This window comes from Bacillus sp. SJZ110 (assembly GCF_006715455.1).
Lineage (GTDB): Bacteria > Bacillota > Bacilli > Bacillales > Bacillaceae > Bacillus > Bacillus subtilis.
Genome location: NZ_VFNF01000002.1, coordinates 630618 through 688288, shown reverse-complemented (window position 1 = coordinate 688288; position 57671 = coordinate 630618). Strand labels below are relative to the sequence as shown.

52 protein-coding genes, 2 riboswitches and 1 other annotated feature (2 of these 55 cut by a window edge) are annotated in these 57671 nt (G+C 44.5%); of the genes, 1 reads left to right on the top strand and 51 read right to left on the bottom strand.

The window, feature by feature from the left end; translation table 11 throughout:
• The 4 genes from gmk to FB592_RS09140 form a co-directional block, all read right to left on the bottom strand.
• Positions 1-389, bottom strand: the 5' portion of a protein-coding gene (gene gmk / locus FB592_RS09155; RefSeq protein ID WP_003232083.1) for a guanylate kinase. It extends 226 nt beyond the left edge of the window; only the first 389 of its 615 coding nucleotides appear in the window; it begins with the start codon at positions 387-389; its stop codon lies off the left edge, out of view.
• Between the two features lie 7 nt (positions 390-396).
• Positions 397-666, bottom strand: a complete 270-nt coding sequence (gene remA, locus FB592_RS09150) for an extracellular matrix/biofilm regulator RemA (RefSeq protein ID WP_003154355.1) — start codon at positions 664-666, stop codon at positions 397-399.
• 76 nt (positions 667-742) lie between these two features.
• On the bottom strand, positions 743-1618 hold the full coding sequence (locus FB592_RS09145) for a YicC/YloC family endoribonuclease (protein ID WP_009967215.1): 876 nt from the start codon (positions 1616-1618) through the stop codon (positions 743-745).
• Between the two features lie 82 nt (positions 1619-1700).
• On the bottom strand, positions 1701-4373 hold the full coding sequence (locus FB592_RS09140; RefSeq protein WP_015252116.1) for a calcium-translocating P-type ATPase, SERCA-type: 2673 nt from the start codon (positions 4371-4373) through the stop codon (positions 1701-1703).
• Between the two features lie 121 nt (positions 4374-4494).
• Between FB592_RS09140 and rqcH the strand changes: the two genes are divergently transcribed.
• Entirely contained in the window at positions 4495-6207 is a 1713-nt protein-coding gene (gene rqcH, locus FB592_RS09135; protein ID WP_021479315.1) for a tRNA modification protein RqcH, read from the top strand.
• A 39-nt stretch (positions 6208-6246) separates the two neighbouring features.
• Here rqcH and sirC read toward each other — a convergent pair whose 3' ends face one another.
• The 47 genes from sirC to FB592_RS08900 all read right to left on the bottom strand — a co-directional run.
• Positions 6247-6735: a precorrin-2 dehydrogenase gene (sirC, locus tag FB592_RS09130; protein ID WP_015715866.1), complete on the bottom strand. Its 489-nt coding sequence runs from the start codon at positions 6733-6735 to the stop codon at positions 6247-6249.
• A complete protein-coding gene (gene sirB / locus FB592_RS09125; protein WP_070548938.1) occupies positions 6716-7501 on the bottom strand; it encodes a sirohydrochlorin chelatase in 786 nt (261 codons plus the stop codon). Before sirB ends, sirC begins: the two co-directional genes overlap by 20 nt.
• Before the next feature lie 2 nt (positions 7502-7503).
• The gene (cobA, locus tag FB592_RS09120) at positions 7504-8277 is read right to left on the bottom strand and encodes a uroporphyrinogen-III C-methyltransferase (RefSeq protein ID WP_029946173.1); all 774 of its coding nucleotides are present in this window, start codon (positions 8275-8277) and stop codon (positions 7504-7506) included.
• A gap of 98 nt (positions 8278-8375) precedes the next feature.
• On the bottom strand, positions 8376-8969 hold the full coding sequence (gene cysC, locus FB592_RS09115; protein WP_015252120.1) for an adenylyl-sulfate kinase: 594 nt from the start codon (positions 8967-8969) through the stop codon (positions 8376-8378).
• A 12-nt stretch (positions 8970-8981) separates the two neighbouring features.
• Positions 8982-10130, bottom strand: a complete 1149-nt coding sequence (gene sat / locus FB592_RS09110; RefSeq protein WP_003245745.1) for a sulfate adenylyltransferase — start codon at positions 10128-10130, stop codon at positions 8982-8984.
• Positions 10131-10178: 48 nt separating this feature from the next.
• Entirely contained in the window at positions 10179-11243 is a 1065-nt protein-coding gene (gene cysP / locus FB592_RS09105) for a sulfate permease (RefSeq protein WP_014479750.1), read from the bottom strand.
• Positions 11244-11254: 11 nt separating this feature from the next.
• The gene (locus tag FB592_RS09100; RefSeq protein ID WP_003221498.1) at positions 11255-11956 is read right to left on the bottom strand and encodes a phosphoadenylyl-sulfate reductase; all 702 of its coding nucleotides are present in this window, start codon (positions 11954-11956) and stop codon (positions 11255-11257) included.
• A 164-nt stretch (positions 11957-12120) separates the two neighbouring features.
• Positions 12121-12226: riboswitch (SAM riboswitch) on the bottom strand.
• A 144-nt stretch (positions 12227-12370) separates the two neighbouring features.
• Positions 12371-13003: an orotate phosphoribosyltransferase gene (gene pyrE, locus FB592_RS09095; RefSeq protein ID WP_015715860.1), complete on the bottom strand. Its 633-nt coding sequence runs from the start codon at positions 13001-13003 to the stop codon at positions 12371-12373.
• On the bottom strand, positions 13000-13719 hold the full coding sequence (pyrF, locus tag FB592_RS09090; RefSeq protein ID WP_003232107.1) for an orotidine-5'-phosphate decarboxylase: 720 nt from the start codon (positions 13717-13719) through the stop codon (positions 13000-13002). Before pyrF ends, pyrE begins: the two co-directional genes overlap by 4 nt.
• Entirely contained in the window at positions 13688-14623 is a 936-nt protein-coding gene (locus FB592_RS09085; RefSeq protein WP_021479320.1) for a dihydroorotate dehydrogenase, read from the bottom strand. The genes pyrF and FB592_RS09085 overlap by 32 nt, the downstream gene beginning before the upstream one ends.
• Positions 14623-15393 (bottom strand): dihydroorotate oxidase B electron transfer subunit, encoded by a 771-nt coding sequence (gene pyrK, locus FB592_RS09080; RefSeq protein ID WP_141949445.1) that lies wholly within the window; start codon positions 15391-15393, stop codon positions 14623-14625. Before pyrK ends, FB592_RS09085 begins: the two co-directional genes overlap by 1 nt.
• Positions 15390-18605, bottom strand: a complete 3216-nt coding sequence (gene carB / locus FB592_RS09075) for a carbamoyl-phosphate synthase (glutamine-hydrolyzing) large subunit (RefSeq protein ID WP_049139971.1) — start codon at positions 18603-18605, stop codon at positions 15390-15392. The genes pyrK and carB overlap by 4 nt, the downstream gene beginning before the upstream one ends.
• On the bottom strand, positions 18590-19684 hold the full coding sequence (locus FB592_RS09070) for a carbamoyl phosphate synthase small subunit (RefSeq protein ID WP_003232115.1): 1095 nt from the start codon (positions 19682-19684) through the stop codon (positions 18590-18592). The genes carB and FB592_RS09070 overlap by 16 nt, the downstream gene beginning before the upstream one ends.
• Complete coding sequence (locus FB592_RS09065) at positions 19681-20967, bottom strand: dihydroorotase (RefSeq protein WP_101502088.1); 1287 nt, start codon at positions 20965-20967, stop codon at positions 19681-19683. Before FB592_RS09065 ends, FB592_RS09070 begins: the two co-directional genes overlap by 4 nt.
• The gene (locus tag FB592_RS09060; protein ID WP_041335901.1) at positions 20951-21865 is read right to left on the bottom strand and encodes an aspartate carbamoyltransferase catalytic subunit; all 915 of its coding nucleotides are present in this window, start codon (positions 21863-21865) and stop codon (positions 20951-20953) included. Before FB592_RS09060 ends, FB592_RS09065 begins: the two co-directional genes overlap by 17 nt.
• 144 nt (positions 21866-22009) lie before the next feature.
• Positions 22010-23317, bottom strand: coding sequence for a uracil permease PyrP (pyrP, locus tag FB592_RS09055; RefSeq protein ID WP_015483210.1), 1308 nt, complete (start codon positions 23315-23317; stop codon positions 22010-22012).
• Between the two features lie 173 nt (positions 23318-23490).
• Entirely contained in the window at positions 23491-24036 is a 546-nt protein-coding gene (gene pyrR / locus FB592_RS09050; protein ID WP_003232127.1) for a bifunctional pyrimidine operon transcriptional regulator/uracil phosphoribosyltransferase, read from the bottom strand.
• Positions 24037-24218: 182 nt separating this feature from the next.
• Positions 24219-25130, bottom strand: coding sequence for an RluA family pseudouridine synthase (locus FB592_RS09045; protein WP_003245307.1), 912 nt, complete (start codon positions 25128-25130; stop codon positions 24219-24221).
• A gap of 1 nt (position 25131) precedes the next feature.
• On the bottom strand, positions 25132-25596 hold the full coding sequence (gene lspA / locus FB592_RS09040) for a signal peptidase II (protein ID WP_003245047.1): 465 nt from the start codon (positions 25594-25596) through the stop codon (positions 25132-25134).
• Between the two features lie 102 nt (positions 25597-25698).
• The gene (gene ylyA, locus FB592_RS09035) at positions 25699-26073 is read right to left on the bottom strand and encodes a sporulation-related RNA polymerase-binding protein YlyA (protein ID WP_014476755.1); all 375 of its coding nucleotides are present in this window, start codon (positions 26071-26073) and stop codon (positions 25699-25701) included.
• Positions 26074-26216: 143 nt separating this feature from the next.
• A complete protein-coding gene (gene ileS, locus FB592_RS09030) occupies positions 26217-28982 on the bottom strand; it encodes an isoleucine--tRNA ligase (protein ID WP_041850853.1) in 2766 nt (921 codons plus the stop codon).
• Between the two features lie 52 nt (positions 28983-29034).
• Positions 29035-29261, bottom strand: a binding site (T-box leader).
• A 62-nt stretch (positions 29262-29323) separates the two neighbouring features.
• The gene (divIVA, locus tag FB592_RS09025; protein WP_003221468.1) at positions 29324-29818 is read right to left on the bottom strand and encodes a septum site-determining protein DivIVA; all 495 of its coding nucleotides are present in this window, start codon (positions 29816-29818) and stop codon (positions 29324-29326) included.
• Between the two features lie 94 nt (positions 29819-29912).
• A complete protein-coding gene (locus FB592_RS09020; protein WP_015383612.1) occupies positions 29913-30686 on the bottom strand; it encodes a YlmH family RNA-binding protein in 774 nt (257 codons plus the stop codon).
• Between the two features lie 60 nt (positions 30687-30746).
• Entirely contained in the window at positions 30747-31019 is a 273-nt protein-coding gene (locus FB592_RS09015) for a YggT family protein (protein WP_003221463.1), read from the bottom strand.
• Between the two features lie 6 nt (positions 31020-31025).
• Entirely contained in the window at positions 31026-31481 is a 456-nt protein-coding gene (gene sepF / locus FB592_RS09010; RefSeq protein WP_003244791.1) for a cell division protein SepF, read from the bottom strand.
• Entirely contained in the window at positions 31478-32170 is a 693-nt protein-coding gene (locus FB592_RS09005) for a YggS family pyridoxal phosphate-dependent enzyme (protein ID WP_003245324.1), read from the bottom strand. The genes sepF and FB592_RS09005 overlap by 4 nt, the downstream gene beginning before the upstream one ends.
• Before the next feature lie 6 nt (positions 32171-32176).
• Complete coding sequence (pgeF, locus tag FB592_RS09000) at positions 32177-33013, bottom strand: peptidoglycan editing factor PgeF (protein WP_041850854.1); 837 nt, start codon at positions 33011-33013, stop codon at positions 32177-32179.
• Between the two features lie 159 nt (positions 33014-33172).
• Positions 33173-33418: a YlmC/YmxH family sporulation protein gene (locus FB592_RS08995; protein ID WP_003232153.1), complete on the bottom strand. Its 246-nt coding sequence runs from the start codon at positions 33416-33418 to the stop codon at positions 33173-33175.
• A gap of 82 nt (positions 33419-33500) precedes the next feature.
• The gene (ylmB, locus tag FB592_RS08990) at positions 33501-34781 is read right to left on the bottom strand and encodes an N-formyl-4-amino-5-aminomethyl-2-methylpyrimidine deformylase (RefSeq protein WP_041851058.1); all 1281 of its coding nucleotides are present in this window, start codon (positions 34779-34781) and stop codon (positions 33501-33503) included.
• A gap of 87 nt (positions 34782-34868) precedes the next feature.
• A riboswitch (TPP riboswitch) is annotated at positions 34869-34970 on the bottom strand.
• 12 nt (positions 34971-34982) lie between these two features.
• Positions 34983-35777 (bottom strand): ABC transporter ATP-binding protein, encoded by a 795-nt coding sequence (locus FB592_RS08985; RefSeq protein WP_029317772.1) that lies wholly within the window; start codon positions 35775-35777, stop codon positions 34983-34985.
• A gap of 147 nt (positions 35778-35924) precedes the next feature.
• Complete coding sequence (gene sigG / locus FB592_RS08980) at positions 35925-36707, bottom strand: RNA polymerase sporulation sigma factor SigG (protein ID WP_009967190.1); 783 nt, start codon at positions 36705-36707, stop codon at positions 35925-35927.
• A 139-nt stretch (positions 36708-36846) separates the two neighbouring features.
• Positions 36847-37566 carry an RNA polymerase sporulation sigma factor SigE gene (gene sigE, locus FB592_RS08975; protein ID WP_003221446.1) on the bottom strand — a complete coding sequence of 240 codons (720 nt, stop codon included), beginning with the start codon at positions 37564-37566 and terminating at the stop codon, positions 36847-36849.
• A gap of 62 nt (positions 37567-37628) precedes the next feature.
• Positions 37629-38558 (bottom strand): sigma-E processing peptidase SpoIIGA, encoded by a 930-nt coding sequence (gene spoIIGA / locus FB592_RS08970; protein WP_038828183.1) that lies wholly within the window; start codon positions 38556-38558, stop codon positions 37629-37631.
• Positions 38559-38751: 193 nt separating this feature from the next.
• On the bottom strand, positions 38752-43053 hold the full coding sequence (locus FB592_RS08965) for a bacillopeptidase F (protein WP_141949444.1): 4302 nt from the start codon (positions 43051-43053) through the stop codon (positions 38752-38754).
• Between the two features lie 302 nt (positions 43054-43355).
• A complete protein-coding gene (gene ftsZ, locus FB592_RS08960; RefSeq protein ID WP_003232167.1) occupies positions 43356-44504 on the bottom strand; it encodes a cell division protein FtsZ in 1149 nt (382 codons plus the stop codon).
• Positions 44505-44539: 35 nt separating this feature from the next.
• The gene (gene ftsA / locus FB592_RS08955) at positions 44540-45862 is read right to left on the bottom strand and encodes a cell division protein FtsA (protein ID WP_003232169.1); all 1323 of its coding nucleotides are present in this window, start codon (positions 45860-45862) and stop codon (positions 44540-44542) included.
• Positions 45863-46035: 173 nt separating this feature from the next.
• Positions 46036-46401: a small basic family protein gene (locus FB592_RS08950; protein WP_003238683.1), complete on the bottom strand. Its 366-nt coding sequence runs from the start codon at positions 46399-46401 to the stop codon at positions 46036-46038.
• A gap of 17 nt (positions 46402-46418) precedes the next feature.
• A complete protein-coding gene (locus FB592_RS08945; protein WP_032725658.1) occupies positions 46419-47126 on the bottom strand; it encodes a DUF881 domain-containing protein in 708 nt (235 codons plus the stop codon).
• A 22-nt stretch (positions 47127-47148) separates the two neighbouring features.
• The gene (locus FB592_RS08940) at positions 47149-47844 is read right to left on the bottom strand and encodes a DUF881 domain-containing protein (protein WP_015483203.1); all 696 of its coding nucleotides are present in this window, start codon (positions 47842-47844) and stop codon (positions 47149-47151) included.
• Positions 47841-48632 carry a cell division protein DivIB gene (divIB, locus tag FB592_RS08935; protein WP_021479335.1) on the bottom strand — a complete coding sequence of 264 codons (792 nt, stop codon included), beginning with the start codon at positions 48630-48632 and terminating at the stop codon, positions 47841-47843. The genes FB592_RS08940 and divIB overlap by 4 nt, the downstream gene beginning before the upstream one ends.
• Before the next feature lie 129 nt (positions 48633-48761).
• Positions 48762-49673 carry a UDP-N-acetylmuramate dehydrogenase gene (gene murB, locus FB592_RS08930; protein ID WP_003232182.1) on the bottom strand — a complete coding sequence of 304 codons (912 nt, stop codon included), beginning with the start codon at positions 49671-49673 and terminating at the stop codon, positions 48762-48764.
• 31 nt (positions 49674-49704) lie between these two features.
• On the bottom strand, positions 49705-50796 hold the full coding sequence (gene murG / locus FB592_RS08925) for an undecaprenyldiphospho-muramoylpentapeptide beta-N-acetylglucosaminyltransferase (RefSeq protein WP_021479337.1): 1092 nt from the start codon (positions 50794-50796) through the stop codon (positions 49705-49707).
• A 120-nt stretch (positions 50797-50916) separates the two neighbouring features.
• On the bottom strand, positions 50917-52017 hold the full coding sequence (spoVE, locus tag FB592_RS08920; protein ID WP_003244810.1) for a stage V sporulation protein E: 1101 nt from the start codon (positions 52015-52017) through the stop codon (positions 50917-50919).
• A 60-nt stretch (positions 52018-52077) separates the two neighbouring features.
• Entirely contained in the window at positions 52078-53433 is a 1356-nt protein-coding gene (gene murD / locus FB592_RS08915; protein ID WP_003232189.1) for a UDP-N-acetylmuramoyl-L-alanine--D-glutamate ligase, read from the bottom strand.
• Positions 53434-54408, bottom strand: a complete 975-nt coding sequence (gene mraY, locus FB592_RS08910) for a phospho-N-acetylmuramoyl-pentapeptide-transferase (protein ID WP_003232192.1) — start codon at positions 54406-54408, stop codon at positions 53434-53436.
• A gap of 111 nt (positions 54409-54519) precedes the next feature.
• Positions 54520-56004, bottom strand: a complete 1485-nt coding sequence (locus FB592_RS08905) for a UDP-N-acetylmuramoyl-L-alanyl-D-glutamate--2,6-diaminopimelate ligase (protein ID WP_021479338.1) — start codon at positions 56002-56004, stop codon at positions 54520-54522.
• Positions 56005-56179: 175 nt separating this feature from the next.
• A protein-coding gene (locus FB592_RS08900) for a stage V sporulation protein D (protein WP_003245048.1) crosses the window boundary here: on the bottom strand, positions 56180-57671 show its 3' portion. 449 nt of this gene lie beyond the right edge of the window; only the last 1492 of its 1941 coding nucleotides appear in the window; its start codon lies off the right edge, out of view — the gene reads right to left on this strand; the stop codon is at positions 56180-56182.

The window sequence follows — 57671 nt, the reverse complement described above, 5'->3', positions numbered from 1 at the left end:
TCAGAAAGGCTTGGAGGCGCAAGGAAAATAAACAGGCCTTCCGGGAAAGCATTTCTCACTTGAAGAGCCCCTTGAACTTCAATTTCTAAAAAGACGTCTTTTCCATCTTGAAGCGTCTGTTCAACATAATCGACTGGCGTGCCGTAATAATTGCCGACATACTCTGCCCATTCAAGCAGCTTGTTGTCCGCAATCATTTGTTCGAATTCGTCTCTTGTTTTGAAAAAATAATCGACTCCGTTCACTTCGCCCTCTCTTGGACTTCTTGTGGTTACTGAAATCGAATATTCAAATTTTGTGTCTTCCTGCGAAAAGATCGCTTGTCGAACCGTTCCTTTACCAACTCCTGAGGGACCTGAGAGAACGATTAATAACCCTCTTTCTTTCATGCGGCAATTACCCCTGCCCTTCATCCATAATTTCTTCTTTAACAGAAAGTCTGTGTGCAACTGTCTCAGGCTGGACGGCAGATAAGATAATGTGATCACTATCCATGACGACAACTGCACGGGTTCTTCGTCCGTATGTAGCGTCAATTAGCATTCCGCGGTCTCTTGCATCCTGAATCATCCGTTTGATTGGCGCAGACTCCGGGCTGACAATCGAAATCATCCGATTGGCGGAGATGATATTGCCAAATCCGATATTAATCAGTTTAATCGTCATCTTCTACGTTCCCCCTGTAAAATAGACGTCTCTAGTTTAGCCTAGTAAGACCGTCTGTAAACAATACGCACAGTCACTATTCTATATTTTGCACTTGTTCTTTTATTTTTTCAATAGAACTTTTCATTTCAACGACAAGCTTTGTGATCTGATGATCATTTGCTTTTGAGCCGATCGTATTTGCTTCCCGATTGAGCTCCTGAACAAGAAAGTCGAGTTTGCGCCCGACAGCTCCGCCACTAGCTAATATATCACGAAACTGGGCGAAGTGGCTCTTCAGCCTTGTAATCTCTTCAGTGATATCAGAGCGGTCTGCAAAAATAGCGCATTCTGTTACAAGCCGGCTCTCGTCTAATACATCTTCAGTCCATTCTTTGATTCTGGCGTACAGCCGTTCCCGGTAACGAGATACGACATCTGCAGCCAGCAATTCAGTTTCTCTCACCAGCTCTTCAAGCTGGTCAATATGCATCAGGCAGTCTTTCGCTAAGAGCAGCCCCTCTTTTTCACGCATTTCACAGAGACCTTTTACCGCTTCTTCTGCAGCATCGATGATCAACGCCTCCAGCTTGTCATTTTGCGTCTGTTCTTCATGAACCTGGACGACATGATCAAGCTTAAAGAAATCCATTACATCGGGCTCTGCAGACAATTGATACCGCTTCTTCATATCTCTCGCGGCTGCGACAAACTCATCGAGCAGCGGCCAATCAATTTCAAGCCTTTTCTCAACAAGCATATCACTGTCAACGGATACGAAAAGCTCAATTCTTCCGCGCTGAATATGCTGCAGAATGGTCTGTTTCAGCTTATCTTCAAAATATAGCAAAGGCCTTGGCAAACGAGCGTTCACTTCTTTAAATCTGTAGTTCACAGATTTAAGTTCAACGCTTACAGAGAGATCGTCTTGTGTTTTGCTTGCACTGCCGAAGCCTGTCATACTTCGTATCATTTTAAAACACCCAATTCTTCCCTGTTCTCATAATAAAAGGGCAATAGACACGCTATTACCCCTAAGATTATATCATATGAATTTATTTTTTTCTTGTTAAAAGTGACCCCGCCAGCAAAAAAGTAGGGATGGCGGACATACCGATGACGAGCATCCAGTCCCCCGGCGTGATGGCTACAGTATGGAAAATCGGCTGAAGCGGCGGATAGTAGATTACTACAAGCATCAGCAAAATGGATGACAATACCGCGCCGATTAAATACAGGTTTTGAAACGGATTTCTAGAGAAAACAGAAGTTTCGCTGCGGCAGTCAAACACGTGAATAAGCTGAGCGAGCACCAATGTGGCAAACGCGATCGTCTGGGCATAAGCTAAGTTTTCCGGATTGCGGTGGTACACAATGATAAACGCTAAAATAGTGGCAACTCCGATTAAAAATCCTCTGGAAACGACCTTCCATCCTAGCTTGCGGGCAAATACCCCTTCTTTCGGATGACGGGGCTTGCGCTTCATGACGTCTCCTTCCGGCTGATCCATGCCGAGCGCCATTGCCGGCAATCCGTCCGTCACCAAGTTGACCCACAAAATCTGAATCGGAACGAGCGGTAAAGGAAGGGCGAGCAGCATCGCAAACAGCATGACAAGGATTTCTCCGACGTTAGACGCCAGCAGGTATCTGATAAACTTCCTGATATTTTCGTAGATGTTCCTGCCTTCTTTTATCGCTGATTTAATCGTCGCAAAATTATCATCTACGAGAACAAGAGATGATGCTTCTTTGGCCACATCTGTCCCGGTAATGCCCATAGAGACTCCGATATCAGCTTGTTTAATGGCAGGAGCATCATTGACGCCGTCTCCCGTCATCGCCACAATATGCCCGTTCTCCTGATAGGCTTTTACGATTTTTAGTTTATGTTCAGGGGAAACGCGGGCAAATACATATACATCCTCCACCACATGAGAAAGCTCTTCTTGAGAAAGTTCATTCAGCATCTTGCCGTCCATGATTTTGCCGCTTTTCGGAAGGAGGCGCAAGTCTTTCGCTATCGCTTTAGCAGTTTCTACATGATCACCTGTAATCATAACGGTCTTAATTCCTGCTTCACGGCATTCTTTTATCGCCTGTCTGACTTCCGGCCGCGGGGGATCAATGATACCTGAAAGGCCAAGCATGGTCAGATCTTTTTCCGCCTGCTCCATTGACGGTGTTTCGCCTGCTTTTATCGGCCTGTAGGCGACGGCTATCGTTCTGAGCGCCTGTGATGCCAAATGTCTTAATACCGCCTCTGTTTCTGCTTTTCTTTCATTTGAAAAAAGAGCCGCTGAGCCGTCATAATAAATACGGGAAGATCGCTGCATCAGTACATCCGGTGCACCTTTTGTAATGATATAGCGCTTTCTGTCTTGATCCTCTACGATGACAGTCATCATTTTCCGTGCAGAATCAAACGGAAATTCTTCGACCACCCGGTAGTTTGATTCAACAAACTCCTTTGAAAAACCGCCTTTTCTTGCCGCGGTGAGCAGCGCTCCCTCTGTCGGATCTCCGTCAAGCACATATTCGCCGTCTCTTTTCTCAATATTGGAGTTGTTACAAAGCGCTCCGAACAGAAGCATCTGCTGAAGCGGCTTATGTTCATTGACACTGATCTCTTTTTCGTTTAGTGTGAAGCTTCCTTTCGGTTCATAGCCGGCCCCTGCCACTCTCCATGTTTTCCCCCCGGACCAAACATGTGTCACCGTCATTTTGTTTTGGGTCATTGTCCCTGTTTTATCTGAACAAATGATAGACGCACACCCAAGCGTTTCAACAGCAGGAAGCTTTCTAACAATGGATTTTTGTTTAATCATCCTCTGTACACCAAGCGAAAGCGCCACTGTCACAATCGCCGGCAGCCCCTCCGGAATAGCGGCTACCGCTAACGAGACACCTGCTAAAAACATACTGTACAGATCATGACCCTGAATAACACCGACAGCAACGACAAGTACGGTCAGAAGCAATGCAACAACAATCAAAATCTTTCCGAGCTGCTCCAGTCTTCTTTGCAGCGGGGTTGACAATGTCCCTGCTGATTCAAGCATGTCGGCAATTTTCCCCATAGCCGTATTCATTCCTGTCCCGACGACAACCCCGACACCGCTGCCGCGGGTCACAATCGTTCCCATAAATGCCATATTGGTAATATCGCCGAGTGAAACATCCGGTTTTTTCAATTTATCAGCATGCTTCACAACCGGGATTGATTCCCCGGTCAGCGCTGATTCTTCTATTTCAAGGCTTCTCGCTTCAACAATTCGAACGTCTGCGCCAATTCTGTCCCCGCTCGTAAATTTCACAATATCCCCCGGCACCAGTTCCTTAGAAGGAATCTTTGTCCAGCTTCCTTCCCTTAGTGCCATGACATGCGGTGTTGAAAGCTCTTTTAAAGCCTGAAGGGATTGCTCAGCACGCCTTTCTTGAAAGAAACCGAGTATGCCATTCACAAACACAATCGCAATAATCGCAACCGCATCTACATATTCACCAAGAAATCCTGAGATTAACGTTGCCGCCAGAAGCACAAGCACCATAAAATCTTTGAACTGCGCGAAAAACAAGAGAAGCGCTGAAGTTTTTTTCCCTTCTTGCAGCTCGTTTGGTCCATGCTTGTCAAGGCGTTTTTTTACCTCTTTTTCTGTTAATCCTTGTTTCATGGACGTATTGGTTGCCTCTAGTAAATCTGTTTGTCCCATTTCATGAAACTTCATTCCGCTCGTCCACTCCCCTGCTCTCTTATAGAGATATCACTCTATAAGCATGCTTATTCTGACTCGTCCCATTTCATGCTATAATTATCGAATGCAGGAAGAATGAGAGGGTGTATTGCATATGTCGTTTGATGGCATGTTTACATACGGAATGACACACGAACTTAACGAGAAAATAATGGGCGGACGAATTACAAAAGTCCATCAGCCATATAAGCACGATGTGATTTTCCACATACGTGCCAAGGGAAAAAACCAAAAACTATTATTATCGGCACATCCGAGCTATTCACGGGTGCATATCACGGCACAAGCTTATGAAAATCCAAGCGAACCGCCAATGTTTTGCATGTTGCTGAGAAAGCATATCGAAGGCGGATTCATTGAGAAAATTGAACAAGCGGGCTTAGACCGCATTATGATTTTTCATATCAAAAGCCGAAACGAAATTGGCGATGAAACCGTACGAAAGCTTTATGTAGAAATTATGGGCCGTCACAGCAATATCATTTTGACTGACGCAGCAGAAAATGTGATTATCGACGGACTTAAGCATTTATCACCGTCAATGAACAGCTACCGTACAGTACTGCCCGGCCAAGATTATAAGCTTCCGCCTGCTCAGGACAAAATATCGCCTCTTGAGGCGTCAGAAGATGATATTTTGCGTCACCTCAGCTTTCAAGAAGGAAGGCTTGATAAACAAATTGTCGACCACTTTTCAGGCGTGTCTCCGCTTTTCGCCAAAGAAGCGGTTCACAGAGCAGGTCTTGCCAACAAAGTCACACTGCCAAAAGCGTTGCTGGCACTGTTTGCCGAAGTGAAAGAGCACCGTTTCATTCCCAACATTACGACTGTAAACGGAAAGGAATATTTTTATTTACTGGAGCTGACTCATCTAAAGGGCGAAGCGCGCCGTTTTGATTCATTAAGCGAACTGCTCGACCGTTTTTATTTCGGAAAAGCTGAACGAGACCGAGTCAAACAGCAGGCTCAGGATCTTGAGCGTTTTGTTGTGAACGAACGGAAGAAGAATGCCAACAAAATCAAAAAATTAGAGAAAACCCTGGAGTATTCGGAAAACGCGAAGGAATTTCAGCTTTACGGGGAGCTTTTAACCGCTAATTTATATATGCTGAAAAAAGGTGATAAACAGGCTGAGGTCATCAATTATTATGATGAAGAAAGCCCGACAATCACGATTCCTTTAAACCCGAACAAAACGCCTTCTGAAAACGCACAGGCCTATTTCACGAAATATCAGAAAGCGAAAAATTCGGTCGCAGTTGTCGAGGAGCAAATCCGGCTGGCACAGGAAGAGATCGAATATTTTGATCAGCTGATTCAGCAGCTTTCGTCCGCTTCTCCCCGGGATATCAGTGAAATCAGGGAAGAGCTTGTTGAGGGCAAATATTTGCGCCCTAAGCAGCAAAAGGGCCAGAAAAAGCAAAAACCGCACAATCCGGTGTTAGAAACATATGAATCCACCTCAGGCCTGACAATTTTAGTGGGTAAGAACAATCGTCAAAATGAATATTTAACGACCAGAGCGGCGGCTAGAGACGATATCTGGCTTCACACGAAGGACATTCCCGGCTCCCACGTTGTGATCAGAAGCAGCGAACCGGATGAGCAAACAATCATGGAAGCCGCGACAATTGCAGCTTATTTTTCAAAAGCTAAAGATTCAAGTTCAGTGCCTGTAGATTATACAAAAATCAGGCATGTCAAAAAACCAAACGGCGCGAAACCCGGTTTCGTCACCTATGACAGCCAGCATACCGTCTTTGTCACGCCTGATGCTGATACTGTCATCAAGCTCAAAAAAAGCTGAGCCGCATAAATAAAAGCCAGAGCATTTGTATGCTCTGGCTTATTTCTTTCTTCTCACCTGATAAAGCCTGTTCACTTCAGCAACAAAATCGCCGTCAATCAGCTTATCCACGTTTTCAGCAAGCTCTTTCGTGTGCTTTGGACTGGCTCCGCTTGTAGAAACAGACACAGTGACATGCCCTCTTTTTACGATTTTCGGCATATATACATTGCCAAGCTCAGCGTCACTGACACAATTGACAAGCTGAAAAGGCGAAGCGGATTGGGCAATTTCTTTGTTCACTGCCGCATTATCCGTCGCAGCAATAATGAAGAAAGCATTGAGATAATCTTCTTTTTCAATTGTCCGTTTTTCCCATTTGATACGTCGCTCTTCTGCCATTTGCTTGATTTCCGGTTCAACATCCGGACTGACGAGCGTTATATCAGCTCCCTCAGAAATCACCGTTTTCAGCCTTCTGAGAGCGATGCTTCCGCCCCCCGCAATGACAACCTTCTTCTTTTCCAGGCTAATGTGCAGCGGAAGCATATGAACCTCCATCGAAATCAAATTGTCCCTCAGGATTTGCCGCAGTTTCTCTCACACGGTTCAAAAATGCGTTTTTCACATGAGGATGAAAACCGATATAGGAAGAGAGGTAGACGTTCGGATTATGAGCTTTTAATTTCTGAACCTCTCGTTCGATTTCATTCATCAGCATACCCGTAAAGAGCAAATATGGAACGATAAAGGTTGTTATGCCGTCATCTTTTTCAAGTTCTGAAAAAACCTCTTTGTAATTCGGGCCGCATGCTGTCAAAAAGCACGGAATGACTTCCTTCACTGGAACCATTTCCTGAAGAAGATTAGCAATTCCGGTTACGTCTCTTTTGACATCTGGATCTGAACTTCCCCTTCCGATGAGCACCACTCTGGCATTTTCATACGGAACACCTATGTCTTTCATTCGGTGATATACAGCCTTGACTACTTCTTTGTCAATCCCGATCGGCTTTCCGTATGAAATACGGACTGACGGATATCGGGATGCAGCACGGACAATTTCTTCCGGAATATCATGTTTTGCATGCGCAGCTGTTAAAAGAAGCAGAGGCACCACTGCGATATGAGTGGCGCCTTGCTTCACACATGCTTCAAATCCTGTCTCAATTGCCGGCTCCTGAAGCTCTAAAAAGCTGATTTCTTGTACTGGCACAGAGATGTGGGCCTTGCATCCTTCCAAAAAGACTGCGGCTTCTTGCTGCGCTTTTTTGACCCGGCTGCCGTGGCCGACATATAAAATTGCTTGTTTCATTTTTACAACGCCTCGCTTAAATCTTGTTTTTTCAGTTCAGATTCAAACCATTCCAGCTTATAGTGATAATTTACAACATTTCCAATGACAATTAAACTCGGATTTGTAATGTTTTCTTTTATCACCGTTTCTGAAAGGGTGTCAACTGTACAAAAAACAGATTTTTGCTTGTCCGTTGTTCCCCAATGAATAAAGGCTGCCGGCGTAGAACCGTCCCGGCCATTTTCAAGGAGTTTTCTCTCAATCTGCTGCACGTTTTTGATACCCATATAGATGACAAGTGTATCAATTCCTGTAGCCAGCGCTTTCCACTTTTCCTCAAAATCTTCTTCTTTTTTATAGTGACCCGTTACAAAAGCGACATTAGAGCCCGCCTCCCGATGAGTAACAGGAATTCCGGCATAAGCGGCTGCCGCGATTCCAGACGTAATGCCGGGGATGATTTCAAACGGAATTCCATTTTCAGAGAGGCATTCCGCTTCTTCCCCTCCTCTCCCGAACACAAAAGGGTCTCCGCCTTTCAGTCTGACAACCATTTTCCCTTTTTGCGCATACTTCACAAGAAATCGATTGATGGTTTCCTGCTTCATCGTATGAAAATCCGGAAGCTTCCCGCAGTAGATCAGGTCTGCTTGCTCTTTGGCATATTGTAAAATCTCTTTATTTACTAATCTGTCATATAAGATGACATCAGCTTTTTCAATGGCTTTCAGCGCTTTAATTGTCAGCAGATCAGGGTCACCGGGACCCGCTCCTACAATATATACTTTCCCCATCGTATTTCCCCCGATCTATTCGAGTTCTTCCAGAGCATTCGCTGTGATGATGTTCTCGCTTGCATTCCGGCACCTGAGAAGAACGCAGCAGATCATATTCAGCTCAATTTTTGTTTAACAAACTCGATCAGCTGATTTTTACACGCTTCACGGTCATGCTGTCCTGAATCAAGAACGAGCTCTGGAGCTTCCGGTTCTTCATAAGGTGAATCAATTCCTGTAAAGAACGGAATCTCGCCGTTTCTTGCTTTTTTGTAAAGTCCTTTCGGATCTCTTTGTTCACAAATATCAAGGTCGCATTTAATGTAGACTTCATTAAATTCGCCCGCTTCCACAAGCTCGCGAACCTGTTGCCTGTCCTCGCGGAAAGGAGAGATAAAAGCAGTAATCACAATGGTTCCCTGCTGAACAAAAAGCTTCGCCACCTCTCCGATCCGGCGGATGTTTTCTTTTCGGTCTTCATCAGAAAAACCAAGATCCTTATTTAGGCCGTGACGGATATTATCCCCGTCAAGCACAATCACTTGGTAGCCTTGCTCAAACAATTCTCTCGCAGCGGCGTTGGCAATGGTTGATTTGCCTGAGCCGCTTAACCCTGTCAGCCAGAGAATGGAGCTTTTATGCTTGTTTTTTTGCTGATACTCTTCTTTTGTGATAGAGGCTTCATGCCATACAATATCGCGATTTGTCACTGCCAGTCCTCCTTAAGATACGCCTACTTCTTCTTTTTTCTTCATCCCTTTGATTAACACTTCTACTACTTCTTTCCGACTGAATTCAGCAGGCGGCAGCACACCGTCTCTCAGCATGCCTCTTACCTTAGTGCCTGATAAAATGACGTGATGCTCTCTGCCATGAGGGCATGTTTTCGCTGTTCCCATATTTCCGCATTTTTTACAGAAGAAGCTGTGCTCAAATTTCAGCGGTGTAATTCCGAGTTCTTCAGGTTTAAATGTGTCAAACAGCTCCTGTGCTTCGTATGTTCCGTAATAGTCGCCTACACCTGCATGATCACGACCGACGATGAAATGTGTGCAGCCGTAGTTCTTTCTGACAAGCGCGTGGAAAATTGCTTCTCTCGGGCCTGCATAACGCATCGCCGCTAAAAAGACACCAAGGAAAACGCGATCTTTCGGGTAATAATGATCAAGAAGCACTTGGTAGCTTTCCATCCGTACATCAGCTGGAATGTCATCAGATTTTGTTTCACCTACTAACGGATTCAAGAACAAGCCGTCTACTGTTTCAAGAGCCGTTTTTTGAATGTATTCATGCGCTCTGTGAACAGGGTTTCTTGTTTGGAAACCGACAATGGTTTCCCAGCCTTTTTCCGCAAACTGGCGTCTCGTTTCTGACGGTTCAAATGTAAATTCAGGGAACTGTTTTGAAGCTTTTTTAATCAACGTAATCGGCCCGCCGACATATGTATTGCCGCGGCTGAACAGCTTTTTAACACCAGGATGCTCCTGTTCATCTGTTTTGTACACATTGACAGCTTCTTTTTGTTTGTCAGGCACGTACAGATCTTCGATTTGGATAACGCCGTATGTTTCTCCTTCATACGTTAACTTTACCGTTTCACCAAGTGACAGTTCCGCTGCTTTTTGCGCATCGACCGGAAGCGTGATCGGAAGAGACCAGACAACGCCGGAAGAAAGACGCATGTTTTCGACTACAGATACGTAATCTTTTTCATTAAAGAAACCTTCAATCGGGCTGTATGCACCGATACCGATCAATTCCAAATCCGCGAAAGAAATTAAATCAAGTTCAATTTCTTTTTGGATGCCGCTCACATCATATGATTCATCTACTCTGTTTACTAATGTTCCTCCGTGTGGTGCTAAGCTCATAATATCCATCTCCTCCTAGTTAACTTATAAAATTACTCAGATTAATGATCAGATTCCCCCGCCTTGTTCGTGGACTGAGCGTCTCTCTTTACGAATGGCCTTTGTCAGGCTGACGGCACCCCCCGCCGCTAAAAGCACACTTACCATGATAAAGATCGAATAATAATCTGCTTTTAAAAACAAGGATACAAGCAGATAAGAAATCGATAAAGATAAAAACGGCGATACGATCCATACCTTCAGCATCGTTTGAACAACTTGTTTATGGAACACGTTCGGACCGTTTTTTGCCATGCCTATTCCGATAATAGACGATGACGTGACTTGCGCCAAGGGCACCGGCATCCCAAATACAGAACTGATGATCACCAGTCCGGCTCCTGTACCGGATAAGAGAATGCCTTCCCCTTTGGAGAATCTCGTAATTTTCTTCCCGTTTGTTTCTAGCACACGCCGGCCTAATAACAGTGCGCCAAGAGCAACAAAAGCTCCTCCATACAAGGTTCCTTTTCCGACATCAAGCACACCGGCAGCTACTAACGGGCCAACAGCATTCGCCACGTTATTCATGCCGGCAGAGAATGCTTCGAAAAATCCGGCAACTAACAAAACAACGCCGAGGATTTTTTGCTTTTTAGAAGATTTTACTTCAATCTTAAAATAACGAAACAGCTTAGATACGAAATAGGTGAAGCCGAAAGCGAACAGCGGGACAAAAACCCAAAATGACACAATGATCAGAAGATTGTTCACAAACAATACTTTATAAGCCACTCCCACGCCGACAACCGCGCCGACTGTTACTTCACTTGTCGACAAAGGAATGCCGAGCAGATTAGCAGTAAAGAGCGACAGGGCAGCAGCTCCAATAATGATGCAAACAATCGTCAGTGTAATCGTCTGCTCAGGAATAATGCCGGAGCTGATTGTTTTTACAACCTCGCCTCCGCCAATGACCGCCCCGGCAAAGACACCGACTGCGCATAGGATCAAAGCGTAGGTTTTCTTTTTGATGGCTCCGGAGCCGTAAGCAACCCCCATCGAAGCTGCAGCGCCGCTTGCACCAATATTCATCGCGAAAAACAAGCTAAATAAAATAGCGGCTAATTCCATTTTGCAGCTCCTTATTCATGCAGTCCGCATTCTGTTTTCGCCATACCATTCCATCTGCCTGAGCGCAAATCCTCTGCTGTAAAAGCGGGAGCAGTGCAAGGCGCACAGCCAATACTTGGATATCCTTGGTCATGAAGCGGATTGTAGTCCAGTTCATTCCGGGATGTGTATCTCCAAATGTCTTTCCAAGTCCAATGGATAAGCGGGCAAACTTTTACTGACTTGAATTTTTCATCTTTGTTTAAGAAATTCGTATTGGCACGGCTTGGCCCTTGATCACGACGCAGGCCGGAAAGCCAGGCTGGATGTCCTGAAAGCGCCTCTCTTAAAGGAACGACCTTTCTAAGATAGCAGCACTGATTCGGCTCTCTTTCCCACAGTTTGTCACCATGTTCTTCGGCTTGTTCCTCAAGGGTGAGGTCTGGTTTTTTCAGGATGATATTAAGACCCGGATAACGCTCTTTCACTCGTTCAATTGTTTCATAGGTTTCTTTAAAATGAAGTCCTGTATCAAGAAACACAATCTCTGCGTCTTTTTTCACTTTATAAATTAAGTCAATCAGAACGATTCCCTCAATTCCGAAACTGCAGGCATAAACAAGCTGATTGCCGTAATGGCCGTATGCCCATTTTAAAACTGACAGCGCTCCTTTGTAAGGATCGTCTTCCGGAAATGTAATCGTTGGTTCTTCCCAATTATCGTACGTTAACATTTCTTCTTTCCTCCTTTCGGAGACAAACAAACAGTAGCTTTCTGCCGGTTGTCTTTTCCCAATTGTAATGTGATTCGCGGCTGCTGATATCACAGACAGCCTTTTTTCCTCTTAAAATAAAAAACTTTCAATCCGGCGGAAAGAAAGACAGGAACAGCATGCAGCCCTTATCTTTCAAAATGGAATTCATTTTGCTGGAAGTAGCACCTTACAAACTATGCAGGTTGCCGGGCTTCATAGGTCCAGTCCCTCAGCCGCTCTTGATAAGTTTTTAGATTTGTAGTAAATTTTAGCACAATTCTAACATAAGTCAACCCGACTTTTTTTATAGGATTAATAAAAAAACAGGCCTCACAGCCTGTTTTCAAGTACAGCAAGGCTTTGAAGCCTCTTTACATCATTTGAATTTATTTTTTATTTTTTAAACCAATCTTTTGACTCGGGATTTCGTTTCCATGTTTGCAGCTTTTTTAGATCATCTGAATGAATATTTCCGTTTTCAAGCGCGACCTCTGTGAGCGTATCATAATCAGTTAATGAGTAGTATGGCAGTTCTGCCTTTGCGAAGGCTTCCTCCGCTTTAGGAAGTCCGTACGTAAAGATTGAGACGACACCAAGCACTTCACAGCCGGCCGCTTGTAAAGCTGCACAAGCTTCAAGCACGCTGCCTCCTGTGGAGATTAAGTCTTCAATGACGACTGTTTTTTGCCCTTCTTGCACAGCTCCCTCAATCTGATTGCCTTTACCGTGCGCCTTCGGCTTGCTCCTCACATAACACATCGGAAGATTCAAACGGTCAGCCGCAAGAGCAGCATGAGGAATACCCGCGGTTGCTGTTCCCGCAATCATTTCAGCTTCAGGAAAATGCTCTTTGACAAGCTTGCTGATGCCTGAGGCGACATCATTTCTGACCTCTGGGAAAGATAGCGTAAGGCGGTTGTCACAGTAGATTGGAGATAAAATGCCGCTTGCCCATGTGAACGGCTCGTTCGGGCGTAAAAATACAGCTTGGATGTCTAATAGATGTTTTGCGATGATTTGTTTCAAGATTTAATTCCCTCCCATTCAAGTCTGACAGCCTTATAGGCTTTTACCGGGTCTTCCGCTTTTGTAATCGAGCGTCCTACTACAATCGCTGATGAACCTTTCTCTCTTGCAATAGCAGGCGTCGCTACGCGGACTTGGTCATTCGCAGCGTCCTCAGACATTCTGATCCCCGGAGTGACAGTCAGAAATGAAGGCGACACCGCTTGATAAATGGCTTTTGCTTCATGAACAGAGCAGACCACTCCATCCAGTCCGCTCTCTTCCGCCTGTTTGCTGTAGTGCACAACCGTATCAATCAGAGATTTTTCGATCAGCAGTTCATCTTTCATGATTTGTTCAGATGTGCTTGTCAGCTGGGTTACCGCGATCAGTGACGGACGTTTTTTTCCAGCCGGCGTACCTTCTTCTAAGCCTTCGAGAGCTGCCTGCATCATTTTTTTGCCCCCGGCAGCATGAACATTGACGAGATCTACTCCGAGACTGGCAAGGCGCTTCATCGCTTTGTTTACAGTAGTCGGGATGTCATGAAGCTTTAGATCTAAAAACAGCTCGCAGTTTCTTTCTTTTAATTGTTTCACGATCGATGGCCCTTCTTGATAAAAAAGCTCCATTCCAACCTTTACAAATAACGGTTCTTGCTGAAAAGGAGCTAAGAACGCGAGTGTTTCTTCAGCTGATGCAAAATCAAGCGCGATGATGGGCAGGTTGTTTTTCATGATTCCAGCTCCTTCCGATGCATTCTTCAATTGATTGATAGCCGTATTGGCGCAAAACAGATGGGAGCTGTTCAATAATCTCTGGACATGCAAAAGGATTCACAAAGTTTGCTGTTCCGACAGCGACTGCGCTTGCTCCCGCGAGAAGAAATTCCAGGGCATCTTCAGCCGTTTGCACGCCTCCCATTCCGATAATCGGGATATTGACCATCTGGCTGACTTCATACACCATGCGAATGGCAACCGGCTTCACAGCAGGACCCGAAAGTCCCCCTGTTTTATTCGCTAATATCGGTTTGCCGGTTTTTAAATCGAGTCTCATGCCGATTAGTGTGTTGATCATCGTAAGACCGTCCGCTCCCGCTTCCTCGATCGCTAATGCAATTTCTGTGATATTGGCCACGTTCGGGGAAAGCTTCACATAAACGGGTACATCCGAAACCTCTTTCACCGCTTTTGTCAAATCGGCAGCCATTTGAGGATTCGTGCCAAAAGCGATTCCGCCTGTTTTCACATTCGGGCAGGAAATATTCAATTCAAGAGCATGAACATTAGGCGCTTTGCTAATATGCTCTGCAACTTCAACATAATCCTCGACTTGAGAACCTGCGACATTGGCAATGATCGGCGTATCAAACTGCTCAAGCCACGGCAGCTCATTATGCAACACACTATCCAGCCCCGGATTTTGGAGACCGATCGCATTGAGCATTCCAGCACCAGTCTCAGCTACCCGCGGCGTCGGATTCCCAAAGCGCGGCTCCTTTGTCGTAGCCTTAATCATGATGGCTCCAAGACAAGACAAATCATAAAAACGTGAAAATTCTTTTCCAAAACCGAAGCAGCCTGATGCAGGAATGATTGGGTTTTTCAAATCAAGTCCCGGCAATTTCACCTCTAGCATTACAGCGCCACCTCCTGAGCTTTAAATACAGGCCCGTCGAGACATACTTTTACATAGGATGTCTCACTTTCGTTTGTATGGCACACACACGCGAAGCATGCGCCGATTCCGCAGCCCATTCGTTCCTCCATGGACAGATATACTTCTTTATGGGCATATTCCTGTTTTAACGCCTTAAGCATCGGTGTCGGCCCGCAGCTGAGGAGGATATCAAACTCTAGATTTTTCCGTTTAATCACATCTGTGACAAATCCGGTTTCCCCGTAGCTTCCGTCAGCTGTTGCCACATACGTGTCTCCGTACTGCCGGCATTCTTCCTCGTAAAAAACATCCTTTGCCGATTGGAATCCTAAAACGTGGATGACATTTACCCCTTTTTCATTCAAGCGTTTCGACAGCTCTTGGAGAGGCGGCACACCTACTCCGCCTCCTACCAGCAAAGCCGTCTTTCCGGGTTGAACTTCATTAACAGGAAAGCCATTTCCCAAAGGCCCGAGGACATCCACAAATTCTCCCTGCTGCTTCAGTGACAAGAGTCTTGTCCCTTCCCCATCTATCCGATAAATGATGGTGACTTCATTTTTTTCAAAGTTGACGTCTGCGATGCTGATTGGTCTTCTCAAAAGAGGCGTAACCGCTTCGCTCACTTTAAGATGAAGGAACTGTCCAGGGGTTGTAAACCCTTGGACAAGCTCCCCTTTCAGAACCATTTGATACACCCGGTCTGCAATTTGCTGGTTAGAACATACTGTCAAATACGCTTTTTTCATATAGTGACTGCCGCCTCCTGATTTGTGTTGAGTGCCGGCATTTGATCAGCACGGAATGTCATGCTTTCCAGCACTCGCAATATCGCCTCTGCCGTATCTAAAGATGTTAGGCAGGCAACACCATTTTCTACTGATTCACGTCTGATTCTAAAACCGTCTCTTGCCGGCTGCTTTCCTTTTGTCAGCGTATTGATGACAAACTGCGCTTCTCCGTTTCTGATGACGTCAAGCAGGTTCGGGCCATCCTGACCGATTTTTCCGACGACCTTCGCTGGAATGGAAGCTTCTTTCAAGTAGCCTGCCGTTCCTTCCGTCGCTAAAATGTTGTAGCCGATCGCGTGGAACCGCTTAGCAATGGCAAGCCCTTCTTCTTTGTCCTTATCAGCTACTGTTAAAAGCACGGAACCGTAGTTCGGGATTTGAATACCTGAAGCAATCAAGGCTTTGTAGAGCGCCTTTTCAAGTGTCGAATCTTTCCCCATGACTTCACCTGTTGATTTCATTTCAGGCCCTAACGTAATGTCCACTCTTCTCAGCTTGGCAAAGGAGAAGACCGGCGCTTTTACAAATACACCTTGCTGTTCAGGCTGAAGGCCCTCTGTATAGCCAAACGCAGCCAGCTTTTGACCAAGAATGATTTTTGTTGCGAGATTCGCCATTGGGATACCCGTAATTTTGCTTAAAAACGGTACGGTTCTGCTTGATCTCGGATTCACTTCTAGCACGTACACCTCGCCTTGCGACAAGACGAATTGAATATTGAGCAAACCGACAATATTCAGCCCTTTAGCCAATGCGATCGTGTATTGTTCAATTTTTTTCTTGATGTCCTCTGTGAGAGACTGAGGCGGATAAACAGCGATTGAGTCTCCGGAGTGAACGCCCGCACGTTCAATGTGCTCCATAATTCCCGGAATGACGACTGTTTCACCGTCGGATACTGCATCGACTTCAATTTCTTTTCCTGTCAAGTATCTGTCAATTAATACAGGGTGCTGCGGATTGATTTTAACTGCGTTTTTCATGTAATGAAGCAGCTCTTCTTCATGATACACAATCTCCATTGCCCGGCCGCCAAGTACATAGGAAGGGCGTACCAGTACCGGGTAACCGATATCGCTCGCGATGCTTACCGCCTGATCAACTGATGTGGCTGTTTTGCCAAGCGGCTGCGGAACACCAAGTTCTCCAAGCGCTTGTTCAAATTTATCCCGGTCTTCTGCACGGTCTAAATCTTCTAATGAAGTTCCAAGGATTTTCACTCCGCGCGCAGAAAGCTCGTCAGCAAGGTTAATCGCAGTTTGTCCGCCGAACTGTACGACAACGCCCATTGGCTGTTCGAGGTCAATGATGTGCATAACATCTTCAATCGTAAGCGGTTCAAAATACAGCTTGTCTGAGATGCTGAAGTCTGTTGAAACGGTTTCCGGGTTGTTATTGACAATAATGGCTTCATAGCCTGCTTGTTTAATTGCCCATACAGAGTGAACCGTCGCATAGTCGAACTCGACACCCTGACCGATTCGAATCGGACCCGAACCAAGCACCATCACACTTTTCTTATCTGTAACGACAGATTCATTTTCTTCTTCGTATGTGCTATAGAAGTATGGCGTTTCTGACTCGAATTCCGCCGCGCACGTATCTACCATTTTGAATACCGGCGCAATCCCCGCTTGTTTTCTCAAGCTGTAAAGCTCAGATTCTTTCATTTTCCACTCGCGGCTAATGTACTGATCAGAGAAGCCGAGTTCTTTTGCCCGTCTCAGCACATCCGTATTGCCCGCATTGGCCTTCAATTCTTTTTCAAACTGTACGATTCCGAACAGCTTATGCAAGAAGAAGACATCGATAGCGGAAAATTCATGGAGGTCTTCTACCGTGTAGCCTCTTCTGTACGCTTCAGCTAAGTAGAATAAGCGTTCATCACCGGCCTTTTTAATTCGCTTTTCAAGAAGCTCATCTGAAATGTCAGCGGCGTCCTTCAATTCAAGATGATACACATCCGCTTCCAGCGAACGCACTGCCTTCAGCAATGACTCTTCAAGCGTGCGGCCGATTGCCATGACCTCACCTGTCGCTTTCATTTGCGTGCCAAGCTTTCTGTTTGCTGATTCAAATTTATCAAACGGCCAGCGCGGAATTTTGGATACGACATAGTCAAGAGCAGGTTCAAATGCTGCATATGTTTTTCCTGTCACCGGGTTCATCATTTCATCTAATGAAAGTCCGACTGCAATTTTAGCAGCGAGCTTTGCTATCGGGTATCCCGTTGCTTTTGATGCAAGAGCAGATGAACGGCTGACACGCGGATTTACTTCAATAATGTAATATTGGAAGCTGTCTGGATCTAAGGCGAGCTGGACGTTACATCCGCCTTCGATCCCAAGCGCGCGAATCAGTTTTAACGATACATTCCGCAAGAGCTGATACTCGCGATCGCTGAGCGTTTGGCTCGGCGCGACAACAATACTGTCTCCAGTATGGATTCCAACTGGATCAATGTTTTCCATGTTACAAACGACAATGGCGTGATCCTGGCTGTCTCTCATGACTTCATACTCGATTTCTTTATAGCCGGCGATGCTTTTTTCAAGAAGACATTGGTGTACCGGGCTTAATTTCAAGCCGTTCTCAACGATTTCTTTTAACTCTGTCTCATTCGAGCAGATGCCTCCGCCTGTTCCGCCTAATGTATATGCCGGGCGGACAATGACAGGGAATCCAATTTGACTGACGAATTTTTCTGCTTCTTCGAGGGAGTGAATAATCTCACTTTCAGGCACCGGTTCATTCAGTTCATTCATTAATGTTCTGAACAAGTCACGGTCTTCAGCTTGCTGAATCGCAGACAGTTTTGTGCCAAGCACTTCGACGCCGCATTCTGCCAGAACACCTCTTTCAGAAAGCTCAACCGCAAGATTCAAACCGGTTTGGCCTCCGAGTGTAGGAAGAATGGCATCTGGGCGCTCTTTTCTGATGATTCGTGTCAGGAATTCAGGTGTGAGCGGTTCGATATAAACCCGGTCAGCCATTTCTGTATCTGTCATGATCGTGGCAGGGTTTGAGTTGACAAGGATGACTTCATAACCTTCTTCTTTCAAAGCAAGACAGGCTTGTGTTCCCGCATAGTCAAATTCTGCTGCTTGGCCGATGATGATCGGTCCAGATCCGATTACTAAAATTTTGTTAATGTCTACGCGTTTTGGCATACCGCTTCCCCTTCTTTCTCTGTTGTTTCGATCATTTCGATGAATCTGTCAAATAGATGGTTGGCATCCTCAGGACCAGGTGAGGCTTCGGGATGATATTGAACCGTAAATGCCGGCAATGTTTTATGCTTCAGCCCTTCAATCGTATCGTCGTTAATTGCGATATGCGTCACTTCCAGTTCTGTTTTACTGATAGACGAAACTGTATATCCATGGTTTTGAGATGTTAAGGCAACTTTTCCTGTAGCCAGCTCTTTTACCGGGTGGTTTGAGCCCCTGTGGCCGAATTTCATTTTTTCAGTATTCGCCCCGCACGCCAGCGCGAATAATTGGTGGCCGAGACATATTCCGAATAATGGCACTTTTCCAAGAACACCTTTAATCATTTCAATCGCTTCAGGCACATCCTTCGGGTCTCCAGGTCCGTTAGAAAGCATGATACCGTCCGGTTTCAGCTGAAGCACCTCTTCCGCTGTAATGTTGTAAGGCACAACGATGACGTCACATTTCCGTTTGTTCAGCTCTCTTAGAATCCCGTGTTTCATGCCGAAGTCAACCAAGACGATGCGTTTGCCTCTTCCCGGGCTCGGATATGCTGTTTTTGCTGATACTTGGGATACTTGATTTCTTGGCAATTCCGTTTCGTTCAGTCTTTTCAGCACTGCTTCGATATCTTCATCAGATGAAGCGAATGTTCCTTTTAGCGCGCCTGCCGTGCGGATCATTCTTGTCAGCTTCCTTGTATCAATCCCCTGGAGTCCGGGAATGTTTTTCATTTTTAAATACTCGTCTAAGGTGTATGCTGAACGCCAGTTGGAAGGCAGCTCACATAATTCTTTGATGATCAGCCCTTTCACAAAAGGAGTAATGGATTCAAAATCATCACGGTTAATGCCGTAATTTCCGATAAGCGGGTATGTTAATGTTACGATCTGTCCGCAGTAAGAAGGATCAGATAAAATTTCCTGATAGCCTGTCATCCCAGTATTAAAAACGACTTCTCCCATGTTGTGTTCTAAGCTTCCGAAGGCTTCTCCCTCGAATACCGCTCCGTTTTCCAGTACTAATCGTCTCTTCATTTGACAAGTCTCCCCTCTTCATAAGCAAGCTTCCCTGCCGCAATTGTAGCGACCGGCCAGCCGGTGCAACTGATGCCGTTGAATGGTGTATTTTTTCCTTTTGATAAAAATGTCTCTTTGTCTATAACTGCTTCTTTTTCTAAATCGATTAACGTAATGTCCGCAGCTTGCCCCGTTTGTAATGTTCCATATGGGAGACCGAACGCTTCGCATGGCTTGATTGTCATGTAGTCAATCAGCTGCTTCAGTGACCAGCTGCCATTTTTGACAAAGTGTGTGTAAAGAAGCGGGAATGCTGTTTCTAAGCCGACAATTCCGAATGGCGCCAGCTTCATTTCTGTGTTCTTCTCTTCTTCCGTATGCGGTGCATGGTCTGTTGCGATAAAATCAATTGTTCCGTCTAAAAGACCTTCAATTAAAGCAGCTCTGTCTTCTGGGCTGCGGAGCGGAGGATTCATTTTATAGTTTGTGTTCAGCCCCGGGATGTCCTCATCACAAAGCAGCAAATGATGCGGCGATACTTCTGCTGTCACTCTGATTCCCGCTTTTTTCGCATCGCGTACAACTCTGACAGATTCTTTTGTGCTGATATGGCATACATGATAATGGCAGTTTGCCGCCTCAGCCAGCAGCACATCGCGAGCAATATGAACCGATTCACACACAGAAGGAATGCCGTTTAGCCCGTTCGCTTTGGAGAATGTCCCCTCATGTACGCTCCCTCCGTAAATTAAGGAGTTGTCCTCGCAATGTGCAACAATCGCTTTGTCAATTGCGGCTGCCCGTTTCATCGCTTCATACATCATTCCTGCTGTCTGTATACCAACGCCGTCATCTGTAAAAGCAAATGCCCCGGCTTCTTTTAACGCTTCAAAGTTTGTCATTTCATCGCCGATTTGTCTGATCGTAATGGATGCATATGGAAGAACTCTTACGCATGATGTTTCTTTAATTCTGTTTTGCACCCATTCCATCTGCTCCTTTGTATCAGGAACCGGCCGCGTATTCGGCATTGCTGCTACTGTAGTATAGCCGCCGCGTGCCGCTGCTTTTGCCCCGGTTTCAATAGTTTCTTTTTTCTCTCCGCCCGGCTCTCTGAAATGCACGTGGAGATCAACAAACCCAGGTGAAACGAGCAAACCTTTTGCATCAATTACCGTTTCATTATCCGTTGCATCAAGCTTGCCGATTGCGGTGATGGTTTCTCCAGTCACTCGGATATCCGCTTGTGTTTTTTCACCATTTTCGTTTAGTATCCAGCCGTTTTTAATGAGATATGACATACGCTGCTTCTCCTCTTTTCACATTGGTTTGTAAGGCACGCTGTATCACTGCCATTCTGATAAATACGCCATTTTGCATTTGCTTGAAGATTCTTGATTTTTCGCTTTCTACTAAGCTGTCATCAATCTCCACTCCTCTGTTTACCGGAGCAGGATGCATGATGATCGCATGCCGCTTCATACGCTCAGCCCGTTCTACGGTCAAGCCGTATTTGTTTAAATAGCCTTCATGGCTGACAGCTGACTGATGTCGTTCATTTTGAATGCGCAGCAGCATGACAACATCGGAAGACTCAACTGCTTCATCCATTGAGACATACGTGCCGAATGTATTTTCTTCATCCTGCCATTCCGAAGGGCCGGAAAATAGGACCCGGGCCCCCAATCTTGTCAACACTTCCGCATTTGACCTTGCCACTCTGCTATGCTTGATGTCGCCGTGAATGGAGACGGTAAGCCCTTTGAACGTATTGAACTCTTCATAAATCGTCATTAAATCAAGCAGTGATTGTGTTGGATGCTGGCCGCATCCGTCTCCCGCATTCAGAATCGGAATGTTCACCTGGCTGACAAGCTCTTCATAATACTCATCCTCACTGTGCCTGATGACGCAGACGTCCACACCGATTGATTCGAGCGTCCGGATCGTGTCATATAAGGTTTCGCCTTTTTGCACGCTTGTGCTTGTTCCATCAAGGTTTAGCACATTCATGCCCAGCTTTTTTTCTGCGACCTCAAAGCTGAACCGCGTTCTCGTGCTCGGTTCGAAAAACAGGTTTGCGGCAAACTTTCCTGTAAGCTGATTGTCTGTTTTTCCGCTTTTGAGCTCTTGTGCTGTTTGAAGCAAATCTTTGATTTCCTCAGTGCTGAGTTCACTCATCGTCGTTAAATGCTTCATGTTCTTTCCCCTCTCTTTTCAACTTAAGGCTGAAAAAAACCCCGGTCTAAGATAGACTCGGGGTATGGTTAAATAGAGGGCAGCATTGAAGCTTCCTTCTCTTCATAACCCTTCCAAGCCTCTCTGGACTTTCATTAAAAGGTTTTAAATATGATGTTGTTCAGATGTGTCTGCCTGCTCTTCCTTCGCCTGCGGAAGAATCAGGTTTAAGATGACACCGACAATTGCGGCAAGCGCCATTCCTGACACTTGGAATCCGCCCTGAGACACTTGGATAAAAGCGCCTCCTACACCGATGACAAGGATAACTGATGTAATAATGAGGTTTCTGTTGTTTTCATAATCAATTTTGTTGTCAATCAGCATTCGCAGGCCGCTTGAAGCAATGATTCCGAACAGCAGGAAGGAGACGCCTCCCATGACCGCTGACGGCACTGAACTGATCAGCGCTGAAATTTTGCCGATAAAGCCGAAGCAACAAGCAATCACTGCCGCTCCTCCGATGACAAAGACGCTGAATACTCTTGTGATGGCCAGCACGCCAATGTTTTCTCCGTAAGTCGTTGTCGGCGGACCGCCGATCAGGGAAGCGAGGATTGTCGCCACACTGTCACCCATAATAGAGCGATGAAGACCTGGCTTTTTAATGAAGTCTTGTCCGACAACCTTGCTCAGCACCATTTGGTGGCCGATATGCTCTGACATTGTGACAAATGCGACAGGAACCATTGCGGCTGCGATGCCGAGTGTAACTGACGGTGAATAATCTTTGAACGGAATGATAAATTCAGGCACTGCAAACCATTTCGCGTCAAGCACCGGCTGGAAGTTGACAATCCCTTGAGTAAGGGCAAACAGGTATCCGCCGATGATTCCGATCAAAACCGGAATCAGGCTTAAAAACCCTCGTAAGAAAATCGCACAAATAATCGTGATTGCCAGCGTAACTCCTGCGACACTAAAGTGCTTTAAGCTGTAGACCAACTCACTCGCGTTCGGATCAGCATACATCGCCATATTTACTGCAGTGCTTGCCAGTCCCAGCCCGATGACGATAATAACAGGCCCTACGACTACAGGCGGGAGAATCTTCATCAACCATCCTGTTCCAAGCTGCCTAATCAATAAGGCAATCAGCCCGTACACCAGCCCTGCAAGAAACGCTCCAACCATTGCCGCTCCCGGCCCGCCGGTCGCTTTTACCAGAATGATCGGAGAAATAAAGGCGAAGGATGAACCGAGATACGCCGGAATTTGTCCTTTGGTAATAAGAAGGTACGCCAGTGTTCCGATGCCGCTTGTCACCAACGCCACAGCAGGACTCATTCCGACGAGCTTCGGAACCAAAATGGTTGAGCCAAACATGGCAAACAAATGCTGAAGGCTGAATGAAACCCAAGAGAAAGGTGTCGGGACATCCCTGACCCCTAAATTTACTTTTTTCTTACTCATGATGATTTCCCCCTGATTGTTGACTTTCATTTTAGGATGACTCAATGACTGTATAAAAAAACCTCTTTGCTTTTTTACGCAAAGAGGCATACAAAGACCTGCCGAATGCTTTTTGGGCCTTTGTTGTGCACCTCTTTGCAACCTCTCTGGATTGCCCTTAAAAAGGTGATCTATTATTCGTTTTCATAAATGGCGACGAGATCGTTTTGGTCTACCTCATCAAGCTGAACCATAACCTTTTCAGACTTTGATGTCGGGATGTTTTTCCCGATATAATCCGCTCGGATCGGCAGCTCCCGGTGTCCTCTGTCCACAAGCACTGCAAGCTGAATGGAGGAAGGTCTGCCTACATCAACAAGCGCATCCATTCCTGCTCTGACTGTTCTTCCGGTATACAGAACATCATCAACGAGAATGACTTTTTGATCTGTAATATCTACCGGAATATCTGCACCTTTTACAAGCGGTTCATCGTTGCTCGTTTTTTTAGAAAGATCGTCTCTGTAAAGAGTAATATCAATTTCACCGACTGTAACAGGATTTCCCTCAATCTGTTCAATGCGTTCCGCAAGGCGTTTTGCCAGGTAAATCCCTCTTGTCTTAATGCCGACAAGGATGCAGTTATTCATTCCTTTATTGCGTTCGATCATTTCGTGAGCAATCCTGGTCAGCGCCCGTCTGATTGCCTGTTCGTCGAGAATGACAGCTTTTTGATTCAATGTGTGACACCTCACAGTTCATATAGAAGAAAAAACCCCTCCTGCCAGAGCATAGAGGGGTTTTAGGACAAGGTGCGCGCCTATACACGCATCCCGTCAATCCGTTATCCTTCTCAGCCTCTCTGGACTGTTTTAAAGAATCTATTCAGCTTCGTTTATTATTTCAGAAAAGAAACCCTCTGTCAACCGTTTTTTCTGAGGTTTTCGATTAATTCTGCCATATCCTCAGGAAGCGGCGCTTCAAATTCGACATATTCTCCTGTTCGTGGATGGTCAAAACCTAAAACTCCCGCGTGAAGCGCTTGGCCATTAAAGTCGATTGTTTTTCTTGGGCCGTATTTCGGATCGCCTGCTAATGGGAATCCGATATATTTCATATGAACACGAATTTGATGGGTTCTCCCTGTTTCAAGCTGGCATTCCACTAACGTAAAATCCTGAAAACGCTCTAGTACATGAAAATGAGTGACAGCGTTTTTGCCATCACGTGTCACAGTCATGCTTTGACGGTCTTTCTTATCTCGTCCGATCGGCGCGTCAATTGTGCCATCATCGTGAGAAATAAGCCCGTGGACAACTGCCGTATATTTCCGCGTGACCGTTTTGTTGACCAATTGGTTTACAAGTGACTCGTGCGCCATATCATTTTTCGCCACCATTAATAAACCGGACGTGTCCTTATCGATTCTGTGAACAATACCCGGACGCATCACGCCATTTATTCCGGAAAGGTCTGTGCAATGAGCCATAAGGCCGTTTACAAGTGTGCCCGTAAGATGCCCGGGTGCTGGGTGAACAACCATTCCGCGAGGTTTGTTGACGACCAGCACATCCTGGTCCTCATAATAAATATCCAGATCCATAGGCTCTGCCAGGACGTCGAGCGCTTCCGGTTCGGGTACAGTGACGGTCACCTGATCACCCGGCTGAATTTTATAATTCGCTTTCACCGCGCTTCCGTTCACGACAACCTGTCCGTCTTTTACCCATTGCTGAACCTGGGTTCTTGACCAATCATTCTCAGTCGATGCCAAAAATTTATCAATCCGCTCACTTTTTTGTTCTTCTGAAGCGGTTATATCAATTTGATTCATGCTATTGCTCCTTTTTCTTTTTCCCGCTGTCCAACAGCATTTGTATAAATAAAAGCATTACGCCGACACATAGTGAAGAGTCCGCGATGTTAAATATCGGGTAATTGTAATTGACAATAATAACATGGATAAAATCCACAACTTCCTGTCTGACAGCCCGATCGATAAAGTTGCCGATGGCACCGCCAAGCATAAGTCCGAGGGCAACGCCAAGAAGCCTTTGTCCCTTTGTATAACGCTGTATGTAATAAACAATACCAATAATAACAGCGGTTGTTATGAGGTAGAAAAACCACATTTGACCCGCTAATATCCCCCATGCAGCACCCGTATTGCGATGGGAGGTGATATAGAATACCTGATCAATGATCGGAATGCTTTGGCCAAGTTCCATGTTCTTAACAACTAGCCATTTTGTCAATTGATCGGCTGCAATAATAAGTAGTGCAATCATATAATACAGCACAAACGTTCCTCCAGTTTACGGTTACTTTAATCCATTATGCATTTTATCAATAAAAAGCACTGGAGTAAAGAAATATCAGGCATATTAACCAGCCAGACACTGTTATTCATACAGTGCCTGACCATATTCGATATCCGTTGATTTCCATATCGGAAGCGTTTTTTTCTCAAATTGGACAGAATAAAGAAAATCGTTTGCTGTTCGGGCCGTCGGCAGCACCGCCAGCTTTGAAAGAGGAATGGGGGCCCCTGTTTCTTCACAGTATCCGAATGTGCCGTTTTCGATTTTTGACAATGCAAGGAGAACGTCTTGAAGCTCTTCTTTAATATGATAGATCAGAGTTGCTTTTTGTTTATGATTGATTGCTGCTTGCGGGCTTGTAGAAACCTGAAAGCAAGAATACTCAAATAATCTCGACTGTAATTCTTCTTTCATCAGAAGAAGTTCCGTATAAATTGCGGTCAGTTGATCATTCATTCTTCACAACTCCTGCTCTTAACGTAGTACCTTTATTGTTGCCTATGAATGATGATCTAAAGCCCATAAGATTTTTCCTGCCGTTCTAAAGGATGTCACTCTTGGCACAAAAAAAGCCCGGCTTTTACGCCGGGCCCTTTTCATTATTTTTGATAGTATTTTTCAACGATTTCAGCGTTGCGTAATGAAAGTGTAGGATATTTCGGATTTGCACCTACATCTTTTGAAATCACACGTGATCTCTCACACATTTCGCCTTCCGCTTTCTCGACAGCGATTTTACCCGTCGCAAAGCTTTGCGCATCGTTCGGCGCATCATTTTCTTCGCTGATTGTCAGTTCAGACACAATAAACAGCTGAGAAAGGTTTTCTTTTATGGAAGCCAAGAGCTCTTTGTTTTCTTTGTTTGGATACAATTTCAGGTTTGCTTCCAAAGATTTACCGATAATTTTTTCATTTCGCGCAGTTTCTAACGCTTTTAGCACGTCATCACGAAGAGCCATAAAGCGGTCAAATTTTTCTTCAGTCACTTCACTGTTTGGAACCGCGATTGTTTCCGGCATATCGGTCAGCTGAACGCTCTGCTCTTCAACAAATGTTAAATGAGACCACAATTCGTCTGCCGTATGTGGAAGGATAGGCGCTGAAAGCTTCACTAATGCAAGAAGCGTTTCGTAGAATACTGTCTGCATGCTGCGTCTATCCGGATGATCCGCATGCTCGATGTAGACAATATCTTTTGCAAAATCAAGGTAGAATGAGCTCAATTCGATTGTGCAGAAATTATGAATGCTGTGATACACAACCGCAAATTCGTACTCATCATACGCTTTTTTCACTTTATCAATCAGCTTGTTCAGCTTAATCAGCATATACTGATCCACTTCACGAAGATCTTCGACAGCCACCGCATTTGTTTTTGGATCAAAATCGAAAAGGTTGCCGTGAAGGAAACGGAACGTGTTGCGGATTTTACGATATACTTCCGCAACCTGCTTTAGAATGGCGTCAGACACGCGAACGTCCGCCTGATAATCCACTGAAGATACCCATAATCTTAAGATGTCGGCACCAAGCTGTTTCATAACTTTAGCCGGAACAACAACGTTACCGATTGATTTACTCATCTTGCGTCCTTCTCCATCCAGTGCGAACCCATGGCTGAGCACACCTTTATACGGCGCTTTCCCTGTTACGGCTACTGCTGTAGAAAGAGAAGAGTTAAACCAGCCGCGATATTGGTCAGATCCCTCTAGGTATAAATCAGCCGGGCGAACGAGGTCATCACGTTCTTCAAGCACTGCTTGATGTGAAGAGCCTGAATCAAACCAAACATCCATGATATCCTGTTCTTTTGTAAATGTGCCGTTCGGGCTGCCAGGATGCGTAAAGCCTTCCGGAAGAAGATCCTTTGCTTCTTTTTCAAACCAAATGTTTGATCCGTGCTGTCTGAACAATTCAGAAACATGTTCAATGGTTTCATCTGTAATAATCGGTTCTCCGTTTTCAGCGTAAAATACCGGAATCGGCACACCCCACGCACGCTGTCTGGAAATACACCAGTCTCCGCGGTCCCGAACCATGTTGTGCAAACGCTGCTCGCCCCATTCAGGAACCCATTTGGTTTCTTTAATGGCATCCAGCAGGTCTGATCTGAAATCTTTAATAGACGCAAACCATTGCGCTGTCGCTCTGAAAATGGTTGGTTTTTTTGTTCTCCAATCATGCGGATAAGAGTGAGTAATGAATTCAAGCTTCACAAGTGCGCCTTTTTCATCGAGCTGCTGTGTGATCGCTTTGTTTGCATCATCATAGAACATGCCTTCAAACCCAGGAGCTTCGCTTGTCATTACACCTTTTTCATCAACCGGGCAAAGCACATCTAATCCGTATTTTTGGCCGATGATAAAGTCATCTTCCCCATGTCCTGGCGCTGTATGAACACAGCCTGTTCCGGCATCAGTTGTTACGTGTTCACCAAGCATAACGAGAGAGTCTCTGCCATATAGCGGGTGTTCAGCGATAATGTTCTCAAGGTCTTTCCCTTTGACCGTTCTTGTCACTTCATACTGATCAAATCCGCATGCCGATGCAACATTTTCGACTAAGGCACTTGCTACGACAAAGCGGTCTTCACCTACTGCAATCACGCTGTACTCAAGATCAGGGTGCACTGAGATTCCAAGGTTCGCCGGAATTGTCCAAGGCGTTGTTGTCCAAATGATGATGCGCTCGCCGTTTTCAAGAACGCCTTTTCCGTCTTTTACACCAAAAGCGACGTAAATAGATGCTGAACGTTTGTCTTGATATTCGATCTCGGCTTCAGCCAGAGCAGACTCACTTGAAGGTGACCAGTTAACCGGTTTAAGGCCTTTGTAAATGTAGCCTCGTTTTGCCATTTCACCAAATACGCGGATTTGCTGCGCTTCGTATTCCGGTTTTAATGTCACATATGGGTTTTCCCAGTCACCGCGGACACCAAGACGTTTGAATTGCTCACGCTGTCCCTCGATTTGCTTCCAAGCGTACTCTTCGCATAGTTTGCGGAATTCCGCTACTGACATTTCTTTGCGGTTGACCTTTTTGTTTTTTGTCAGAGCTGTTTCAATTGGCAATCCGTGTGTATCCCAGCCCGGCACATACGGTGCGTTGTAGCCGCTCATTGATTTATAGCGGACAATGAAGTCTTTCAAAATCTTGTTAAGTGCATGGCCCATATGGATGTCGCCGTTTGCATACGGAGGTCCGTCATGTAAAACAAATTTCGGGCGGTCTTTCGTCCGTTCCTGAACAAGACGGTAGATATCCTCTTCCTCCCATTTTTTTTGAATGTCAGGCTCCCGGTTTGGCAAATTTCCACGCATCGGGAAATCTGTTTTCGGCATTAAGAGCGTGTCTTTAAAATCCATTTTCATTCCTCCACTGCATTTTTTCAGAAAATAAAAAAAGCCCTCTCATCCCATAAGGGACGAGAAAGCTTATCTCGCGGTACCACCCTTTTAGAAAAAGCAAGCATACACTTTTTCCTCTTGAGCATCGTAACGTGATGAACGTCCTAACCTACTGTGAGTTCAGCAAGGAAACTAAAGGGCTGATCTACATGATTCCGGCCATCCCGGACTCTCACCATCTCCGGGTCGCTATGAAGGCCTGAAGGAAACATGACTGTCCCTTTCAACCGTTTTTTCATCTGAATTTATGAACGTATTATATTCGACAAGCTAAGAAAATGTCAAGATAATCAGAGAATTTATTCCTTTTCCTCAAATACAGCGTCGACTTCATACTCAAGGAGATGATCCCAATCGTCATTTTTCAGAAGATCAAGCTGAGCTTCAATCAGCATTTGGAAACGTGTTCTAAACACTTTAGACTGTTTTTTCAGCTCTTCAATTTCCATTGCAATTTTTCTTGATTTTGATAACGATTCGTTGATAATGCGATCAGCGTTTTTCTCCGCTTCCCGAACGATCAGCTTTGCTTCTTTTTGAGAATTGCGTTTTACGTCTTCAGCCGCTTCTTGAGCAACTAAAATTGATTTATTCAATGTTTCCTCAATATTGGCAAAGTGTCCGATTCTTTCATCAAGCTCATTGACTTTCGCTTCAAGCTCAGTTTTCTTGCGGAGAACAATTTCGTAATCTTTTCTGACTTGGGCTAGGAATTCATTTACTTCATCTTCATCATATCCGCGAAAACTTTTTGTAAACGTCTTGTTGTGAATATCATTTGGCGTTAATGGCATGATGCCACCTCCATTTTTACATTTCAGTACGGTTATCTAGTTCACATTATAAAACAAATTTCGCACAGATGGAGAAAAAAAACTGAAAAACCGACTATTTTTGTCGTTCAAACGTAACTCTCCATTTGTCTTTTTTGGTTTTCCCTTCGATTTTTGTTAAGCTGCACCGGCCAAAACCTCTGATTGACAGCATGTCCCCTTCCGCGACTATGTATGAAGGATCTTCAACCACCTTCCAGTTCACTTTCACAAGGCCGTTTTTCACAAGCGTCTGTGATTTCTGGCGGGATTGCCTGCTCATAGAGGCGCAGACGGCGTCAAGCCTTAAAGAAGAAACCGTGTCATCTCTTATTTCGACATCAACTGCTGGAATGTTAAGGTCTGACAAGTCGATTTTCTCTAGGCTGACCGCCGCTTTGCCTGCTTGGGTCAGCTGTGCAGCCACAAAATCAGCGGTATCGGCTGAGACAATCAATTGCACTGCTGTCTCAGAAAACACGATGTCACCGAATTTTTGCCGCTTTAATCCTATGCCCATTAATGCACCAAGCAGAGAACGATGATCTACTGAGACAAACTTGTCAGCATAACGGACGTTAAACGCCTGCAATTCAAAATCCGATTCTTCCGGAGTAATGTACTCTGGATACAGAATCGCCCGTTTTCGCTCCGCTCTGTCATAGCCGCCGGAAAAAGCAAGCCCGACGTCAGCCTGTCCCGTAACAGCAGAGAGGATGACCTGCTCTCGGGGATCTAAAAAGTCGGTCAGCTTCATCCGGTACTGCTCCTGGACAATTCTTTTCCATTCGAGCGCCTGATCAATAAAGGCCCGCTCGTCTTTTCTGAAGTGCTGATATATATCGCTCATCGTCTTTCCCTTCTATGTAAAGAGGCTTGGCTGCTGCCAAGCCCCTATCAAACTGTCACATTAAAACGCAATCATGCGATAAAGCCCCCACAAGCCGGTTGTCGCAAACCGAAGCACAAGTATTGCTACGATTGGTGAAATATCCAGCATTGCAATCGGAGGAATGATTTTTCTGAATGGTTCGAGATATGGTTCACAAATCGAAGCCAAAAAACGCCCGACTGCTGTTTCCCTCGTACTCGGCACCCATGACATAAAAATATATATGATCAGGGCAAATGAGTATATTGTGATTAATAAGCTTAAAACCGAAAAAACTTGATAAAGGATCATCTCGCTTTACCACCTCTGATGTTCGTCTTCAGATATGAGCTCAGAAATTGTGCCTGATACATCTACGTTGTCAGGCGTGCAGAGGAAAATATCTGAGCCGATTCTTTGAATATCGCCGCCGATGGCATAAACGGTTCCGCTTAAAAAGTCAACAATCCGCTTCGCCTGGTCATGCTGTATCCGCTGAAGATTGACGACAACTGCCCGCCGGTTCTTCAAATGGTCGGCTATTTCCTGCGCCTCCGCATAAACGCGCGGCTCACTCAACACCACTTTAGAGGATTTCTGAACACTTTGCAAGCTCACTACATTCTGTTTGCCCGCAGGTTTATTCCCGTTGTAAGCCGGCTTTTCTTTTTGCTCATGCTCCTCATGAGATTCCCGCTCTGTCTCAATATATTCATATTCGTATTCTTCATCTTCCATTGAGAAAAAGTTTTTCAGTTTATTTTTCATACTCATTGCTGTACACCCCCTGTTTCATTTCCGACTAACGATGAGCCGATTCTAATATAAGTAGCTCCTTCTTCAATTGCAATTTCAAAATCATTTGACATGCCCATCGACAGTTCAGTACACGGAGCGTTCGGCTGGTTCAGCTTCTGAACCTGGTCACGGAGTTCTCTCAGCGACCTGAAACAGCTTCTGATCTGATCTTGATCATCAGTCAGCGGAGCCATTGTCATCAGCCCGGCAACAAGGATATGTTCGAAACCGGAAAGCTCCTGTATGAATGGAATGACTTCTTCTTTTTTCATGCCGTGTTTAGAAGGCTCAAGAGAGGTATTGACCTGCACAAAGCATCGTACAGTGCCTTCAGCCCGTTTTTCAATTTCTTTCGCTAATGAGAGCCGGTCTAGGGAATGGATATAGGAAACCGAATTGACGACAGATTTTGCTTTTCTTGATTGCAGACTGCCGATAAAATGCCATTCCGGATTCCCTTTCATCAATTCCTGTTTGCGGAGCAGTTCCGCATCCCGATTCTCTCCGAGGCAGGTGATGCCAGCATCTACTGCCTCCTGTGCTCTTTCAGGCGATACATATTTAGTGACTGCAATAACCGTAACTTCATCGGAGCTGCGGCCCGATCTGTTACATGCTTCGTTTATTCGTTCGTTTATATGTCGTAAATTATCAACAACACGCAAGATCTTTTATGCCTCCTTCATTCCGATAAAGGACATCATCCGTCCAGTTTTCCCCTGATCGCGGCGGTGAGAATAGAAAAGAGACGGCTCGCTTTCCGTGCATAAACCGCTGACAGAAATTTGTTCACTTGCCAAACCGCTGTCCATCAGTATAAGACGGTTCAGCTCTTTCAGATCAAGCTGATATTGTGCCTTTGCCGTCTGATTAACGGCAAGGTCTGCTGAAACCGGCAATGCGCGGACAGCATCCATGACGCGGTCGTCTACCGTATAGCATGCACCGCTGATAGACGGGCCAATAACAGCGTAAATATCTGAGGGATTTGAACCTTCCTTCTCAGTCCATTGCTTCACCATTTCTCTGCCAATCTGTTTGACGGTGCCTTTCCACCCGGCATGGGCGACTCCGACAAGCGACTGAACCGGATCATAAAAGAAAAGAGGCACACAATCAGCAAAGCATAATGCTAAAAATACATTTTTTTCATTTGTATAGAGCCCGTCCGTTGCTTTTAGAGCCGTGTGATACTCACGGGCGCCTTTTCCCCTATCCCTCTGCGTCACTTTCTGAACGCGATTATCATGTGTCTGATCAGCGAATACCCAAGACTGCAAATCAGTATTAAACATATCGGCAATATATTCACGATTTTTAACTACATCTGCATCTTTGTCATGAACGTGCAATCCTGTATTTAACGATTCAAAAGGCTTTTGGCTGACACCGCCGTTTTTTGTCGTAAATCCGGCAATGACCTCTTTGTTGTTTTGATTCGTTTGAGCCCAGTCTTGTATCATGAGTGTCGAGGGTGTGGTAAGACTGAATGGGTGATATGTATTCATGATGATCCAACCTTTCGACAAACATTTAAAGCGGAATTTCCCACTTATTTTACCACATCTTACTGCATTCGTTGAGCGCCGATTTGCATATTTCTAAATGAAATGTGCCGGAAGAATCGAGACTTCCGGCATTTTCCAATCTTCGGCAGACAAGCAGGTTTATGCATGTGGTTCACTTAATCGGACTAAGATTACATCTTCCCCGATTTTTACTATATTTCGCCATGGAATGACCAATTCCTCTTCTTTTCCAAAAAATCCGAGAACTTTCCCATTTCCTCCGAGTATGATCGCCTGAATTTTTCCAGTGGTCACATTGATATCAATATCACCAATACTCCCCAGCTTTTTTCCGTTTGAGACATTGACGACATCCTTTACCTGAAATTCTGAAATGCTGATCATTCCATCACGTCCTTTTTCCGTCCTTTTGTTCAAGTATATGAACGGGCAGGCTGAACCTTGTCAGCAAGAAGAAATTTTCATGTCATTGTTCTTTTTTCCGGCTGCACCAGCTGATGATAAAATCGAGTATAATTTTTGTATACTCTACTAGCTGCTCAATCGATACCTTCTCGTTCACAGAGTGTGCATTGTGCAGATCTCCAGGACCGTATATTACGCATGGAATACCGGCATCATACAGCCATCCGCCATCTGTAACTGATTGAGAAACGTCAATAATTGGACACTCCCGTTTCACTTTCTGATGAGAGGCAGTTAGCGCTAAGACGCCTGGGTGGCCAGGGTCAACTTCCAATGCCGGAAAAATTTCTCCTCTGTCTTCTATCATAGATGAGCCTCCCCACTTGAATACAGGGCGGTTTTCCCTAAGCCAAATATCACTGTCACTCAGCCGATTGACGTAATCTTCTATTTCCGCTGCCACTTGGTCATGGGTTTCATTCGGATAAAAATGGACTGTGATCCACAACCGGCATTCGTCCGCTATAAAAGCCGCATGTCTGCCGCCTTCTATAACTGCCGGATTAATCGTATTTGTGCCGGGTTTAAAACCAGGATAACTTTTCATAATGGACCAGTGGCGCTCAAGTTCACCGAGCCCCGCAATGATTTTTGCCATTTTTTCAATTGCGCTTGCTCCGAATGTTCCTCCGCCTGCGTGAATCATATTCCGTCTCGTTCCATCATGAAATGTTTGACTGCTTTTGATTTCGATCCAGCCTGTAATGACACCCCCTTGGCCTTGAATATGCATATCGCTCGTATCCGCGACAATTGCAAAATCAGCGTGGTAGCCCCTCTTGCAGCATTCAAGTGTGCCGGCTTCTCCAACTTCCTCCCCAATAACCGATTGCAGAATCAGATCACCTGGAAGTTCAATGCCTGCTTCACGAATCAATTTGACAGCAAACAACACACACGCCATTCCGCCCTTCATATCGGAAGCGCCTCGACCGATTAAGAGACCGTTTTTTTCAATTGGATGAAATGGATCATGCTCCCATTCTTCATCCTCTTTTACCTCTGCCACATCTACATGGCCATTGATAATCAGGCTATAATAATCTGCTGAATCTGTTCCTTTTAGCTTCCCTACAACATTGGGATCTCCAGGGTACACATCCCATTTGTCGATCGAGAATCCCAATTCATTTAAATATCCCGCAATCCATGACTGAATGCCCTCTGTATTTCTTGCAGGCGGAGCAGGTGTTTGATAAGAAATCAGCGTTTTCGCAAGCTGAATAAGCTCCTCCTTATGTTCTTCCACTTTTTTGAGCAAAGAGTCTATTTGTTGATCCAATGTAAATCCGCTCCTATTCTTTAAAATCAAAAAAGCCGTTTCAAATGTGATGAAACGGCTTAATAAAAACAAACGGAGTCCGATGTACTCCGCTTTTCACCGCTTCCCTCCGCTGGCATGATCCAGATCAGGTCAAAAGGGTTGAGACAAAGTCTCTCTCAGCTTCGCAAAGCACCCCTAGGATGAATCTATATATGTTTGTCAGGCATTCGTTATCGGCTCAGCTCTTGTTAAAAACGGCCGATCCTGATTCCATAATACATGGATTGGCGTATCAAAAAAAGCGGAGAGTATTTGATCAGTAAGCATTTCCTTTATTTCTCCGGATCCAAAGACCTCTCCCTGTTTTAATAAAAGGGCTTTATCAAAGACAGGCAAAATTTCTTCAGCATGATGAGTCACATAAAGGATAGATGGTGCATTTTCTTTGTTTGCAATGTATGTAATCGTATCTAACAGCTTTTCCCGGGCAATAAAATCCAGTCCTGTGACTGGTTCATCCAGTATCAGCAGCTCCGGATCGGCCATTAGTGCTCTAGCAATCAATGCTCTTTGTTTTTCCCCTTGAGAAAGGGTTTCATAGCGGCGATCGGCATATTCAATTGCTCCCAAGTCCTCTAACAAACCTATCGCTTTTTCCCTGGTTTCCTTACTTGGCGTTTCATATAACCCAATCGAAGCGTAAGCTCCGCTCAAAGCAATTTCAAAGGCTGAATCTGCCGGATACAATTTTTGCTGAAGAGCTGCTGAGACGAGGCCAATTTTACGTCTGAGCTTTTCCCCAAGCTCTGTTTTGCCAAATTCATGGCCGAGCACCTGCATCTCGCCTGATGTTGGAAAATAATATGAGCAAAGCATATTTAACAGCGCTGTCTTCCCGGCGCCATTTAGGCCGTAAAGCACCCAATTTTCCTTTTCTTCCACCTTCCAATGAATATCTCTCAGTATCCATTTCCCATTCCGTTTTAGTGAGACATTGTCAAGCTGCAAAATCATCGTGGTCCTCCTCTTTATTGCCTTTTATAATTGTTTTAATTTTCATAAAACTTTGTACGAACTAGGATACCTTACTTTTTCCAAAACGTAAACCATCCATAATCAATAGAAAAGCCTTTAAAACAACATCGTTTTAAAGGCTTTTCATTATTGATGAATATTTTTATTCATTTGTTTGATAGCCGCTTTTTCAAGTCTGGACACCTGCGCTTGAGAAATTCCGATTTCCTCGGCGACTTCCATTTGGGTTTTCCCTTGGAAGAATCGCTTTCTCAAAATCATTTTTTCCCTATCATTCAGCCTTCTCATGCCCTCTTTTAAAGCCAGCTCTTCAATCCATTGTGAATCTGTGTTACGCTCATCACTGATTTGGTCCATCACATAGATCGGGTCTCCGCCGTCGTTATAGATCGGTTCAAATAGAGAAACCGGATCCTGGATGGCATCAAGCGCAAATACAATTTCCTCATGCGGTACTTCAAGAACTTTTGCGATGTCTTCTGCAGTCGGCTCCTTGCTTGTCTCACTGATTAACCGCTCTCTTACCTGAAGCGCCTTGTAAGCGATGTCCCGGAGTGATCTTGAGACACGGATCGGGTTATTATCGCGTAAATACCTGCGGATCTCTCCGATAATCATAGGTACAGCGTATGTTGAAAACTTAACATTGTGGCTTAGGTCAAAATTATCAATGGATTTCATTAGTCCGATGCAGCCGACTTGAAATAAGTCATCAACATACTCCCCTCTGTTATTAAATCGTTGAATGACACTTAAGACAAGACGCAAGTTCCCGTTTACAAGCTTTTCTCTTGCTGAATCATCGCCTTCATCCTGCAGCTGCCTAAACAGCTTTCTCATCTCTTCATTCTTGAGTACTGGTAATTTGGAGGTATCCACCCCGCAGATTTCGACTTTATTTCTCGACACTTTTTTCCCTCCCTACAGGAGCTGCTGTACAACGTTAAGTATCTCCTTGGGTGGGAAAAATATGCACTGCACTCAGACCGAAAAACTGTCGAAATCAGGAAATCCCTGTAAAATCAAGGGGTTCTAACCATAAAATTTTTTACACCATTTTGTTGAACTCTTTTCTCAATCTTTTTATAATTCTTTTCTCAAGCCGCGAAATATAAGACTGAGAAATCCCCATCATATCCGCTACATCCTTTTGGGTTTTTTCTTCTTCACCGACAAGCCCAAACCGCAGCTCCATGATTTGCTTTTCTCTCTCATTAAGCTGTTCAAGCGCTTTTTTCAAGAGCTTTTTATCGACGTTAGCTTCTATGTCTTTAGTGATGATGTCATCGTCAGTGCCGAGCACATCAGAAAGCAAAAGCTCATTGCCGTCCCAATCAATATTAAGCGGTTCATCAAAGGAAACCTCTGAACGGATTTTGTTATTTCTTCTTAAATACATCAGGATTTCATTTTCTATACACCGGGAGGCATAGGTAGCAAGCTTGATTTTCTTTTCTGGATTGAATGTATTCACAGCTTTGATTAGACCGATAGTACCGATGCTGATTAAATCCTCTATATTAATTCCCGTATTTTCAAATTTACGGGCGATATATACGACCAGACGCAAATTGCGTTCAATTAGAATGGCTCGCGCCGCCTGATCGCCGTTTGGGAGCTTCATTAACAAAACCTGCTCCTCATCTTTAGATAATGGAGGCGGCAGGGCTTCACTCCCGCCTATGTAATAGACTTCATCACTTTTCAGCCCAAGTTTCATCAGCAGCTTATACCAGAGGTGCGTCAACCGTAATTTCAGTTTTTTCATCTTCCTCTCCCTTCTAAATGTCACGCCGTTTGAGTATGATAAGTAACGGACATTTGCGAACATTATGAAACGTGTTTGACAGCCTTGCCCGAAAGCATTTTCGGATGAATAATCGCGTCAAACTCTCCATCTGCCGACAGCTTTGTTGTGCTGATGCCGATTAAACATTTATCTGCAGAAATCATTTCTTCTTTTGTCATAATCGTTACGTGATCCGGTTTAACGCATAATAGAAATTGATTTTGCTGACCAACTCCCCTGTATGGAATCAACCTCATTTTATCTAAAAAGCGAAAGGAATCATCGAGCTGTTCGATGGCTTCCAATGGGTCTGTGTTTCGAATGATCATCGTTTCGGCTGTTCCGAAAATCGGCTCCAGTTTATCAATGTAAATGATCATTACCGGTGTTTTTGTAAGAGGATCGTACAGCTGGTTACCGGAATCAATCAGGCCTCTGACATGAAGTGTTTGGCTGCCCAAATCTGCCTGCACGCTGACTCGTTCCTCATATTGAATGTTTTTTGTTTCAATATCTTCAATTCTTCTTTTAGAAAAAAACCATAATACTGGAAAGCCCCCAACAATAAACAACCAGCTGATCGGGTCTCCAAACCCTGTTTGATTGGTAATCATAACACCGTTTTGAACAATAGAATTTGACTGCAGCAAAGAATGGGCTCCGATAATTCCTCCCCCCATTAAAAAAGTGGCAAAATAAAAGGAAAACAAATTTTGAAAGAAAAACCGAAATCTTTTAAAGCCAAATGTCACCACCACAATCACAACTGAAAAAGCTAGCTTCCCAGCCGGATGTTCAACAATCGGCGAAAAAGGAGTAAACATCAAAAGGACAATACTGGAACCGATGAACGCTCCGCCTACCAGTCTTCTTTTTTTTACATGCCGTTTTAAAATAAATGCCGTGAGCAAAAGCAAAAGTGCATCAAAACAAAAGTTTAACAGCCAAATGACATCTAAATAGATTTTCACATCTGACTCCTTTCTTTCTTGCCTCACGCTGTTCCCCTTCTTGCTTCATAAGTATAAAGCAAGCTCTGTGGGAAAGTCTGTCAATTAATGTTGAGAGGAAAATACAATTTTTCAGGGAAATCTGCTTAATTTGTCGAGGAAGTATAATGAGAGGATATAAAAAAAGCTGCCAATGACGGCAGCTTTTTCCCACTTAATTTTCTGTGTTGATATTAAGTTTTCCATTCGCAGTTTTTCTTGTTTCATTTCCATAATCATCTCGGACGATCACTTCTACTTTTGCTCCTTTTGCTTTAATAGAAGAAGTGGCTGTCCAATAGCCTTCATATCTCCCCGGAGAGATTTCTCTTAACGGGAGTTCGGTGGCATTTTGCACACTCGCTCTTGCATTGGTCAGCGGCATACGAATGATAAACGTTGCATCTAAATCCTCAGCGCTTGAGAAAGCGATTTTCACAGATTCACCGGCTTTTAAGTTTTTATCCTCTCCCGGAATTAAGCCGGAAATGACAGGCTTGTCAAAATTGACATCAATGACAGCCTTTTTCGTCGTTTTGTTGCCTGCTAAGTCTGTAGCAATCACCTTGATTTCATTGCTTCCATTCTCCAAAAGAATCCGGGCTGAGTATGAACCATCAGTTATTGTTGCTTTTTTGCCATTCACCTTGACGTCTTTCAAATTGTCATCGGATACTGCCCCTTTGACAGTCAGCGTTTCTTTATTTGTTTTCCCGCCATCCTTTGGAGTGTCCAGCGTTAACTCAGGCTTTTCTTGATCAAGCGTGACCGTGATTGGACTGGAGGCATCTGTTGTTCCGTTGTCAGTTGATGCAGTTGCCGTCAGCTCATTATCACCCTTGTTGAGTGTGATGCCTGTCTGGAACGTGCCGTCCGCGGCAGTTTTTGTTTCTCCTGCTTCTTTCTCATCATTATAAATGTGTACCGTTGTACTAGGAGAAGCTTTTCCTTTTACAGTGACGTTCTCCTTATTTGTGTATGACTTGTCTGTCGGTGAAGTAATCTCAGGTACAGCAGCTTCATAATCAACTAATGCGCGAATCATATAGTTGCCGTCCGCTTTGTCACCTGGCTGCCATTGTCCACCTATATACTGCCAGTTGCGGCCGGAATTCTTGCCGGTTTCATCCATTGCCAGTCCAGGTGAATACGGATCAGGTTTTGACTGGATATATACGAGATAAAAGTCTCTATCGACCATAATCCCTTTTGAACTGAGATCTACCTTAGTCCACTCGCCATTGCGAAGAGCTTCAGCGTTAAATGGCCCGGCAATTTTTTTGCCCGGTGCTCCGTCTTTTCCTGTAGCATCGTATACCTCAACCTTAAACTCTGTGCCGCCGGGATCAGGGAACTCTGTATCCCAGAATCTGAACAGCCCTCCTGTAAGCATGCCTTTGTCCTTGCCGTCAGCGAGCGTCATTTTTACCGCCCATCCGTTCCCGGCAGCAAAATAGGAATTGGCATTCTCCGCCGTTCCGTCATCATATGCAATTTCACCCGGATAACCAACGAAAGGCTTCAATGCAGTTTCTTTTGTTACATCACCTTTTAACTCAACGGAAAATTCATCACTGTAATAACCCGGTGCAGCGACTTTAATCGTATAAGCGCCTTCATAGGCCTCCAGCGTATATTCACCTTTGTCGTTTGTCATAGCCGGTTCCACCGCAGCATCCTCTACAACATAAACGGAAGCGCCTTTTACCGGCTCTCCTGTCGTTTTATTGATGACCGTGCCTTTTAATGTGCCCTTCTTCATCTCTTCTAACGTAAAATTAGCTTGTGTCGTCTGATCCGTCTTTAAAGATACTTTTTGTGTTTTCGACTGATAACCATATGCTTCTGCCATAAGCGTATAGTCTCCCGCTTTGTGCTTCAGCGTGTACTGCCCTGTGGATTGATCTGAATATGTTGATTTTCCTGTTTCCACTACACTGACTTGTGCCCTGAGCGGCAAAACTTGAGGCTGTATAGCCTTGTTCTGATGTTTTACCGCTGTGTTTGCAGATGGCTTAGCCTTTTTCGGATTTACTGGCTTTTTCTTTTGCTTTCCAGACTGCTTTTCGACGCCCAGCTTATTCTTTTTGACTGTTTTTCCGGCTGATTTGTCAGAAAGCACTACATCATCAATATACCAGCCCTCTTTTGCAATGCTTTCATCAGATTGAAGGTTAAACATCACTTGAATGTTTTGGCCTTTATAAGCCGATAAATCAATTTCTTCCTCCGTCCAGCTTGATGTCTTTCCGTTATAGACACCAGCCTGCTCCCAATTCTTTTCACCTTCCGGAAGAACAAAAACGTAGCCGTAATCAAAATCATCCTCTAAATTGTGCCAGCTTTTAAATTGAAGGAACAGACTTCCTGAATCAGGTGCTTTAATAGGAGGCATAACAAGGTTCATGTTTGCTGAGTTGGCATAATTTCCTGTCAAATTCGTTCCATATACTTTTTCTCCGGATGCTGCTGTATTTGGGCCAGTTGACGGAACTCCCCATTCCCAGTTATTATTTGTTCCGCTCGCAACCCAGCCGCCGGGTGCAGTTTCAAAGTCCTGTTTATATCCCACCGTGATGCTTGGTTTCACTGTTACATCGTATACGTCAGACGAAACGACATGACCGCCAAAATCGTGAATCATCCACTTATAGCTTAGTTTAGTTCCTTTTATATCTGGGATCTCTGCCTGATACGTTCCTTTTAGATGATCACCGCTGATTCGTTTCGCCGTTATTTCTGTCCATTCACCTTGATCAAGCTTGTAGGACAGCTTTACAGATGTCACACTCACATTGTCTTCAGCTGTCAAAGTCAGTGGCAGGCTGCCACCTTCATAAGCTTCAGTTACTTTCTCATGCTGATAGACAGGAGGCTCTTGGTCATCCCCCTCTACAGAAACTTGTCCTTCCGCTTTCCCTAATCCATCTGTAACAGCGGATACAGCATCAAAAGCATTCACCAGACCATGGCCATATCCGTTATTCGGTGAATCAGGAAATGTTGAATCCGTGAGCGGTTCAGCCGTGCTGGTTAATATATCCTCCATCTCATCAACAGAAAGTGAGGCATTCGCCTGTTTCAGCAGTGCAGCAACAGCGGATACATGCGGCCCTGCCATTGATGTGCCGTCCCAACCATCCTCATATGTCTGACCGGGAACGGATGAACGAATATTAACGCCCGGTGCAGATATTTCCGGCTTTATTTCATCATATGGAGATGGCCCTTGAAGAGAAAAGTCAGCGAGCTTTTTATTGATATCAGTCGCTCCAGTTGCAAACGATTCTGGATAGTTTGCCGGATTTGCGATAGAACCAGGCCCGCCGGGAATAAAGAGATCCGTATTCCCCGCTGAAAACTCAGGGAAAATATCGGCCGCACGCCAGGCATTGACCATGTCTCTGTACCATTCATCAAGTCCAGAGCCCCCTCCCCATGAGTTATTGACAACATCAGGAGCCATTTCCGGGTGGGGATTTCCTTCCGCGTCCTTTGGTGCTAAAACCCATTCACCAGCTTCCAAAATGTCAGCATCAGTGCCGCCATCTTCAGAGAACGCTTTAACAGCAATCCATTTTGCGCCAGGCGCTACACCGATTTGATTTGTCCCATCCGGTTCAGAGCCCACCATCGTGCCTGTCACATGGGTTCCATGAGCCAAATCATCATAAGGGCTTGCCTCGCCTGCTACGGCATCATACCAGTTCATTTCATTTTCAGGCTCATTAGGATTTTCCGGATTATATCCGCGATATTTCTCTTTTAATGCCGGATGATTCCATTCCACCCCGGTATCAATGGACGCAACAACCGTGCCAGTTCCATCGTATCCAAGTGCCCAAGCTTTTGGAGCATCGATTTGGTCTACATTCCATTCCACACCGTCAGTTGCTTTAATAGCTTTCTGTGCTTTTTTCATATTAAATGGTGAGGATGACTTAAAAAGCTGCCGTTTCTCATTAGGAAGCACCTTCTCCACTTCGGGAAACTGCGCCACTTTTTCCATAACCTCTTTTGAGGCATGAACAGCAATCCCGTTCACCACATAATAAGAATGAATTTGGTCTGCATTTCCTTTATCTTTCTGGGTGTTCAAGTATTTTAGGACATCTTGCTGGGATTCATCGGCTGTGACTTTTAAAGATGACACAACAGCAGAACGCTTTTGATATTCCGTCTTAGCGGCAGACAGCTTCTTCGATTTCGCTTTTTTAACAGCCGCTTTTGCCGCTTTTTCTGTGTTAGCCTGATCTTTAAATTTAATCAGAAAAGTCGTTTTTTCTTTCTTTTTAAAGCTTTTCTTTAATGAACTCGAAATCTTGTTTTGAATGGATTCCGCAGATTGAAGCTCCTTTTTAACAGAAGGTGAGGTGACTTTACTGCTTGCCCCGGCTGCTCCCGGAAACAGCAGTGAACTGATGACAACTGTACTTAAAACAGAGCTGATGAGTCTGTTTTTCGTTTTTTTCTTCATTTTCATCCCCCTTTTTCAACATGCTTTTTAAAAAAAGTGTCGTCCCTCCTTTTAATAATGAATGGTTTGTCAGAACATCGCTGTATATTAACTGTAGACAATCTGAATTACAGATATTGTCGTTTCATGTCATTCAATTTCCATATATATGAAAATGATAAAAATGTCACAAAAATAAATGGGTCTAATTATCTGTTTTGTTACTAAGCGAAGGAAGCAATAGGGAAAAAGACTTTATAAGAAGGAAAGTGTGAAGAGAAAAACAAAAAAGGACAAAATCGAAAACGATTTTGTCCTTTACATTAGCCGCGTTTATTACGGTTTCTTAAGAATGTCGGGATGTCAAGCGTATCATCAGCCGGCTGTGAAGTATGACGGCTTACTGTGTTCTGCTGCTGAGGTTCCTCACGTTTTGGCTCACGCTTCGGAACACTTTGATTGTGTGTTTTGATGCTTTGATTTAAGCTTGGACGCTGAGGCTTCGTCACGTCCTTCTCTTGTTCGATAAAGCCGGTTGCAATCACTGTCACCACAATCTCATCTTTTAGATTTTCATTAATAACAGAACCGAAAATCATGTTTACGTCTTGATCAGACGCCGAAGCGACAATGTCTGCTGCTTCCTGAACCTCATATAGGCTGAGGTTTGTTCCTCCAGTGATGTTCATGAGGACGCCTTGCGCACCGTCAATGGCCGCTTCAAGAAGCGGGCTGGAAATTGCTTTTTTTGCTGCCTCTGCCGCGCGATTTTCCCCAGTAGCAATACCGATACCCATCAAAGCAGATCCTTTGTTTGACATGATTGTTTTCACATCAGCAAAGTCAAGGTTGATAAGACCAGGTGTAGCAATCAAGTCAGAAATACCTTGAACCCCTTGGCGAAGTACGTTATCCGCTTCACGGAATGCTTCAAGCATCGGTGTGTTTTTATCAACAATTTCAAGGATACGGTCGTTCGGGATCACGATCAGTGTATCCACCGCTTCTTTCATTGCCGAGATTCCGCCTGCAGCCTGAAGCTGTCTTTTGCGTCCTTCGAAGGTAAACGGTCTTGTCACAACGCCGACTGTTAATGCGCCTAAGTCTTTCGCAATTTGTGCGATAACCGGTGCGGCACCTGTTCCTGTTCCGCCGCCCATACCAGCTGTCACGAATACCATGTCAGCACCTTTAAGTGCTTCTTCAATCTGCTCTTTGCTTTCTTCAGCGGCTTTTTTCCCGACTTCCGGATTCGCACCTGCTCCCAATCCTCTAGTCAGCTTTGCGCCGATTTGCATTTTCACTTCTGCTTTTGACAGGTTAAGAGCTTGAGCGTCCGTGTTTACCGCGATATACTCTACTCCTTGCACTTCATTTTCAATCATTCGGTTAACGGCGTTGTTACCGCCGCCTCCTACTCCGATTACTTTAATTGATGCTAAGCCGTCTATGTTTGTTTCGAACTCCAACATGCTAAATCCTCCTAATCTGCCGAATGACTATCTATCTATTCCCAAAACATGCTTAATAGTTTTTTCATTTTGCTCTGTTTATTATGTTCGGCTTGTGTTTTTTGTTTTCCTTTTGGCCGCTGCTGCACCTCATTTTGGTGATGATGCTGCTCTTGTTCCTCAGATGATGAGACTGCGATTTCCTGTATCGCTTCTTCAGGCATCTTAAAGCCTATTTTTCTGCCTTGGATTCTTGCATTCCGGCAGGCGAATTGGATCAGGCCCACTCCCGTCATATATTGAGGATCTCTTACACCGATATAATTCGGGCTTGCCACTCTGACATTGTTTTGCAGCACATCCTGTGCCAAAGACATGACACCCGGCATAGCTGCTTGTCCTCCTGTCAGCACGAAGCCTCCCGGCAGATCGGTAATTCCCATACTGCGAAGCTCTTCTGAAACAATTTCAAGAATTTCCTCTACTCTCGCTTCAATGATATTCGCTGCTTCTTGCTGTGTAAATGTTTGTTTTTGATTGGTGCCTATAACGGTTACCTCAAATATTTCATCTTCCGAGGCTTCGTCATAGTAGGCATGTCCAAATTGCTTTTTCACGCGTTCTGCTTCTTCTGTTGACGTTCTCAATCCGATGGAGATATCTTTGGTGATATTTTCGCCTCCGAGAGGAATGACACGGGTAGAAGTGAGATGTCCGTTCTGGAATACGGCAATGGTTGTTGACCCTCCCCCTATATCAATGAGAGCCACACCAAGGTTTTTCTCGTCCTTTGATAATGCAGCAGAACCGGCTGCCAGCGGCTGAAGGCAAATATCAGTTATTTCAATACCAGCTCTTTCAACGCAGCGGAGTAAGTTATGTAAGATTGTTTTTGAACCGGTGATCAAGGTGCCCTCTACTTCTAAACGCACACCCAGCATTTTTTTCGGGTCGGTGATTTCATCTCTTCCATCTACGATAAACTGTTTAGGAATGACGTCAACAATCAGCTGTTCATGCGGTACGGAAACAACCTGTGCCGCCTCCATGACACGGCGTACATCTTCAACCTGAATTTCTTTATTTTCACTGGAAACTGCTACAACACCGTTTGTATCTTGAATATTGATATAATTTCCATTAACGCCGACAATAGCTTTTCTAAGCGGAAAACCTACCATTCTTTCAGCTTGGTCAAACGCTTTTCTTATAGAATGAACGGTCTCATCTATATCAACGATTGAGCCTTTTTTCAACCCTTCAGACGGTACATTTCCCACACCGATAATATTAAGGGAATCATCTGTCATTTCTCCGACGATCACTTTTGTATTGGACGTACCGATGTCAAGACTGACGTAAAGTTCATTGTTGTTCATTCTATGGCACCTCCTCACATTTCGATCATTTCTATTCTATTATTTGCGGAACAACAATACAATGAATGTGGCTTTACAAGTGTGTAACAAAAAATAACAACAGAATATTTTTATGTGCTTTTCACATTTTATGTTTATTGAAAATATTCGTTATATCCTATGTATATCCTCTTTTATATCACATTTTTTTTATTTTTTTTAGAAAGAGTCCACTTTGTTAGTAGATTTCTTCTGATAACGGCTATATTCTGAAATAATCTGACTCCAAATGCGAATATACCTGCTAAATACAAGTCTACACCAAGATGGACTCCCAGAAAAGCTAAACTTATTGCCAATATAATATTAAAAAAGAAACCGGAAACAAATACCATTTCATCATATGTACCTTGTAAATGCGCCCTGATTCCGCCGATTAATGTATCAAGTGCGGCAAGCACCGCAAGCGATAAATAGTTTGAGTATTCACTCGGTATCGTTAAGTTTGTCATTAGTCCAATCGCTATTCCGAGCACCAGTCCCAACACGGGCAGCCACATGACAATTCTCCTCCTTTTCAGTCTTTAAGCAGTTTCAGCTGTTGTACGTCCAGTGGTCTGTCATATGCTTTTAATGTTAGTTTGCTTTCAGATTTACCGGCTTTTAATGCTAAATTTTCAGATGCAAAAAGATCCTCAAGGCCTGACCCCTTCACTCTGCTGTGTAACATGTCCGGATCTTTGGCAAGCACTTTTACTGTTAAAGGATAATCGTCAAGGGCGTATCCGTCTATTTTTGTAGTGCCGTTTATATCTCTGATGACTGTATGATTCACAACTCTTCGCTCGTTAATCGAGATATGCTCTGCACCGTAGGAGTTGAGTTCATTAATCAGCTTTTTCAGCAAATCCGGAGGCGGATTTTCGACCGGCTCTCCTGTTAAGCTTTCAGAAAAAAGCGGGGAAATCGTAATGACAATTCCGCTACCTGTTATATCGGTCATGCCGGCTGTTTTTTTTAAGGATTGCAAGGTATTATTTAGCGCGGTTTCTTTTGTCATTTCTTTCGTTTGCGAATAGCTATTCAGCAGTTTGTCATATTTGTTTATTTCAGCCAGCAGCTTTTCCTGCTTCTTCTGCTCTGATGTCAGCTCTTCCCTAATATCCCACATATCTCTTGTATCCCGGACTTTGGGGTGCTTTAACGAATTAAACTGAACAGATATCATCAGGCCGAAGATGACCATAAGCACACTGATGCTTATGAAGGAACGCTTTATTTTCAATCTATTTCACCCGCTTTTTCAGTCATTCCTTCGTTTTCAGAATCGGTTTCATTTGTACGTTTTTCTCTTTTTCTGCCGACACAGAAATATGATCCATTGACAGCTGATCAATTAGGCCTCCTGCGATATTTAACGAGGGCAGCAGGACATCTGGATCTCCAATAGCGGATACCGTAAACGGAGCGGGATGCTGCACCCCGTCTACCGTTACCACAGGACCATTGCATTTGATATACGAATCATGCGTCAAACGCTGTCCATTAACGGCGACAGCTGCCGCTCCTGAGATATACAGTTCGTTTACTACTTGGAAGATATGGCTTTCGTGAACGATGTAACTATTCACATTCTCCCCTTCCGGTATGTATGACGCATCTTCCAATGTCACCTCAACGCCTTCTCCCTGCACACCGACTTCCCCAATATACATCCTGTATTTTTCTGTATCTTCGAGGACATTATAGTATTCCGACTTCTCTTTCTTCAGCTTATTTTCCGCCTGGCGGACTTTGTTTTGCTTTTGATATAATTCTTTTTCAAGCTTCTTATTTTCTTTCTCTTGTTTCAGAAGTTCATCTCTCAGCGCATATTCTTTTTTCCACTCTTCCGTCTCAGCCGCGCTTTTGTTGTTTTCTTTTGTCATTTGAAAAGAAAATGAAATCAAAAAGCCTGCGATAAGCATAATCAAGGAAAGAAGGACTGCTGATTTGCCCCTCAATTTTCATCTTCCTTTTTAGCAGCTTTATCGTTTTTCCCAAACTCTTCAAAATAGGTGGCAACTTCTAAATGAATGATTCCTTTTTTATTGCTGCTTAGCTGAGAAATGATAGAAGGATACGTCTTCATTCGGTCTGCAAACGTTTTAATAGATGCAGTGACAACATAACCGTCGTTCATGTACAACTTAATACGGTTTTCATCCATTTTTACAGGCGTATAATAAATCTCTGAAATCGACTGTTTTAACGAATTTGACAACGCATCGAGCTGCTTGGCCATTTGAGACCGCTTCTTCGCGTTTGTCCAATTCACTAAAATCGGTCCGGCATCATCCGGCGTTACTTCGTTTGGCAGAACTGAGCCGTTTTCAAGCACTTCATAGTACACATCGTCTTTTTCTAAATAAGCAATCGCTTTATATTCTTCGATTGCAATGTTGATTTTATTAGGAAGCGATTTGCTGATCTCCGCTTTTTTCACTAATTTATTTTGCTGAATCTTCTTTTCTGTTTTTTGCTTGTCCAAACTCCAAAACTCAGTATCTCCGCTGTTAATATCGGAAAGGTCGATAATTTCCTTTTTTGATACATTTTCATTCCCTGTAACAGAGATTGTTGATACTTTACTGATTGGTGTTTGCAGGTACACAATGATCAGCACCATAATAAAAAAGAGCATAATAAATGAAATGAGACGGCGGTTTGCCTTTTGTTTCCTCTGCTCTTTAATTTTAGGGATCCGCTCTTCAATGTTAACGATTTTTTCTCGGTCATGACCCGGGTTCATTGCCTGTTCACCTCATTCAAATGAAACAGCTGTTAAAAGTCTGTCTATTCCAAAACAAACGGCATACTATGATGCCGTTTGTCGTTTGCTTACAGTATATCATATGAACAGCTTCAGTCAGAACTTGAATCAGCGATTTCCGCCGATGATTTCAACCTCTGTGTGCATATCAATCTCGTATTTTTCACGGATTGTCTTTTTCACATGGTCAATGAGATCAAGCACATCTTTTGCTGATGCTCCCCCCGCATTGACGATGAAGTTTCCGTGCATCTCCGATATCTTTGCACCGCCGATTTGATATCCTTTCAAGCCTGCTTTTTCTACAAGGTTCCCGGCATGATTGGGAAGCGGATTTCTGAATATGCTTCCCGCACAAGGGCTTGAATACGGCTGTGTATTTTTTCTATAGTCTTTATTGCTTTGCATTTGCTGAACGATTGATTCCTTATCCTTCTGCTCCAGCTGCAAAACAGCTTCAAGGCAAACGCCCGGGCGTTTCTTTTGCAGTACAGATGTCCTGTAGCTGAAATCCATCTGCTCATTTGTCAGCCACTCAATCGTTCCGTCTTCAAACAAAATATGCGCTTTGACGAGGATCTCGCTCATATCAGAACCGTGAGCGCCGGCATTCATATAAACCGCTCCGCCGACTGATCCTGGAATGCCGGCAGCAAATTCCAAACCGGACAGGCCTTTTTTGCTCAATGATGTAGCAAGGCGGACCACTGAATAACCGCCTCCGACTGTTACTTGCTCCCCTTCAAGCTCCAAATGGTCAAGACCCGCACCCAGCTTGATCACTACGCCTCTAATTCCTTCATCTAAAACAAGAAGATTTGATCCGCGGCCGATGACTGTCCACTTCACATCATATTTTTTAATCACGTCCATGATGTCTTTAACAGCATCTACACTGCTTGGAATGACCAATACATCCGCAGGTCCGCCGATTTTCATCGTTGTATGATTCGCGAGCGGTTCATTTGCAAGAACCTTGCCGACTTCGCGTTCTTTTAATTCCTGTATCACTTTCTCCATCGTAAACCTCCGCATTCCATTTGCTTTTCTACTATTTTTTTAATTCCTCGAGTACGCTGTATAAACGGGCAGCCGCGTCAGGAACACCGAGTGACTTTGTTCGTTCGCTCATTTCCTTTAACGTTTGCTCATTCAGTACAATCCGGTCTAGCGCTTCAATCAGCTTCTCCCCGCTGAGCTCTGTTTCTTTCAGTACAATCGCCGCATCATGCTGGCCAAGAGACCTCGCATTGACCTCCTGGTGATTCGCTGTCACATATGGACTCGGGATCAGAACACTTGGGATTCCGAGAGCAGTAATTTCGGCAATCGTTGTCGCACCGGCTCTGGCCACAATGACATCAATGGCCTTTAAATACTCAGGCATTTGATGAAGAAACGGCTTTGTGACCATATTATCAGCGGCACCCTTGCTTTTCAGCTCATTCATTACTTTTTCATAGTGAACTTCACCGGTGATATACAGCACTTGATAGTCTCTTGTTTTCAGCGCATTCTGCATGTCAATGACAGCGCGGTTAATCGGTGCAGCGCCTCGGCTTCCGCCGAAAATTAAGACCGTTTTTTTGTCTTCAGAAAGCCCAAATTCAGCCATTGATCGTCCCGTCTTTATTGAGACGACTTCAGAGGCTCTCGGGTTTCCCGTAAATACAACTTTCTCGCTAGGAAAATGTGATTTCGCTTCTTCAAAACAAATCGCTACTTTATTAACATATTTTGAAAGAAACTTATTCGTGATGCCCGGCAGGCTGTTTTGTTCATGGACAATAGTCGGAATTCCCATTTTCGCAGCGGCATAAACAACCGGCCCGCATACATAACCGCCCGTTCCAATTACGGCATCGGGCTTAAATTCCGCTAAATACGATTTACTCTTTTTGACGCCCTTCAGAAAACGCATCACAGTCTTGACATTTTCAAATGACAATTTTCTTTTAAATCCTGTAATTTCAATTGAACGAAACGGTATATTCTCCCGCTCAACAATTTTTTTCTCCAGCCCGTTTTCTGTTCCGATATATAAAAATTCCACATTAGGATGACGTCTTTGCACTTCTTTAATAAAAGCAAGCGCAGGATAAATATGTCCCCCTGTACCGCCTCCGCTTATTGCAATTCGCATTTCTTTTCCCCCAGTCTAAGTTTCTCTATAACATAACGATAACCCTGTTTTGTTGGACAGGGTTATCGCATCAATTGTTTCCAAGCTTCATGTTAGACAGGAAGCATGGACATACATTCGTTAATACCTCGAGTAGCGGCTTACATTCAGCAGCACACCAACTGCCATCAGCATTAGAGTCAATGAAGAGCCTCCGTAGCTCAGAAACGGGAGCGTGATGCCCGTTACAGGAATCAGGCCCGTGACTACGCCGATATTTATCATGACTTGAATGGCAATCATTGAAATAATGCCGACTGCGACAAAGCTTCCGTACAGATCAGGGGCACCAAGCGCAATTCTGATTCCTCTCCACAGCAGGACGCTGAAGAGGAGCAAAATAAGTGTTCCCCCGATAAAGCCCAGCTCCTCTGACAAGATGGCGAAAATAAAGTCTGTTTGCGGCTCAGGCAGATAAAAGAACTTCTGTCTGCTTTGTCCGAGCCCCATTCCGAACAACCCGCCGGGCCCCACTGCATAAAGCGATTGAATGATCTGAAATCCGCTTCCGAGCGGATCTTCCCATGGATTTAAGTATGAGGTAATCCGTTTAATTCGATATGGAGCCGATAGTACGAGCCCGACAAATCCGCTGAGGCCGATCAGCCCGAGAAAGACGAAATGGGCGATCCGCGCGCCGGCTACAAAAATCATGACAATACAAGTTCCGACCATTACTGTCCCCGTTCCGAGGTCAGGCTGGCACATGATAATCAAAAATGCTGAAAACACGATGCCAAGTGCGGGGACGAACCCCCGTCTGAACGATGTGATGTTTTTTTGTTTTTCAGAGAGAAATTTAGCAAGGAATGCAATCATCGCAAGCTTCATAAACTCTGAAGGCTGTATGCTGAATGCTCCGACTCCGATCCAGCTTCTTGAACCGTTCCGCACCATTCCGACGCCCGGTATCAAAACAAGCACCAGAAGGAAAAAGCAGATAACCATCAGCAATTTGGACCATGTCCTCCAAGTCCAATAATCGACATTCATGATAAAAAACATAGCAATGACGCCGATTCCCGCAAACAAAAGCTGCCGTTTCGCGAAAAAGAATGAGTCGTCAAATTTATAATCCGCCCATACCGCACTCGCACTGTACACCATAATTAATCCGATTGTTAATAATAATAACGTAATGATGACCAATAACAAATCAGGCGATGTTTTTTTAGTAGTCAAAGCAATCGACACCCCAAGCTTAAAGTCATTAGGGCTGCCGATTTACTTCAAGACAAGCCCTTACTTAAGCATATGCACGGCATCTATAAACATGTCACCGCGTTCTTCAAATGTTTTGAATTGATCCCAGCTCGCACACGCGGGTGACAGCAGGATGACATCTCCTTCATTTGAGAGCGCAAACGCCGCAGATACTGCTTGTTCAACATTATCGACACGTTTGACATGTTGTATTCCCAGTTCATTGCCGAGTTTCTCAAGTTTTGGCGCCGTCTGGCCAAATGTAAGCACTGCTTTGACATGCTTCATATAAGGTTTCAAGTCATCAAAACCATTTCCGCGATCCAGTCCGCCCGCAAGCAGAATGACCGGCTTATCAAAAGCTGAAAGCGCCTTGCTTGTCGCCAGAATGTTTGTTGCTTTACTGTCGTTATAAAATTTGCGGCCATTCACAGTTGTGACATATTGGAGGCGGTGCTTCACACCAGTAAAGCTTGTCAGCACCTTTTTAACCGCCTCATTGGAAGCTCCTGCCGTTTTCACAACTGCAATAGCTGCTAAAATGTTCTCCAGGTTATGAGCACCGGGCAGTACAACCTCTTCCAGAGGAAGAATGGCTTCGCCGTTAAACATAATCATACTGTCTTTTACATATGCGCCCTGTTCAAGCGTTTTGCTGACTGAAAACGGGACGATTTCGGCTTTTCCGGCTTCAGCAAGACGCACGACGGTTTCATCATCCTGGTTGACAATAGCTTTATCTGAAGCAGTCTGATGAAGGTACACTTTCTGTTTCGCTTTTTCATAGTTTTCGCGCGTATGGTGATAATCCAGATGGGCGTCAAATACATTTAAAATCAGGCTGATTTCCGGTCTGAAAGCGTGTGTTCCCATCAGCTGAAACGAAGACAGTTCAGTAACGATCCATTCATCTCCATCAGCATGATAGGCAACCTCACTTGCGACTGTGCCGATGTTTCCGGCAATCAGTGCTTTTTGCGAGTCAGCTTTGAGCATTTCGTAAATTAGCGTTGTCGTGGTCGTTTTACCGTTCGATCCGGTAATCCCGATAAACTTGGCGCTGGTCAGGTAGTAAGCGAGCTCAATTTCCGTCCAAACCGGAATGCCTCGTTTCTCCGCTTCCTGAACCATGATATTTTCATAAGGAATTCCCGGGTTTTTGATCAGAATCGTGATTTGATGCTGATCGAACAGAGAAACTGGATGCTCTCCGCAAACAACTTCGATTCCTTTTTCAGAAAGCTTTTGTGCCGGTTCATTTTCTTCAAAAGGCTTTTGATCATTGACTGCAACATAAATGCCTTTTTCATGAAGAATGGAGGCCGCCGCATATCCGCTTTTCGCAAGCCCAAGGATTAAAAAATGCTGTTTCTGTAAAAATTGATCATTTTCCACTTATAACCACACCTCGATGTAAATTCCTAAAACGGCAAGCAAAAGTCCCGCAGCCCAAAACGTCACGACTACTCTCCATTCAGACCAGCCGACAAGCTCATAATGGTGATGAAGCGGACTCATTTTAAAGATTCGTTTACCTGTCGTTTTAAAGCTGATGACCTGCAAAATAACGGATAATGTCTCGATAACGAATACACCGCCGATGATAACCAGCAGGATCTCTAATTTCGTTAAAATGGCAATGGTAACGATGGCTCCTCCCAATGCAAGCGATCCCGTATCTCCCATAAAAACTTTGGCCGGATGAGCATTAAATACAAGGAAGCCCAGAACTGCACCGACAACGGCAACTGAGAAAATCGCTACGTCATATTGAGACTGATTCCATGCCAGAATGGCAAAGGCGCCAAAGGCAATCGCCGCAGTACCGGATAATAACCCGTCAAGGCCGTCAGTCAGGTTAACTGCGTTTGATCCGCCGACTAGCATAAAGAGCACAAGGATAAAGTAAGCCCAGCCAAGATCAAATGATAAGTCAGTTCCAGGGATGCGAATATCCGTCGCAAAATTGTAGTAATGATACACAGCGTAAAATACAACTGCAATAATAATTTGTCCGATCAGCTTTTGCTTTGATGTCAACCCAAGATTGCGCTTCATGACAACCTTGATGTAATCATCTAAAAAGCCAAGCAAACCGTAGCCTAGCGTAACAAACAGAAGCAGCACCATTTCGGGGCTTATTTCTGAAAACTTCTGTGTCATAACAATTGTTGTCACTATGATAGAAAGTATGATCATGACCCCGCCCATTGTCGGTGTCCCTGATTTTTTCTGATGTGATTTCGGTCCTTCTTCTCTAATACTCTGGCCGAATTTTAATCTTCTTAAAAACGGAATAAGAATCGGAGAGAGCAGAACACTAATTAAAAACCCCATTAAAATTGTAAACAGAATGACTTGCTCAAGCATTGTCCTTTTCTCCTCCTGTTTCTTTCAAACGACATACGTAGTTATCATATTCATGATTTTTTTCCATATGAAAAATCTTTTCAAGCTCCATTATTCAGTAACATCTCTTTCCTATGAATTCGTCTTATTCTTATTGAGTTCAACAATGGCTCTCGCCGCTACTTCAGCATCATCAAAATCGAAAGTTTCATTTCCGATCTGCTGATAGGTTTCATGTCCTTTTCCGGCAATGAGGACAACGTCGCCTTTTTTGGCATTGGCAATTGCGAAAAAGATCGCCTGCTCGCGGTTTGCAATACTGTGATAGTATGCGTTCTCTACTCCGGCTTCCATATCTCTTAAAATCGCGCGAGGATCTTCGCTTCTCGGGTTATCTGACGTGAAAATCGGCTCGTCAGCCAGCTCCACAGCAATTTTAGCCATTTTCGGGCGCTTCGTCTTATCTCTGTCTCCTCCGCAGCCGACAACGACAAATAGCTTTCCTTCCGTCATATCTCTGCATGTCTCCAGCACATTTTCAAGGCTGTCCGGTGTGTGCGCGTAGTCTACAATGACAGGAAACTCCTGCTGCTGATTGACCAATTCAAAACGGCCTCTTACACCATGCAATTCTTCAACAGCCTCAGTGATGATTTCAAACGGTATGCCTGCTGCAATACATGTTGCAACAGCGGCCAGCACGTTATACACATTAAATTGTCCGACGAGAGACATCGTGATGTGCTTCGTGCCTTTGTTTGTCACGAGATCAAAGCTTGTGCCCTGTGCAGTGATACTGATGTTCTTCGCCATCACATCAGCATCGTTTTTAATTCCGTATGTAGAGATATGCGCAGCTGTTACCTTTTCAAAATAAGCGCTCGCCTCATCGTCAGCATTCAGTACGGCACGCTTTGGATGTTCATGGTTGAAAGCCCCGCCAAGTTGGGAAAAGAGCAAGCTTTTTGCATGCCGGTACTCATCCATCGTTTTATGATAGTCCAGATGGTCCTGTGTTAAATTCGTAAACACGGCAATATCATAATCACAGCCATGGACGCGTCCTAAAGACAAAGCGTGAGAAGAAACCTCCATGATAGCAGTGTCAACGTGCTTGTCATTCATTTTCTTAAACGTTTTCTGCAGCGTGACGCTTTCCGGAGTCGTGTTTTTAACAGGAAGTGTTTCGTCTCCGATTTTCATGTACATTGTACCGATCAAGCCTGTGCGTTTTCCCGCTTTTCTCAGAATCTCATCGACCATGTGGGTCGTTGATGTTTTGCCGTTTGTCCCTGTTATCCCAATCAGCTGAAGCTTCTTCGTCGGCTGTCCGTAAAACGCATCAGACAAAACGCTGAGCGCGCGAAGTGACTGCCGGACAATAATAACAGGAACATTCACATCGACTTCTCTTTCTGCCACAATAGCCGCTGCGCCGTTTTCTACTGCTTTTTGCGCGAAATCGTGGCCATCCACCGTATACCCTTTTACACATACAAAAAGACTCCCTTTCTTTACTTCTCTGGAGTCCATCTCAATTGAAGTTATTTCAGGGTCTTGTGAGTCGTTTACAGAAGGTTCGGTTGTTAAGTATGTAAGCAGCTTTGTAAGTTTCATCGTATCAAACCTCTCAACATTCTAATTCGTTCTTTTTATCATTGAAGTCACATCAAATGATGTGGTAATGATTTTAAGCATACAGTTCATATTTTAGCGTAAATAAAAGGATACATCCAGCTAATCTTGAAAGATATCAGCATTTTTTCTGCAATAAAAGAATAGGCAGCCCGAATCAATCGGCTGCCTCCTTTTCATCTTCTTCAGTCAAATACACGCGTATCTTTGAGCCTTCTTTTACTTTCGTTCCGGCAGCTGGCGATTGTTTAACGATTTTGCTCCCTTTCCCGGAAGCATCCACATTGAGATTCACCAATAGTGACTCAAGATCTGAGACAGACATCCCTACAACATTCGGAACTTCTATTGTTTTTGTGTCGTTCCATTGGTATTTTTTCTCGATTTGATTTTTCCGGGGCTTCACACCAAGTTCCGGCAGGCTGTCTCTCATAATATTTCCGACAATAGGCGCTGCAACCGTTCCGCCAAATTGAATCGTGCCTTTCGGGTTATCCACCGCAACGTAGACGACTAGACTCGGATCATCAGCTGGCGCGAAACCGATAAATGATACAATATGGTTGTTTTCAAGGTATTTTCCATCTTTAACCTTTTGCGCAGTCCCCGTTTTTCCTCCGACACGATATCCTTCTACAAATGCATTGCGGCCGGTTCCTTCTGCGACGACGCTTTCTAGAGCATAGCGGATTTGTTTGGATGTTTCCTCAGAAATGACTTGTTTCTTTGCGATTGGTGATTGTTTTTTGACCGTTTTCTTCGTAACAGGATCGATCCATTCCTTTGCAATATAAGGTGTGTAGAGGGTTCCTCCGTTTACAGCGGCGGATACTGCTGCAACCTGCTGAATCGGCGTGACGGATACTCCCTGTCCGAAAGCCGTAGTTGCTTGCTCCACCGGGCCCACTCTCTCAAGCGGGAATAAGATGCCTGTTCCCTCGCCTTGGAGATCAATCCCCGTTTTTTGTCCAAAACCAAAGTCTTTGATATATTTGAAAAGCTTTTCCTTTCCTAAGCGCTCGCCTAATTCAACAAACCCCGGGTTGCAGGAGTTCTGCACAACTTCCAGATACGTCTGCAGCCCGTGCCCGCCTCTTTTCCAGCACCGCAGTCTCGCTCCGTCCACTTCCGCATGCCCTTTATCATAAAATTGATCCCGTTTCAAATTTACTTTTTGCTCTTCAAGGGCTGCTGCAAGTGTAATAATTTTAAAGGTAGATCCCGGTTCATACGTGCTCCATACTGGCAGATTTCGATTGTAGACGGACGGATCAACAGATTGGTAATCAGCAGGGTCGAAGTCAGGCCTGCTAGACATCCCCAAAATTTCTCCGTTTTTCGGATTCATGGCTACGGCAATCATGCCGTCCGGATGATATTTGGCCTCAGCGTTATCAAGCTCTCTTTCCATTATCGTCTGGACCTTTGAATCAACCGTCAGCTTCATATCAAGCCCATCCTTAGGCGGCGTATAGTCATCCGCTTCATCAGGCATTTTTTTACCCTTGGCATCTGTATAAAACTTAACAGAACCTTTTTCCCCTTTTAAATCATCGTCGTAATAGGCTTCAAGTCCAAGGAGCCCTTGGTTGTCAATTCCTGCAAATCCAAGCACATGAGATAAAAAGCTGCCGAACGGGTAATGACGG

Coding starts and splice junctions, on each gene's coding strand:
- FB592_RS08985 (WP_029317772.1), bottom strand. CDS start 35,777: ATGATTTTGCAGCTTGACAATGTCTCACTAAAACGGAATGGGAAATGG.
- pyrP (WP_015483210.1), bottom strand. CDS start 23,317: ATGAGTAAGAAAAAAGTAAATTTAGGGGTCAGGGATGTCCCGACACCT.
- carB (WP_049139971.1), bottom strand. CDS start 18,605: ATGCCAAAACGCGTAGACATTAACAAAATTTTAGTAATCGGATCTGGA.
- FB592_RS09065 (WP_101502088.1), bottom strand. CDS start 20,967: ATGTCATATCTCATTAAAAACGGCTGGATACTAAACGAAAATGGTGAA.
- FB592_RS09020 (WP_015383612.1), bottom strand. CDS start 30,686: ATGAGCGATATATATCAGCACTTCAGAAAAGACGAGCGGGCCTTTATT.
- FB592_RS09045 (WP_003245307.1), bottom strand. CDS start 25,130: ATGAATCAAATTGATATAACCGCTTCAGAAGAACAAAAAAGTGAGCGG.
- FB592_RS08905 (WP_021479338.1), bottom strand. CDS start 56,004: ATGAAACTTACAAAGCTGCTTACATACTTAACAACCGAACCTTCTGTA.
- FB592_RS09085 (WP_021479320.1), bottom strand. CDS start 14,623: ATGCTAGAGGTGAAATTGCCGGGACTTGATTTGAAAAACCCAATCATT.
- murB (WP_003232182.1), bottom strand. CDS start 49,673: ATGGAGAAAGTGATACAGGAATTAAAAGAACGCGAAGTCGGCAAGGTT.
- sepF (WP_003244791.1), bottom strand. CDS start 31,481: ATGAGTATGAAAAATAAACTGAAAAACTTTTTCTCAATGGAAGATGAA.
- FB592_RS09060 (WP_041335901.1), bottom strand. CDS start 21,865: ATGAAGCATTTAACGACGATGAGTGAACTCAGCACTGAGGAAATCAAA.
- pyrK (WP_141949445.1), bottom strand. CDS start 15,393: ATGAAAAAAGCGTATTTGACAGTATGTTCTAACCAGCAAATTGCAGAC.
- ylyA (WP_014476755.1), bottom strand. CDS start 26,073: ATGAATGATCAACTGACCGCAATTTATACGGAACTTCTTCTGATGAAA.
- sirB (WP_070548938.1), bottom strand. CDS start 7,501: ATGAAACAAGCAATTTTATATGTCGGCCACGGCAGCCGGGTCAAAAAA.
- ileS (WP_041850853.1), bottom strand. CDS start 28,982: ATGGATTTTAAAGACACGCTCTTAATGCCGAAAACAGATTTCCCGATG.
- sirC (WP_015715866.1), bottom strand. CDS start 6,735: ATGCTTCCGCTGCACATTAGCCTGGAAAAGAAGAAGGTTGTCATTGCG.
- FB592_RS09070 (WP_003232115.1), bottom strand. CDS start 19,684: ATGAAGAGACGATTAGTACTGGAAAACGGAGCGGTATTCGAGGGAGAA.
- FB592_RS09100 (WP_003221498.1), bottom strand. CDS start 11,956: ATGTTAACGTACGATAATTGGGAAGAACCAACGATTACATTTCCGGAA.
- FB592_RS09140 (WP_015252116.1), bottom strand. CDS start 4,373: ATGAAGTTTCATGAAATGGGACAAACAGATTTACTAGAGGCAACCAAT.
- cobA (WP_029946173.1), bottom strand. CDS start 8,277: ATGGGGAAAGTATATATTGTAGGAGCGGGTCCCGGTGACCCTGATCTG.
- divIVA (WP_003221468.1), bottom strand. CDS start 29,818: ATGCCATTAACGCCAAATGATATTCACAACAAGACGTTTACAAAAAGT.
- sat (WP_003245745.1), bottom strand. CDS start 10,130: ATGAGCTTAGCACCACACGGAGGAACATTAGTAAACAGAGTAGATGAA.
- pgeF (WP_041850854.1), bottom strand. CDS start 33,013: ATGAATACATATCACCCATTCAGTCTTACCACACCCTCGACACTCATG.
- sigE (WP_003221446.1), bottom strand. CDS start 37,566: ATGAAAAAACTGAAATTACGGTTGACGCACCTCTGGTATAAGCTGCTG.
- FB592_RS08950 (WP_003238683.1), bottom strand. CDS start 46,401: ATGTGGCTGCCCGTGTTGGGACTGGTGCTCGGAATAGCGATTGGACTA.
- divIB (WP_021479335.1), bottom strand. CDS start 48,632: ATGAACCCGGGTCATGACCGAGAAAAAATCGTTAACATTGAAGAGCGG.
- remA (WP_003154355.1), bottom strand. CDS start 666: ATGACGATTAAACTGATTAATATCGGATTTGGCAATATCATCTCCGCC.
- ftsZ (WP_003232167.1), bottom strand. CDS start 44,504: ATGTTGGAGTTCGAAACAAACATAGACGGCTTAGCATCAATTAAAGTA.
- pyrF (WP_003232107.1), bottom strand. CDS start 13,719: ATGAAAAACAACCTGCCCATCATCGCGCTTGATTTTGCATCAGCTGAA.
- cysP (WP_014479750.1), bottom strand. CDS start 11,243: ATGGAATTAGCCGCTATTTTATTTAGCTTGTTTTTCGCGATGAATATT.
- murG (WP_021479337.1), bottom strand. CDS start 50,796: ATGCGAATTGCAATAAGCGGAGGCGGTACAGGGGGACATATTTATCCT.
- FB592_RS09145 (WP_009967215.1), bottom strand. CDS start 1,618: ATGATACGAAGTATGACAGGCTTCGGCAGTGCAAGCAAAACACAAGAC.
- mraY (WP_003232192.1), bottom strand. CDS start 54,408: ATGCTTGAGCAAGTCATTCTGTTTACAATTTTAATGGGGTTTTTAATT.
- FB592_RS08995 (WP_003232153.1), bottom strand. CDS start 33,418: ATGATCAGCATTTCAGAATTTCAGGTAAAGGATGTCGTCAATGTCTCA.
- FB592_RS09015 (WP_003221463.1), bottom strand. CDS start 31,019: ATGATCCTTTATCAAGTTTTTTCGGTTTTAAGCTTATTAATCACAATA.
- rqcH (WP_021479315.1), top strand. CDS start 4,495: ATGTCGTTTGATGGCATGTTTACATACGGAATGACACACGAACTTAAC.
- ftsA (WP_003232169.1), bottom strand. CDS start 45,862: ATGAACAACAATGAACTTTACGTCAGTCTTGACATCGGTACGTCCAAT.
- FB592_RS08965 (WP_141949444.1), bottom strand. CDS start 43,053: ATGAAGAAAAAAACGAAAAACAGACTCATCAGCTCTGTTTTAAGTACA.